The 55,343-nt window shown below is 73.5% G+C and carries 59 protein-coding genes, 3 tRNA genes and 1 pseudogene (2 of these 63 cut by a window edge); 26 read left to right on the top strand and 37 right to left on the bottom strand.

Annotated features, from left to right (window positions below; translation table 11 throughout):
• Together BGP03_RS06175 and BGP03_RS06170 are read right to left on the bottom strand one after the other, a co-directional pair.
• A protein-coding gene (locus tag BGP03_RS06175) for a hypothetical protein (RefSeq protein ID WP_298801082.1) crosses the window boundary here: on the bottom strand, positions 1-289 show its 5' portion. The gene continues 284 nt to the left of window position 1, outside the view; only the first 289 of its 573 coding nucleotides appear in the window; it begins with the start codon at positions 287-289; its stop codon lies off the left edge, out of view.
• The gene (locus tag BGP03_RS06170; RefSeq protein WP_298801083.1) at positions 286-2,067 is read right to left on the bottom strand and encodes an NAD-binding protein; all 1,782 of its coding nucleotides are present in this window, start codon (positions 2,065-2,067) and stop codon (positions 286-288) included. The genes BGP03_RS06175 and BGP03_RS06170 overlap by 4 nt, the downstream gene beginning before the upstream one ends.
• A 105-nt stretch (positions 2,068-2,172) precedes the next feature.
• On the opposite strand from BGP03_RS06170, the gene BGP03_RS06165 reads away from it, so the two are divergent.
• Positions 2,173-3,096 (top strand): ATP-binding cassette domain-containing protein, encoded by a 924-nt coding sequence (locus tag BGP03_RS06165; RefSeq protein ID WP_298801081.1) that lies wholly within the window; start codon positions 2,173-2,175, stop codon positions 3,094-3,096.
• On the top strand, positions 3,093-4,274 hold the full coding sequence (locus BGP03_RS06160; RefSeq protein ID WP_296373862.1) for an ABC transporter permease: 1,182 nt from the start codon (positions 3,093-3,095) through the stop codon (positions 4,272-4,274). Before BGP03_RS06165 ends, BGP03_RS06160 begins: the two co-directional genes overlap by 4 nt.
• Before the next feature lie 102 nt (positions 4,275-4,376).
• Here BGP03_RS06160 and BGP03_RS06155 read toward each other — a convergent pair whose 3' ends face one another.
• The 5 genes from BGP03_RS06155 to pdxH form a co-directional block, all read right to left on the bottom strand.
• Positions 4,377-4,625 (bottom strand): hypothetical protein, encoded by a 249-nt coding sequence (locus tag BGP03_RS06155; protein WP_296373863.1) that lies wholly within the window; start codon positions 4,623-4,625, stop codon positions 4,377-4,379.
• A 960-nt stretch (positions 4,626-5,585) separates the two neighbouring features.
• Positions 5,586-6,947, bottom strand: coding sequence for a deoxyribodipyrimidine photo-lyase (locus BGP03_RS06150; protein WP_296373864.1), 1,362 nt, complete (start codon positions 6,945-6,947; stop codon positions 5,586-5,588).
• 169 nt (positions 6,948-7,116) lie between these two features.
• Entirely contained in the window at positions 7,117-8,418 is a 1,302-nt protein-coding gene (locus BGP03_RS06145) for a citrate synthase (RefSeq protein ID WP_296373865.1), read from the bottom strand.
• 104 nt (positions 8,419-8,522) lie between these two features.
• Entirely contained in the window at positions 8,523-9,800 is a 1,278-nt protein-coding gene (locus BGP03_RS06140; RefSeq protein ID WP_296374056.1) for an MFS transporter, read from the bottom strand.
• Positions 9,801-10,140: 340 nt separating this feature from the next.
• Positions 10,141-10,794, bottom strand: coding sequence for a pyridoxamine 5'-phosphate oxidase (pdxH, locus tag BGP03_RS06135; protein ID WP_296373866.1), 654 nt, complete (start codon positions 10,792-10,794; stop codon positions 10,141-10,143).
• A 154-nt stretch (positions 10,795-10,948) separates the two neighbouring features.
• On the opposite strand from pdxH, the gene BGP03_RS06130 reads away from it, so the two are divergent.
• On the top strand, positions 10,949-12,106 hold the full coding sequence (locus tag BGP03_RS06130; RefSeq protein ID WP_296373867.1) for a citrate synthase 2: 1,158 nt from the start codon (positions 10,949-10,951) through the stop codon (positions 12,104-12,106).
• A 19-nt stretch (positions 12,107-12,125) separates the two neighbouring features.
• Here the strand turns inward: BGP03_RS06130 and BGP03_RS06125 are convergent, their stop codons facing one another.
• Positions 12,126-13,196, bottom strand: coding sequence for an MFS transporter (locus BGP03_RS06125; RefSeq protein ID WP_299735767.1), 1,071 nt, complete (start codon positions 13,194-13,196; stop codon positions 12,126-12,128).
• A gap of 20 nt (positions 13,197-13,216) precedes the next feature.
• Positions 13,217-14,491: a hypothetical protein gene (locus tag BGP03_RS06120; RefSeq protein ID WP_298800145.1), complete on the bottom strand. Its 1,275-nt coding sequence runs from the start codon at positions 14,489-14,491 to the stop codon at positions 13,217-13,219.
• 274 nt (positions 14,492-14,765) lie between these two features.
• Between BGP03_RS06120 and BGP03_RS06115 the strand changes: the two are divergent.
• The 3 genes and pseudogenes from BGP03_RS06115 to sepH all read left to right on the top strand — a co-directional run.
• A pseudogene (locus tag BGP03_RS06115) lies at positions 14,766-15,082 on the top strand (LuxR C-terminal-related transcriptional regulator); the annotation flags it as partial.
• Positions 15,083-15,128: 46 nt separating this feature from the next.
• Positions 15,129-16,256 (top strand): phosphoserine transaminase, encoded by a 1,128-nt coding sequence (serC, locus tag BGP03_RS06110; protein WP_298800143.1) that lies wholly within the window; start codon positions 15,129-15,131, stop codon positions 16,254-16,256.
• Positions 16,257-16,445: 189 nt separating this feature from the next.
• The gene (sepH, locus tag BGP03_RS06105) at positions 16,446-17,723 is read left to right on the top strand and encodes a septation protein SepH (RefSeq protein ID WP_298800141.1); all 1,278 of its coding nucleotides are present in this window, start codon (positions 16,446-16,448) and stop codon (positions 17,721-17,723) included.
• 109 nt (positions 17,724-17,832) lie between these two features.
• On the opposite strand, the gene BGP03_RS06100 is transcribed toward sepH, so the two are convergent.
• Both BGP03_RS06100 and BGP03_RS06095 read right to left on the bottom strand, forming a co-directional pair.
• Positions 17,833-18,366 carry a DUF2537 domain-containing protein gene (locus tag BGP03_RS06100; RefSeq protein WP_296373876.1) on the bottom strand — a complete coding sequence of 178 codons (534 nt, stop codon included), beginning with the start codon at positions 18,364-18,366 and terminating at the stop codon, positions 17,833-17,835.
• Positions 18,367-18,371: 5 nt separating this feature from the next.
• Positions 18,372-19,184 (bottom strand): RNA methyltransferase, encoded by an 813-nt coding sequence (locus BGP03_RS06095; protein ID WP_296373878.1) that lies wholly within the window; start codon positions 19,182-19,184, stop codon positions 18,372-18,374.
• A 183-nt stretch (positions 19,185-19,367) separates the two neighbouring features.
• Between BGP03_RS06095 and BGP03_RS06090 the strand changes: the two genes are divergently transcribed.
• The 5 genes from BGP03_RS06090 (at position 19,368) to BGP03_RS06070 (ending at position 24,324) form a co-directional block, all read left to right on the top strand.
• Positions 19,368-20,873 (top strand): glutamate--cysteine ligase, encoded by a 1,506-nt coding sequence (locus BGP03_RS06090; RefSeq protein WP_296373880.1) that lies wholly within the window; start codon positions 19,368-19,370, stop codon positions 20,871-20,873.
• Positions 20,874-21,090: 217 nt separating this feature from the next.
• On the top strand, positions 21,091-21,975 hold the full coding sequence (locus tag BGP03_RS06085) for a hypothetical protein (protein WP_298800138.1): 885 nt from the start codon (positions 21,091-21,093) through the stop codon (positions 21,973-21,975).
• A complete protein-coding gene (locus tag BGP03_RS06080; RefSeq protein WP_298800137.1) occupies positions 21,972-22,553 on the top strand; it encodes a hypothetical protein in 582 nt (193 codons plus the stop codon). The genes BGP03_RS06085 and BGP03_RS06080 overlap by 4 nt, the downstream gene beginning before the upstream one ends.
• Before the next feature lie 3 nt (positions 22,554-22,556).
• Positions 22,557-23,720, top strand: a complete 1,164-nt coding sequence (locus tag BGP03_RS06075; protein WP_298800135.1) for a hypothetical protein — start codon at positions 22,557-22,559, stop codon at positions 23,718-23,720.
• A 4-nt stretch (positions 23,721-23,724) separates the two neighbouring features.
• Positions 23,725-24,324 (top strand): hypothetical protein, encoded by a 600-nt coding sequence (locus BGP03_RS06070; RefSeq protein WP_298800133.1) that lies wholly within the window; start codon positions 23,725-23,727, stop codon positions 24,322-24,324.
• Between the two features lie 492 nt (positions 24,325-24,816).
• On the opposite strand, the gene BGP03_RS06065 is transcribed toward BGP03_RS06070, so the two are convergent.
• Positions 24,817-25,221, bottom strand: coding sequence for a hypothetical protein (locus BGP03_RS06065; protein ID WP_299735784.1), 405 nt, complete (start codon positions 25,219-25,221; stop codon positions 24,817-24,819).
• Here BGP03_RS06065 and BGP03_RS06060 point away from each other — a divergent pair.
• The 4 genes from BGP03_RS06060 to BGP03_RS06045 all read left to right on the top strand — a co-directional run bounded on the left by BGP03_RS06060 (position 25,160) and on the right by BGP03_RS06045 (position 28,287).
• Positions 25,160-25,927, top strand: a complete 768-nt coding sequence (locus BGP03_RS06060) for a glycoside hydrolase family 16 protein (RefSeq protein ID WP_299735779.1) — start codon at positions 25,160-25,162, stop codon at positions 25,925-25,927. The two genes, BGP03_RS06065 and BGP03_RS06060, sit on opposite strands and share 62 nt — an antisense overlap.
• 58 nt (positions 25,928-25,985) lie before the next feature.
• On the top strand, positions 25,986-26,876 hold the full coding sequence (locus BGP03_RS06055) for a glycoside hydrolase family 16 protein (protein ID WP_298800129.1): 891 nt from the start codon (positions 25,986-25,988) through the stop codon (positions 26,874-26,876).
• A 403-nt stretch (positions 26,877-27,279) separates the two neighbouring features.
• Positions 27,280-27,531 (top strand): DUF2530 domain-containing protein, encoded by a 252-nt coding sequence (locus tag BGP03_RS06050; RefSeq protein ID WP_298800127.1) that lies wholly within the window; start codon positions 27,280-27,282, stop codon positions 27,529-27,531.
• A gap of 18 nt (positions 27,532-27,549) precedes the next feature.
• On the top strand, positions 27,550-28,287 hold the full coding sequence (locus BGP03_RS06045) for an SDR family NAD(P)-dependent oxidoreductase (RefSeq protein ID WP_298800125.1): 738 nt from the start codon (positions 27,550-27,552) through the stop codon (positions 28,285-28,287).
• 4 nt (positions 28,288-28,291) lie between these two features.
• Here BGP03_RS06045 and BGP03_RS06040 read toward each other — a convergent pair whose 3' ends face one another.
• The 3 genes from BGP03_RS06040 to BGP03_RS06030 form a co-directional block, all read right to left on the bottom strand.
• Positions 28,292-28,474: a hypothetical protein gene (locus tag BGP03_RS06040; RefSeq protein ID WP_296373896.1), complete on the bottom strand. Its 183-nt coding sequence runs from the start codon at positions 28,472-28,474 to the stop codon at positions 28,292-28,294.
• Between the two features lie 45 nt (positions 28,475-28,519).
• Complete coding sequence (locus tag BGP03_RS06035) at positions 28,520-29,704, bottom strand: Ig-like domain-containing protein (RefSeq protein ID WP_296373898.1); 1,185 nt, start codon at positions 29,702-29,704, stop codon at positions 28,520-28,522.
• 108 nt (positions 29,705-29,812) lie between these two features.
• Positions 29,813-30,826: a UDP-N-acetylmuramate dehydrogenase gene (locus tag BGP03_RS06030; RefSeq protein WP_296373900.1), complete on the bottom strand. Its 1,014-nt coding sequence runs from the start codon at positions 30,824-30,826 to the stop codon at positions 29,813-29,815.
• A gap of 38 nt (positions 30,827-30,864) precedes the next feature.
• Between BGP03_RS06030 and BGP03_RS06025 the strand changes: the two genes are divergently transcribed.
• Together BGP03_RS06025 and purU are read left to right on the top strand one after the other, a co-directional pair.
• On the top strand, positions 30,865-31,368 hold the full coding sequence (locus tag BGP03_RS06025; RefSeq protein ID WP_298800122.1) for a DUF2505 domain-containing protein: 504 nt from the start codon (positions 30,865-30,867) through the stop codon (positions 31,366-31,368).
• The gene (gene purU, locus BGP03_RS06020; protein ID WP_296373905.1) at positions 31,368-32,240 is read left to right on the top strand and encodes a formyltetrahydrofolate deformylase; all 873 of its coding nucleotides are present in this window, start codon (positions 31,368-31,370) and stop codon (positions 32,238-32,240) included. Before BGP03_RS06025 ends, purU begins: the two co-directional genes overlap by 1 nt.
• 211 nt (positions 32,241-32,451) lie before the next feature.
• Here purU and BGP03_RS06015 read toward each other — a convergent pair whose 3' ends face one another.
• The 8 genes from BGP03_RS06015 to BGP03_RS05980 form a co-directional block, all read right to left on the bottom strand.
• Complete coding sequence (locus BGP03_RS06015; RefSeq protein WP_296373907.1) at positions 32,452-32,640, bottom strand: hypothetical protein; 189 nt, start codon at positions 32,638-32,640, stop codon at positions 32,452-32,454.
• A gap of 106 nt (positions 32,641-32,746) precedes the next feature.
• A complete protein-coding gene (gene lon / locus BGP03_RS06010) occupies positions 32,747-35,065 on the bottom strand; it encodes an endopeptidase La (protein WP_296373909.1) in 2,319 nt (772 codons plus the stop codon).
• A gap of 89 nt (positions 35,066-35,154) precedes the next feature.
• Positions 35,155-35,706 (bottom strand): YbaK/EbsC family protein, encoded by a 552-nt coding sequence (locus BGP03_RS06005; protein ID WP_296374060.1) that lies wholly within the window; start codon positions 35,704-35,706, stop codon positions 35,155-35,157.
• Positions 35,700-36,071, bottom strand: a complete 372-nt coding sequence (locus BGP03_RS06000; RefSeq protein ID WP_296374062.1) for a DUF2516 family protein — start codon at positions 36,069-36,071, stop codon at positions 35,700-35,702. Before BGP03_RS06000 ends, BGP03_RS06005 begins: the two co-directional genes overlap by 7 nt.
• 117 nt (positions 36,072-36,188) lie before the next feature.
• Positions 36,189-36,926 carry a hypothetical protein gene (locus BGP03_RS05995; RefSeq protein WP_296373912.1) on the bottom strand — a complete coding sequence of 246 codons (738 nt, stop codon included), beginning with the start codon at positions 36,924-36,926 and terminating at the stop codon, positions 36,189-36,191.
• A 5-nt stretch (positions 36,927-36,931) separates the two neighbouring features.
• Positions 36,932-37,321, bottom strand: coding sequence for a helix-turn-helix transcriptional regulator (locus BGP03_RS05990; RefSeq protein WP_296374063.1), 390 nt, complete (start codon positions 37,319-37,321; stop codon positions 36,932-36,934).
• A gap of 80 nt (positions 37,322-37,401) precedes the next feature.
• Positions 37,402-37,896, bottom strand: coding sequence for an NAD(P)H-dependent oxidoreductase (locus tag BGP03_RS05985; RefSeq protein WP_298800117.1), 495 nt, complete (start codon positions 37,894-37,896; stop codon positions 37,402-37,404).
• A 9-nt stretch (positions 37,897-37,905) separates the two neighbouring features.
• Complete coding sequence (locus tag BGP03_RS05980; protein WP_298800116.1) at positions 37,906-39,285, bottom strand: DHA2 family efflux MFS transporter permease subunit; 1,380 nt, start codon at positions 39,283-39,285, stop codon at positions 37,906-37,908.
• A 76-nt stretch (positions 39,286-39,361) separates the two neighbouring features.
• On the opposite strand from BGP03_RS05980, the gene BGP03_RS05975 reads away from it, so the two are divergent.
• The 3 genes from BGP03_RS05975 to BGP03_RS05965 are packed head-to-tail and all read left to right on the top strand — an operon-like array spanning position 39,362 to position 40,666.
• Positions 39,362-39,844, top strand: coding sequence for a MarR family transcriptional regulator (locus BGP03_RS05975; RefSeq protein ID WP_296373919.1), 483 nt, complete (start codon positions 39,362-39,364; stop codon positions 39,842-39,844).
• A gap of 10 nt (positions 39,845-39,854) precedes the next feature.
• Positions 39,855-40,313, top strand: a complete 459-nt coding sequence (gene crcB / locus BGP03_RS05970) for a fluoride efflux transporter CrcB (protein WP_296373921.1) — start codon at positions 39,855-39,857, stop codon at positions 40,311-40,313.
• A complete protein-coding gene (locus BGP03_RS05965; protein WP_296373923.1) occupies positions 40,310-40,666 on the top strand; it encodes a CrcB family protein in 357 nt (118 codons plus the stop codon). Before crcB ends, BGP03_RS05965 begins: the two co-directional genes overlap by 4 nt.
• On the opposite strand, the gene BGP03_RS05960 is transcribed toward BGP03_RS05965, so the two are convergent.
• Positions 40,663-40,851, bottom strand: coding sequence for a hypothetical protein (locus tag BGP03_RS05960; protein ID WP_298800113.1), 189 nt, complete (start codon positions 40,849-40,851; stop codon positions 40,663-40,665). The two genes, BGP03_RS05965 and BGP03_RS05960, sit on opposite strands and share 4 nt — an antisense overlap.
• 43 nt (positions 40,852-40,894) lie before the next feature.
• On the opposite strand from BGP03_RS05960, the gene BGP03_RS05955 reads away from it, so the two are divergent.
• On the top strand, positions 40,895-41,461 hold the full coding sequence (locus BGP03_RS05955; protein WP_296373927.1) for a class I SAM-dependent methyltransferase: 567 nt from the start codon (positions 40,895-40,897) through the stop codon (positions 41,459-41,461).
• 136 nt (positions 41,462-41,597) lie between these two features.
• Here the strand turns inward: BGP03_RS05955 and BGP03_RS05950 are convergent, their stop codons facing one another.
• Positions 41,598-42,812 (bottom strand): DUF445 domain-containing protein, encoded by a 1,215-nt coding sequence (locus tag BGP03_RS05950; RefSeq protein ID WP_298800148.1) that lies wholly within the window; start codon positions 42,810-42,812, stop codon positions 41,598-41,600.
• A gap of 539 nt (positions 42,813-43,351) precedes the next feature.
• Positions 43,352-43,870, bottom strand: a complete 519-nt coding sequence (locus BGP03_RS05945) for a bifunctional DNA primase/polymerase (RefSeq protein WP_296373929.1) — start codon at positions 43,868-43,870, stop codon at positions 43,352-43,354.
• A 275-nt stretch (positions 43,871-44,145) separates the two neighbouring features.
• Here BGP03_RS05945 and BGP03_RS05940 point away from each other — a divergent pair, with 275 nt between their 5' ends.
• Positions 44,146-45,054: an NAD-dependent epimerase/dehydratase family protein gene (locus BGP03_RS05940; RefSeq protein ID WP_298799254.1), complete on the top strand. Its 909-nt coding sequence runs from the start codon at positions 44,146-44,148 to the stop codon at positions 45,052-45,054.
• A 66-nt stretch (positions 45,055-45,120) separates the two neighbouring features.
• Here the strand turns inward: BGP03_RS05940 and BGP03_RS05935 are convergent, their stop codons facing one another.
• A complete protein-coding gene (locus tag BGP03_RS05935; RefSeq protein ID WP_296373934.1) occupies positions 45,121-45,324 on the bottom strand; it encodes a cold-shock protein in 204 nt (67 codons plus the stop codon).
• Between the two features lie 581 nt (positions 45,325-45,905).
• On the opposite strand from BGP03_RS05935, the gene BGP03_RS05930 reads away from it, so the two are divergent.
• The gene (locus BGP03_RS05930; protein WP_298799253.1) at positions 45,906-46,724 is read left to right on the top strand and encodes a hypothetical protein; all 819 of its coding nucleotides are present in this window, start codon (positions 45,906-45,908) and stop codon (positions 46,722-46,724) included.
• Between the two features lie 42 nt (positions 46,725-46,766).
• Here the strand turns inward: BGP03_RS05930 and mftR are convergent, their stop codons facing one another.
• The 6 genes from mftR to BGP03_RS05900 form a co-directional block, all read right to left on the bottom strand.
• A complete protein-coding gene (mftR, locus tag BGP03_RS05925; RefSeq protein WP_298799252.1) occupies positions 46,767-47,375 on the bottom strand; it encodes a mycofactocin system transcriptional regulator in 609 nt (202 codons plus the stop codon).
• 70 nt (positions 47,376-47,445) lie between these two features.
• The gene (locus BGP03_RS05920; protein WP_296373939.1) at positions 47,446-48,711 is read right to left on the bottom strand and encodes a GGDEF domain-containing protein; all 1,266 of its coding nucleotides are present in this window, start codon (positions 48,709-48,711) and stop codon (positions 47,446-47,448) included.
• A 258-nt stretch (positions 48,712-48,969) separates the two neighbouring features.
• Positions 48,970-49,043: transfer RNA gene (locus BGP03_RS05915), tRNA-Phe, on the bottom strand.
• Between the two features lie 30 nt (positions 49,044-49,073).
• Positions 49,074-49,147: transfer RNA gene (locus BGP03_RS05910), tRNA-Asp, on the bottom strand.
• 33 nt (positions 49,148-49,180) lie between these two features.
• Positions 49,181-49,253: transfer RNA gene (locus BGP03_RS05905), tRNA-Glu, on the bottom strand.
• 115 nt (positions 49,254-49,368) lie between these two features.
• Positions 49,369-49,560, bottom strand: coding sequence for a hypothetical protein (locus BGP03_RS05900; RefSeq protein ID WP_296373941.1), 192 nt, complete (start codon positions 49,558-49,560; stop codon positions 49,369-49,371).
• Positions 49,561-49,835: 275 nt separating this feature from the next.
• Between BGP03_RS05900 and BGP03_RS05895 the strand changes: the two genes are divergently transcribed.
• Both BGP03_RS05895 and BGP03_RS05890 read left to right on the top strand, forming a co-directional pair.
• Entirely contained in the window at positions 49,836-50,057 is a 222-nt protein-coding gene (locus tag BGP03_RS05895) for a heavy-metal-associated domain-containing protein (protein ID WP_296373942.1), read from the top strand.
• Between the two features lie 36 nt (positions 50,058-50,093).
• Entirely contained in the window at positions 50,094-50,483 is a 390-nt protein-coding gene (locus BGP03_RS05890) for a hypothetical protein (protein WP_296373945.1), read from the top strand.
• Here BGP03_RS05890 and BGP03_RS05885 read toward each other — a convergent pair.
• The 4 genes from BGP03_RS05885 to BGP03_RS05870 are packed head-to-tail and all read right to left on the bottom strand — an operon-like array spanning position 50,480 to position 54,907.
• Complete coding sequence (locus BGP03_RS05885) at positions 50,480-52,027, bottom strand: ABC transporter permease (protein WP_296373947.1); 1,548 nt, start codon at positions 52,025-52,027, stop codon at positions 50,480-50,482. The two genes, BGP03_RS05890 and BGP03_RS05885, sit on opposite strands and share 4 nt — an antisense overlap.
• Entirely contained in the window at positions 52,024-52,917 is an 894-nt protein-coding gene (locus tag BGP03_RS05880) for an ABC transporter ATP-binding protein (RefSeq protein ID WP_298799251.1), read from the bottom strand. The genes BGP03_RS05885 and BGP03_RS05880 overlap by 4 nt, the downstream gene beginning before the upstream one ends.
• A complete protein-coding gene (locus tag BGP03_RS05875) occupies positions 52,914-53,531 on the bottom strand; it encodes a TetR family transcriptional regulator (RefSeq protein ID WP_298799250.1) in 618 nt (205 codons plus the stop codon). The genes BGP03_RS05880 and BGP03_RS05875 overlap by 4 nt, the downstream gene beginning before the upstream one ends.
• A gap of 47 nt (positions 53,532-53,578) precedes the next feature.
• Positions 53,579-54,907: a GDSL-type esterase/lipase family protein gene (locus tag BGP03_RS05870; protein ID WP_298799249.1), complete on the bottom strand. Its 1,329-nt coding sequence runs from the start codon at positions 54,905-54,907 to the stop codon at positions 53,579-53,581.
• A gap of 287 nt (positions 54,908-55,194) precedes the next feature.
• On the opposite strand from BGP03_RS05870, the gene BGP03_RS05865 reads away from it, so the two are divergent.
• Positions 55,195-55,343, top strand: partial view of a propionyl-CoA synthetase gene (locus BGP03_RS05865; protein WP_298799248.1) — the start only. 1,729 nt of this gene lie beyond the right edge of the window; only the first 149 of its 1,878 coding nucleotides appear in the window; its start codon is at positions 55,195-55,197; its stop codon lies beyond the right edge, outside the window.

The following is a 55,343-nucleotide window of genomic DNA, read 5'->3' as shown; positions in this document are numbered from 1 at the left end:
GCATCTTCTTGTCGAGCTCCTCGCGCTCCCGCGCACCCTCGGCGGGGTTGAGCGTGCGGGCGTCGGCCCGGCTCAGCCGCGGCCGGGCGGCACGGCGCCAGACCAGGACCGCGGCCCGCGCGACGTACAGCGCGCCGGCCACCACGAGCACCCAGCCCCACGCGGAGAGCCCACCCAGCAGGACGTGCCGCCCCACGATCACCAGGCCCGCGGCCACCACGACGGCCACTCCCACCCGCCAGCCCCGGACCCATCGTCGCGGGGGCGAGTGGAGGACCGGCCAGCTCATGCCCCGGACGGTACCGCCGGCCCGTCGCGGCGCAGCACGTCGATCAGCTCCTCGTACGGGCCGACGAGATAGGCCTCGTCGGCGGCGGCGAACCGGGTGCCCCGCCGTGGCGGGTACTCGAGCTCCCCGTCGGGGGCGCCCGCGCGGTGGATCGCCACCACCCGGGTGCGTTCCGACAGCTCCCCCATCGCGAGGCCGTCCAGCCCGCCGCCCGCGCCGACCGACAACCGCCCGACCAGGAACGGGACGCGGTCGACGTAGAACGTGGCCAGCACGTCGAGGCCCAGCGCCGCACCGACGAACCAGGGCGCCGCGAGCGCCGCCGTGGACCGCACGTGGCGGAAGCCGAAGCCGTCCTCGACGCCGGCCGCGAGCTCCCGGTCGAACACCCGCAGCACCACGGCCACCTGCTCCCAGCGCTCGCGGAGCAGGTCCCGCACGACGAGACCGGTCTCGATGTTGACGAGATCGTCGCTGGTCAGCACGGCCACCGCGGTGGCGGCGTCGAGGTTCGCGGCGGAGAGCACCCCGACGTCGGTGGCGTTGCCGACCACCACGGGCACGTCCAGGGCCCGGGCCCGGCCGTGGTGGCGCCCCGCCTCGTCCCGGTCGACGACGACCACCCGCCGCCCCGCCGCGACGAGACCCTCCACCACCTCGAGCGCCACCGACCCCAGCCCGACCACGATCACGTGCCCACGCATCGACCCGACCCGGCGGCGCCCGAACGACTGCTCCAGACGCCGGCTGACCAGCAGCTGCGTGACCAGCGAGAAGATGATCGCCGTGAGGATGGCGCCGCCGCCCATCAGGCCGATCGCCCAGATCCGCAGCCAGGTCGGCTGCAGCGCGAAGGAGAAGTCCCCGTAGCCGACGGTCGCGATCGTCTCCACGGTGAAGTAGACGGCGTCGACGACGCTCATGTGGGAGCCGTCGTCCTTCACGTAGCCGATCCGCAGCACCACGATCGACACGAGGATCGCGATGGCCAGCACGGCGAGCGTCACCCGCAGCGGACGGTCGGCCTCGGCGACCAGGGACCGGAGCAACGACCGCAGCCCCGCCCGACCGCCCCGCTCGGCACGCTCGGCCGCGCGTTCCGCCCCCGCCTGGCGGGCTCCCGCCGCACGGCGGACCGGGGCCTGCGGGCGCAGCACGTCCACCACTCCGAGCGTCCCGAACTGCTCGGGGGTGCCCACGACGGTGACCCGGTCGCCCACATGCACCCGGTGGTCGCGGCCCGGGCACACCACCGGCTCCTCCCCGCCCGCGACGGCCAGCGGGGCCAGCTCGCCGTAGAGCTCGCGCAGCGTCGCGGTGCTGCCCGCCACCAGCTCCGCGACGAGGAACGGCCGGCCGGCCAGCTCGATGGCGTGCGTCCGCGTGCCCAGGCAGGCCTCCACCACCGACGGGGCGGCGAGCGCGGCCACGTCGAGCACGCTGCCCTCGCCCGTCACCTCGGCCAGGGCCCGTCCCACGCCGCCGTTGCCCATCCGGACGACGAGCCGGACGTCGGGGCGCATGCGGCGGACCAGCAGCGCCGTCTCCATCGCCCGCAGGTCGTCGCCGAGCAGGCAGACGACCGCGGCGGCACCCTCGAGCCCGGCGTCGAACAGCGCCTCCCGCACCCGGCCCTCGATGCGCGGCACCTTCCACTGCACCAGCAGCCGGTCGGCGGCCGTGTCGGCGCGGCCGGAGGGGTCGACCACCACCACCTCGGCCCCGGCCGCCCGCAGCTGCTCGACCGTCCGCAGGGCGGCCCCGTCCACCCCGCACACCACGACATGCCCTGATCGTCCGCTGTCCACCTGCGGGAGTCTCGCCAGGCCGGGTCACGGTCCGGTGTCGGGACCGTGACGCGGGATCCCACTAGTGTCGTCCACATGTTGGACATCGGGGGGATTTCCAAGCGTTTCGGCACCCTCCAGGCACTCGACGGGGTCTCGTTCTCGGTGCAGCCGGGCGAGGTCTTCGGGTTCGTCGGCAGCAACGGGGCGGGCAAGACCACCACCATGCGCATCGTGCTCGGCGTGCTCTCGGCCGACGCCGGCGAGGTGCGGTGGCGCGCCGAGCCGGTGGACGCCGAGGTGCGCCGTCGCATCGGTTACATGCCCGAGGAGCGCGGCCTGTACCCGAAGATGAAGGTCGGCGACCAGCTGCGCTACCTCGCGCGCCTGCACGGGCTCGGCGAGGCCGAGGCCGCCGCGTCGGTCACGCGCTGGACCGGGCGTCTGGGCATCGAGAACCGGATCGGCGACGAGGTGCAGAAGCTGTCACTGGGCAACCAGCAGCGCGTGCAGCTGTGCGCCGCGCTGGTGCACGACCCGGAGGTCCTCGTGCTCGACGAGCCGTTCTCCGGTCTCGACCCCACCGCCGTCGAGGTGATGAGCGGGGTGCTGCGCGAGAAGGCGGCCGAGGGCGTGCCGGTGATCTTCTCAAGCCACCAGCTGGAGCTGGTGGAACGGCTGTGCGACCGCATCGGCATCATCGCCGCCGGCCGGATGGTGGCCGTCGGCACCGTGGAGGAGCTGCGCACCCGCGACAGCGCCGGTCATGACAGGGGCGTCGTCCTCGACGTCGACGGCCCACCCGCCGGCTGGGCGGACGGCGTGCCCGGCGTCGAGGTGGTGTCGGTCGACGGCGCGCGTACCCGGCTGCGGCTTACCGACGGCGTCGACGACCAGGACGTGCTGCGCGCGGCGGTGGCCGCCGGCCCCGTACACGAGTTCCGCCGTTTCCGGCCCCCGCTGACCGAGCTCTACCGCGACGTCGTGCGCGACATGGCGAAGGAGGAGAAGGCCGCATGAGCGCCCCGCTGACCTCCCGCCAGGCCGTGCTGCTGGTCGCCCGCCGCGAGTTCACCGCCCAGGTTCGGTCGCGCAGCTTCGTGATCGGACTCGTCATCACGATCGTGCTGATCGCCGGGGTCGCACTGCTGGGCGGCTTCGTCGCGAGCCAGTCGTCGAACAAGACGCTCGGGCTCACCACCCGGACCGCTTCCCTGCAGCCCGCGCTGGCGCAGGCCGCGACCACCCAGGACGTCGAGCTGCGGATCAGCACCGTCGACGAGGGCACGGGCCGGGCCCAGGTGGCCAACGACGACCTCGACGCCCTGCTCACCGGAGTCCCCGGCGACTACCAGCTGCTCGGCCGCGACACCGTCGACAGCACGGTCCAGTCCATCGTCTCCACCGCCGTGCAGCAGCAGCAGCTCCGCGCCGCCCTGGCCGGCGCGGGCGTCGATCCCGTGGCCCTGAGCCGGCAGTCGCAGGTGGCCACGACCACCCTGGAGCCCGCCGATCCCGACCGCGGGCAGCAGCTCGCGCTGGCGCTGGTCGGCTCGTTCCTGCTGTTCTTCTCGTTCAGCGCCCACGGCCAGCTCGTGGCCACCGGCGTGGTGGAGGAGAAGCAGAGCCGCGTGGTGGAGCTGCTGCTCGCCACGATGAAACCCTGGCAGCTGCTCGCCGGGAAGATCCTCGGGCTGGGCACCGTCGGTCTGCTGCAGCTGGTGATCCTCGGGGTGATCGGCGTGGTGGGCGCAGGGGTCACCGGGCTGCTCACGGTGCCCGGCGCCGCCGTCAGCATGTTCGTGATGGTGATCGTCTGGTACCTGCTCGGCTTCTTCCTCTTCGCCTCGCTCTACGCGGGCATCGGCTCCACCGTCTCGCGCCAGGAGGAACTCGGCCCGGTGATCGCGCCGATGATCTTCCTGCTCATCATCCCGTTCGTGCTGACGGTGAACCTGCTGCCCAACGACCCCCGCAACGAGCTGGCCGCCGTCCTGTCGTTCGTCCCGTTCTTCGCCCAGACGGTGATGCCCGCGCGGTACGCGCTCGGCGTCGCCCCGCTCTGGGAGGTGGGCGTCTCGGCGCTCATCACCCTCGTCGCGATCGCCGTGGTGGTGCGGCTGGCCGGGCGGGTGTACCGGAACTCGATCCTGCGGACCGGTTCGCGGGTGAGCCTGCGGGAGGCCCTGCGGGGCTGAGGCCGGCGCCGCCTCGTCCGTGAGCGGGAGTTCGGCGCGTTCCCGGCCGGATCTGGCCGTTTCCGCGCCGAGGCGCTGATCATGGAGGTTCGGGAACGGGCCCTACTGGCTGGCCTTCTTCCGCGGGGCCCACTCGGTGAACCCCGCGGCGCGGGCCTCCTCGGCGTCGCGGAACCAGACCTCGGCCTTGGTGCGCGTGAAGTACGGGCTGTCGGGGGTGTGGAAGAGCATCGAGTCGGCGTTGCCCTTGATCGTGTACTCCGGGCCGGGCGCCGACCCGTCGGGCAGCGGCGTGGCCCCGCTCGTGGCCACCGCGTCCGACGGCGCGAACAGCGCCTGGCCCGACGGCATCGGCGCAGGGGTGGGCGGTGTGCTCGGCGCCTGGCTCGGGGCCGACGACCGCCGGACCGGTGAGGGCCGCGGCGACGGGGACGGACGGGGGGCGTCGGAGGCTGCCGGGGGCGCAACCCCGTTCGTGGCAGCCGGGGGCACGGTCTTCGGTGCGGCACCGGTCGGAGCCGCGGGCTGGTCGGGGGCAGCGGGCGTGGCTGCAGCAGTGGGCTCGCCCGTGCCGGGAGTCGGAGGACGGGCCGAGGCCGGCGGAGGCGTCGGCGCCGACGGGGCCACCGGCGGGACCGGCGGGGCCTCGGCCCGCGGCGTGGCCCGCTCCGCGGGCTTGGCAGCGACAGCGGGCTCAGCTGCAGGACCCGGCTCGACCGCAGCAGCGGGCTCGACCGCAGCAGCGGGCTCGGGCGCGCCCGGAGCCGGAGAACCGGCCGAGGCCGGCGGAGGCGTCGGCGCCGACGGGGCCACCTGCGGGACCGGCGGGGCCACCTGCGGGACCGGCGGGGCGACCGGCGGGGCCGGCGGGGCCGGCGGGGCCGGCGGGGCCTCGGCCCGCGGCGTGGCCCGCTCCGCGGGCTTGGCGGGCGCCGGGGCCGACCTGGCCTGCGCAGACGCCGGCCGGACGGACGTGGCCGGCGAGGCGGCTCGGGCGGGCGCCGGGTCGGGCGGGGCCGAGGGCGGCTGGGCCACGGGCGGGGTCGGGGATGCCGGGGGCTTCGCCCTCGCGGCGGGAGCGGGAGCAGCCGGCGCCGTCCCGTTCCAGGCGCCGGCCGGGGTCGGGTCGGGCGGCAGGACCCGCACCGGGCCCGTGAGCTGCTTCGGGCCGGACAGCTTCGAGCGCGCGACCCACGCACCGGCACCGGCCGCCACGGCCAGCACCAGCCACCGGCGCTTCGATCCTCCAGCCATCGGACCACCCCTCAGTCGTGCGGTTCCTCGATTATGGCGTACCCCCGTACGGGCGAATCACCCCCGGGCGGCCTTCACCTGTTCGTAGCGGGCGAGGGCGTCGAGGCGCTCGGCCTTGTGGTCGACCATGGGCTCCGGATACCCCTCGGGCAGGCCTCCGGGCAGCGCCCACGGCTGGTGCACGGCCTTGCCCGGCACGCCGCGCAGCTCGGGCACGAACTTCCGGACGTAGTCGCCGTCGGGGTCGAACTTCTCCCCCTGCGTGATCGGGTTGAACACCCGGAAGTAGGGCGACGCGTCGGTGCCGCTGCCCGCGGTCCACTGCCATCCGTGCTGATTGGAGGCCAGGTCGCCGTCCACGAGCAGGCGCATGAAGTGCCGCGCTCCCCACCACCACGGCAGGTGCAGGTCCTTCACGAGAAAGCTCGCGACGATCATCCGCACCCGGTTGTGCATCCACGCCTGCTCACGCAGCTGCCGCATCCCGGCGTCGACGATCGGGAAGCCGGTGCGGCCCTCGCACCACGCGTCGAACGCGACCCGGGCGGCCGCCCCGGACGCGAGCGGCAGGGCGTCGAAGGAGCGGTCGTAGTTCTCGCGAGCGGAGTCGGGGCGCTGGAAGAGGATGTCGGCGTAGAACTCCCGCCACGCGATCTCGGTGGTGTAGGTCTGGGCCGACTCCGACCGCTTCGACGCGAGGTCGGCGAGCATCGTGCGCGGATGGATGAGCCCGTACTTGAGGTACGGGGACATGCGCGAGGTGCCCGGCTTGTCCGGCCGGTCGCGGCCGTCCTGGTACTCCCCCACCGCCCCGTCGAGGAACTCCTGCCACCGCGCGAGCGCCGCGTCCTCGCCCGCCTCGGGCAGCTCCGCGTCGATGTCCACGTCGTCGGGGATCACGCTCTTCTCGACCGGGTCGAGCCACTCGACGGTGGACGCGTCGGTGTCGGCCGGCTTGCGCCAGCCGTGCTCCGCCCACGCCCGGCGGAACGGGGTGAAGACCTTGTACGGGTCGCCGTCGGGCTTGCGGACCCGCCCCGGCGCCACGGCGTAGGGCGATCCCGTGCGCACCAGCTCCCTGCCGTCCTCGACGAGCGTCTTCTCGACGGCCTCGTCACGGATGCGACCGTAGGGGCCGTAGTCGGCGGCGACGTGCACGGCCGCGGCGTCCACGGCGGCGGCGATGCGGGGCACGACCTCGGCCGGGTCGCCCGTCACGACCTGCAGCTTCCCGCGCAGCGACGCGTCGAGGGCCCGCAGCGAGCGGAACAGGAACGTGCTGCGGGCCGCGCCCGACGGGCCGAGGAGGGCGGGATCGAGCACGAACAGCGCCAGCGCCCGGGGCGCGGCGGCCAGGAAGGTGGGCTGGTCGCGGACCCGCAGGTCCCGCCGGAACCAGACGACGGCGTTGGCGCTCATGGAACTCGACGCTAGCGGCCGCGCCCACACCCCGCCCGGCCACCACCGGCCGACGCGGATCCGGCGGGCCGGGGATGCACACCGGAGATCGACGAACGGGGACCGGGAACCGCCTCACACACGGTTCCTGGTCCCCGTTCGTCGATCACGGGTGTGGCAGGCGCCGTCTTCAGCGGTCGGTCATCGGCACGAACTTGCGCTCGGTCGGGCCGACGTAGAGCTGGCGCGGCCGGCCGATCTTCGTGGTCGGGTCCTCGATCATCTCGCGCCAGTGCGCGATCCAGCCGGGGAGCCGGCCCAGGGCGAACAGGACCGTGAACATCTTCGTCGGGAAGCCCATGGCCCGGTAGATGACGCCGGTGTAGAAGTCGACGTTCGGGTAGAGCTTGCGCTCGATGAAGTAGTCGTCGGCGAGCGCCTTCTCCTCGAGCGCCATGGCGATGTCGAGCAGCGGGTCGGTGACGCCGAGGTCCTTGAGGATCTCGTCGGCCTTCTGCTTGACGATCTTCGCGCGCGGGTCGTAGTTCTTGTAGACGCGGTGGCCGAAGCCCATCAGGCGCGCCCCGCTGTCCTCCTTGTTCTTGACCCGGTTGACGTACGCCTCGACGTCGCCGTCCTCCTCCTTCTGGATCTTCTGCAGCATCTCGAGAACGGCCTGGTTGGCGCCGCCGTGCAGCGGGCCGAACAGGGCGTTGACGCCCGCGGAGATCGAGGCGAACAGGTTGGCGTGCGAGGAGCCGACCATCCGCACCGTCGACGTCGAGCAGTTCTGCTCGTGGTCGGCGTGCAGGATGAGAAGAGTGTCCAGTGCGCGCACGAACTTGGGGTCGATCTCGTACGGCTCGGCGGGGAAGCCGAACGTCATGCGCAGGAAGTTCTCTACGAGCCCGAGCGAGTTGTCGGGGTAGAGGAACGGCTGGCCGATCGACTTCTTGTACGCGTACGCCGCGATCGTGGGGACCTTGGCCAGCAGCCGGACGGTGGAGAGCTCGACGGCGTCGTGGTCGAAGGGGTCGAGGCTGTCCTGGTAGAAGGTGGACAGCGCACTGACCGCGGAGGACAGCACCGGCATCGGGTGCGCGTCACGCGGGAAGCCCTCGAAGAACCGCTTCAGGTCCTCGTGCAGCAGCGTGTGGCGGCTGATCTTGGTGGTGAAGTCCTGCAGCTCGGCGGCGGAGGGCAGCTCGCCGTAGATCAGCAGGTAGCTCGTCTCGAGGAACGTGGAGTTCTCGGCGAGCTGGTCGATGGGGTACCCGCGGTAGCGCAGGATGCCCGCGTCACCGTCGATGTAGGTGATCTCCGACGTGCAGGCCGCGGTGTTGCCGAAGCCCGAGTCGAGGGTGACCAGCCCGGTACCGGGGAGCAGCTTCCCGATGTCGAACGCGGAGGAGCCCTCGGTCGCGGGCTTGATCTCCATCTTCTGCTCACCACCGGGGTACTGGAGTACGGCGGTGGACTTCTCGTCAGCCATGTGGAGGTTCCCTCACACTCAGATCTCTTCGTTGTTGTACCCAACGCTAGTGCTACCGGGCGTCGTTGTGCTGTGCAGAGCGTGTGACGTAGGGCGAAAGCGAATCACGGACGGTCGTCGGCCACCGGCCCGCGATAGCGCCAGAACTCCGGGAAGCGGGCCACCACCAGCGTCGCGACGACGATGACGGCGATCCCGCCGACCGTGGCGGTGAGGCCGGGACCGGTCCAGACCGACGCGCCGCCGTGCCACAGGTCCGCCATCCGCGGCCCGCCTGCGACGACCACCATGAACACGCCCTGCATCCGTCCGCGCATCTCGTCGGTGGCGACGGTCTGCAGCATCGACGAGCGGTACACGGAGCTGACCAGGTCGCCGGCCCCCGCGATCGCCAGTGCCGCCACCGCGAGCCACAGCGAGCCCGTCAGCCCGAACAGGGCGATGCCCAGCCCCCACACCCCGATCGCGCACGCGACGGCCACGCCCTGGCGCCGGACCCGTTGCAGCCAGCCCGAGAGCAGCCCGGCGACGACCATGCCGATCGGGATCGCGGCGTAGAGGAGCCCGATCGCGGGGCCACCTCCGGGCGGGTCGCCGAAGGTCTTCTCCGCCATCTCCGGGAACAGCACCCGCGGCATCCCGAACCCCATCGCGACGACGTCGATGAGGAACGACACCAGCAGCACCTTGTGCAGCGCCACGTAGCGGAAGCCGTCGACGATCTCGCGGATGCCGGCCTTGCGCGCCACCCCCGCCTCCGGCGGCATCACCGGCAGCCTCCACGTGGCCCACAGCGTGGCGAGCAGGAAGATCGCGTCGATCAGGTAGAGCGTGGAGAGCCCGATGAACGGGATCAGCACCCCGGCCAGCAGCGGGCCGGCGATCGCCCCGACCTGCGCGACGGTCATGTTGAGCGCGTTCGCGGCGGGGAGCTGGTCGGCGGGCAGCAGCCGTGGGATGACCGCACTGCGGGTGGGCTGGTTGATCGCCAGCAGCGCCGTCTGCACCGCGAACAGGACGAGGATCACCCACACGTTGCCGGTGCCGCTGGCGGCCGTGACCCACAGGGACAGCGAGCTCGCCGCGATCGCTCCCCCGGTGACCAGCAGCAGCACCCGCCGGTCGACCGCGTCGGCGATCGCCCCGCCCCACAACCCGAACACGATCAACGGGACGAGCCCGAACAGGCCGGTCAGCCCGACGTAGGCCGACGAGCCCGTGAGGGTGTAGATCTGCAGCGGCACGGCCACGACCGAGAGCTGCGCGCCGATCACCGTGACGACGCCGGCGAGCCACAGCCGCCGGTAGGCCGGGGTCTGCAGCGGCCGGGTGTCGGCCAGTGCACCCCGCACCGCTCCGGAGAACCGGCGCAGGCCCGGGATCGCCCGCGTGGGGGCGTCCGGGCCTGCGGCGATCGCGGCGGTGGGCTGTTGCTCCCGTTTCGCCCGGTTCGGACGGGTGGGTTGATCAGGGCCGGGCGTGGTCACCCATCAGAACTACCACTTCGGCCACCGTCCGCGCGTCCGCGGCGATCAGTGGGCGAGCGTCACGCCCGGGCCCGGACCCGCGGTGTCCCGCACGACGACCCCGCCGGACAGGCGGTTCGGTCGGCGAACGCCACGGCGGGGGGCCAGGAACAGCCGCGCCCCGACGAGCCCGGCGGCCGGTGCCGTGACGATGCGGCGGTGGGAGGGCGTGGGCGGATCATCACCGGAGAGCCGATCACGGCGCGAGGCGCCGGACCGTCCAGCTGCGGTCGTGCACGTCGACGACGAAACGCAGCCGGTCGTGCATGCGGTTGGTGCGGCCCTGCCAGAACTCCACCTCGTCGGGCCTGATCCGCCAGCCACCCCAGTGCTGGGGCACCGGCACGGTCTCGTCGTCGGCGAAGCGCTGGGTGACGCCGGCCAGCGCGTCGTCGAGCGCGCGGCGGTCGCGCACCACCACCGACTGCGCCGACGCCCAGGCCCCCAGCTGGGAACCCCGCGGGCGGGAGTCCCAGTAGGCCTGCGTCTCCGCCGGGGACACCTCCTCGACGACGCCGCGGACGTGCACCTGCCGGTGCTGCAGGTACCAGGGGAAGGTGACCGACGCGTAGCGGGTGTTGCGCAGGTCGCGGCTCTTCGCCGAGGTGTAGTTGGTGTAGAACACGACGCCGCGCTCGTCGAGGCCCTTGCACAGCACGGTGCGCGACGACGGCCGCCCGTCCTGGGTGGCGGTGGCCAGCACCATCGCGTTCGCCTCGGCCACCCCGGCCGCCTCGGCCTCGGCGAGCCAGTTCGCGAGCTGCTCGTGCCAGGTGGGCGCGAGCGCGTCCACGTCGAAGCCCTCGGTGCGGTAGTCGACCCGCATCCCGGCCAGCTGCCGCTCCGCCATTGGAACCCCCTAGCCTGTGGTCGGCCCATGACCGTATGTCCCCCGTGTCCTTCCGGACAACGCCGGTGACCGATGCCACCCACCTGCACCGTTGCAGCGAGCGGGTCACCGGGGCATGGTGACGCCAACCACCGACCACGATGAGGAGGTCGCGGTGACCGCTGCGCCTACCGCCCCGTCCACCACCGACGACGCGGTACCCCCGCCGCCACCCGGTTTCAAGTCTGGTCTCGAGGGCCACGTGGCCTTCCGGACCCAGATCGCCGAGCCCGACAAGGACGGCGGCGCACTGCGCTACCGCGGCGTCGACATCGAGGACCTCGTCGGCAGGGTCACCTTCGGCAACGTCTGGGCGCTGCTGGTCGACGGCCGCTTCGGCCCGGGCCTGCCCCCGGCGGACCCGTTCCCGATCCCGGTGCACACCGGTGACGTGCGCGTCGACGTCCAGGCCGCGCTGGCCATGCTCGCGCCGTACTGGGGCTACCGCCCGCTGCTCGACATCTCCGACTCCGACGCCCGCGACAACCTCGCCCGCGCGTCGGTGATGGCGCTGTCCTACGTCGCGCAGTCCGCCCGCGGCATCGGCGTGCCCGCGGTGCCGCAGAAGCGCATCGACGAGAGCACCACCATCACCGAGCGCTTCATGACGCGCTGGCGCGGCGAGCCCGACCCGGCCCACGTCAAGGCCGTCGACGCCTACTGGGTCTCGGCCGCCGAGCACGGCATGAACGCCTCCACCTTCACCGCGCGCGTCATCGCCTCCACGGGTGCCGACGTCGCGGCGTCGCTGTCGGGTGCCATCGGCGCGATGTCCGGCCCGCTGCACGGCGGTGCCCCGGCCCGCGTGCTGCCGATGCTGACCGAGACCGAGCGCACCGAGGACCCGACCGCGCTGGTCAAGGGCATCCTCGACCGCAAGGAGAAGCTCATGGGCTTCGGGCACCGGGTCTACCGCGCCGAGGACCCCCGCGCCCGCGTGCTGCGCCGCACCTGCCAGGAGCTCAAGGCCCCGCGCTACGAGGTGGCGGTCGCGCTGGAGCAGGCGGCACTGGCGGAGCTGCGCGAGCGGCGCCCCGACCACCCCATCGAGACCAACGTCGAGTTCTGGGCGGCGGTGATCCTCGACTTCGCCGAGGTGCCGCCGCACATGATGCCCGCGATGTTCACGAGCGCCCGTACGGCGGGCTGGTCGGCGCACATCATGGAGCAGAAGCGTGAGAACAAGCTCGTGCGTCCGTCGGCCCAGTACATCGGCCCGGCGCCGCGCAAGCCCGAGGCCGTCGAGGGCTGGGGCGAGATCCAGCACGGCTGACGCCGCTCGTGCGCGGATATCAGTGCCCCGGCACTGATATCCGCGCACGACCTCTCGTGACCAGCAACGACAGCCCGCCGGCCAGCACGCACAGGGCCCCGCCCGCGTACCAGGCCGCGTCGTAGGAGTGCAGCTGGTCGCGCACAACGCCCGCGGCCAGCGCCATCAGGGCCGCCCCGATCTGGTGGCTCGCGAACACCAGCAGCCGCGGGTCGATGCGGTCGGTGAGCCAGCCCGACGCGATCGTGCCGGCGATGTCGCACAGCCCGACCACCGCCAGCAGGCTCGCCGCCATGGTCACCGGCATGCCGTGGTCGTGGGCCGCGGGAATGAAATGCGGCTGGATCAGGCCCATCGTGGTGGCACCGCAGATCATCATGCCCGCGGCCAGGTACCAGAACGGCCTGGCGCGGGCCGCCTCCACCAGGCCGCGGATCGCGATCCGGCCCGCGCCGACCCGCACGGGCACCACGACGTCGGCCTCCGTGCCGCCGTAGGGCAGAGCGCCGACGTCCGCGGGCGAGTCCCGCAGCAGCCACACGACGAACGGCGCGACGGCCAGTGCCGCGAACGCGACGCCGAGCGCGGCCGGCCGCCAGCCGTAGGTGGTGGCCACCCACGCGATGAGCGGCAGGAACACGAGCTGGCCCGCCGCCCCGCCCGCCGTCAGGACCCCGGAGACGAGCCCGCGGCGCTTCACGAACCAGCGCCCGGTGACCGTCGCGACCAGGGCGAGGGCCATGGAGCCGGTGCCCAGCCCGACCAGCACGCCCCAGCAGAGGATCAGCTGCCAGCTCGCCGTCATGAACACCGTCAGCCCGCTGCCCGCCGAGACGACGAGCAGCGCGGCGGTGACGACCTTACGGATGCCGAAGCGCTCCATCAGCGCCGCAGCGAACGGTGATGTGAGTCCGTAGAGCGCCATGTTGACGGCCACCGCCGCGGAGATGGTGCTCACCGACCAGCCGAACTCCTGGTGCAGCGGGTCCATCAGGACACCCGGCACGGCCCGGAACCCGGCCGCGCCGACCAGCGCCAGGAAGGTGACGGCCGCGGCCCACCCCGCCGGGTGGATCCTGAGTTGCTTCACACTACCCAGCATGATGGGAACTACCAGGGCTGTCCAGGCCCCGTCTGTCCGGCGGCGCGGGCGGCCAGTTCCAGGTCGAAGCGCTCGCGGCGGATCCGCTGGTCGGTGTAGAGCAGGCCGGTGATGCCCGTGACGAACGGGGTGAAGAACGTGCCGGCGACGACGATGAAGATCGCCAGTGCGCTCCCGGTGAGCACCGCACCCGTCACGGAGAGCCCGGAGCCGCCCCGCGCGAGCGAACCGAGGCTGACGCCGAAGAGCGCACCGAGGATCAGGAAGATCACCAGGGCGATCGCCCCCAGCACGATGCCGGCCAGCAGCTGGATCCCGAGGATCCGCCACCAGCTCCCGCGGACCAGCGCCCGGGACCGTCCGAGCGCCGTGGTGACGCCGATGTCCTCCATCATGTAGGCCGCGGGCGTCATCGACAGCAGCACCGCCAGGTACACCACCACGACCAGCACCGCGAGCCCGACCACCACCGCCACGGCGATCACACCACCGGAGTTGCGGCCCGCGATCCCGATGATGAACGCCAGGAGGATTCCGACCGTCGCGATGCCGCCGATGATGAGGCCCACCAGCAGGTTCGCCCCGACGAGGCCCCACACCCGCCTGGTCGCGCCCCGCCAGGCCTCGCCCGGTGACGTGCGCCGGCCCAGCAGGGCCCGCCGCAGCACCACCAGCAGCACGCCGGTGACCAGCGCGGACGCCAGCAGGCTGACGACGGCGCCGGCCAGCGACGCGAGCAGCGACACCCCCACCGCACCCACCGCGGACCCGGCGCTGCGGATCGACCCGCCGACGGCCAGCGCGGGCAGGACCTGCGCCAGCCCCTGGACCACGGCGGCGACCACGAAGATCAGGGCCGCCGCGACCAGCGTCGAGACGGGGTTCGCCCGGATGTAGCCGAAGGCGCCGCCGAGGATCTGGCCGATCCCCAACGGGGCCAGGGGCACGATCCCACCCGGGGGCTGACCGGGCGCCGCCCCGTAGCCGGGCGCCGGGTAACCGGGCTGCAGCCCGTAGCCCGGCTGCGCGCCGTAGGCCGGCTGGCCGCCGTAGCCGCCGCAGCCGGGTTGGGGGCCGTAGCCCGGCGCGGGCGGGCCGCCATGACCGGGTGGTGATCCGTAACCGGGCGGGGGGCCGTAGCCCGGCGGCGCCCCGGACGGCGCGGACGGCTCCTTCACGGACGGATCCTGCGCCACCTGCGCCGGCGTCCCCTGCGGCGGCGTGGCGTCGTCGTCGCGGTCGGGCTCGCGCTCCGGTCCGGCTCGATCGGGTGTGTCCGTCATGATCTGCCTGGCCCCCCTGGCTTCAGCTCGTGATCACCGCATCCTTGCAGCTCCACCGGCACCCGCGGCGGCATTTCGCCCGAAACACCGACGGTGACGGGTCCGGGCGTCCGTCGAACGGTGGACAAACCGCTCCCACCGCCCGATCCTCGTGGCCTGCCGGCAAGACCACCGCGGTGCTCGGCACCGACCCGTCCACCGCGGACCGGGCGTGGCGGGCCCGCATCGGGATCGTCCCGCAGAACACGCCCGACGTGACCGGAGCTGCGCCCCGCTGCTCGAGGGCTCCTCCCGGGCCGGGCTGACGTCCGCGATCCGCGCCGCCGCCCGTGGAGAGACGGTCCTCACGCCGTCGGTGGCCGCCCGGCTGGTCGGCCGGATGCGCGGGCCGAGGCCGGAGTCGCTCTCGCCGCGCGAGATCGAGGTGCCGGCGCTCGTGGCGGTGCGGCGCACGCACGCCGACGTCGGCCTGACCTGCACATCGCCGAGGCCACGGTGAAGACCCACCTGCTCCGCACGTTCACCGAGCTCGACGTCTCCGACCACACCGCGGCCGTCACGATCGCCCGGAAACGGGGCCTGTTGGAGTGACGACCCGCACCCGGTCGGGTGTCGCCGCGGTGCAACACTGAGGTACGTGACATCTACTCCCGACCTGCAGATCCCCGCCGAGCTGCTGCCCGCCGACGGGCGCTTCGGCTGCGGACCGTCCAAGGTGCGCCCCGAGCAGCTGGCCGCTCTGGCCGCCTCCGGCCACCTCATGGGCACCTCCCACCGTCAGAAGCCGGTGAAGGAGCTGGTCGGCCGCATCCGGGCCGGACTGGGCGACCTCTTCTCGCTGCCCGCCGGCTACCAGGTGGTGCTGGGCAACGGCGGGTCCACCGCGTTCTGGGACGCCGCCGCGTTCGGGCTCGTCCGCGAGCGGGCCCTGCACCTGACCTACGGCGAGTTCTCCGCGAAGTTCGCCGAGTCCACGAAGGGCGCCCCGTTCCTGGCCGACCCGGTGGTTATCAAGGCCGAGCCGGGCAGCGCGCCCGAGCCCCAGGCCGACCCGTCCTGCGACATCCTGGCCTGGGCCCACAACGAGACGTCCACGGGCGTGTCGGTGCCGGTCGTGCGCCCCGAGGAGGCCCTCGAGGGCCAGCTCGTGGTCATCGACGCCACGTCGGGCGCGGGCGGGCTGCCCGTCGACATCAAGCAGGCGGACGTCTACTACTTCGCGCCGCAGAAGGGCTTCGCCGCCGACGGCGGGCTCTACACCGCGATCTTCTCGCCGGCGGCGCTGGAGCGCGTCGCGGAGCTGGCGGCGTCCGACCGCTGGATCCCGCCGTTCCTGTCGCTGGCCACGGCCGTCGACAACTCGCTCAAGGACCAGACCTACAACACCCCCGCGGTCGCCACCCTGATCCTCATGGCCGAGCAGATCGACTGGATGAACGGCCTCGGCGGCCTCAAGGCGTGCGTCAAGCGCACGGCCGACTCGTCCGGCCGGCTCTACAACTGGGCCGAGAAGTCCGACTACGCCACGCCGTTCGTCACCGACCCGGCCCACCGCTCGCAGGTGGTCGGCACCATCGACTTCGACGAGAAGATCGACGCCGCCGCGGTCGCGAAGGTCCTGCGGGCCAACGGCGTCGTCGACACGGAGCCCTATCGCAAGCTCGGTCGCAACCAGCTGCGCATCGGCATGTTCCCCGCGGTGGACCCGGCGGACGTGGAGGCGCTGACGGCGTGCATCGACTGGGTGGTCGAGCACCAGGCGTAGTCACACCAGTAACACCAGCCCCAGCTTTACCAAATGCGATCAACATGACACGCTGCGTGTGCGGCGGGGGCGGGTCTAGCACTTTTCCCTCGTCGGGGCGGTTCTCCCGCCCCGGCGCGCCTCCGTCGCGGGTTGCGGTTCGACAACTACCGTCACCCGGACGGGGAAAAGAGAGCGGGGAGGCCGCCGATGCGGGCGCTGCGGGTCGTCGGGATCACCGAGGGCGACGGTGAGCTGTCCGTCGTCCTCGAGGACCCGGGCCGTCGAGAGCGCTTCACCGTCACGGCCGACGAGCAGCTCCGCGCTGCCGCCCGGGGGGACCTGACCCGGCTCGGACAGATCGCGATCGAGTTGGAGAGCCAGTTGCGTCCACGTGAGATCCAGGCCCGTATCCGCGCCGGAGCGTCCGTGGAGCAGGTCGCCTCGGCGGCCGGCGTTCCGCAGCAGAAGATCGAACGCTTCGCCTACCCGGTTCTGCTCGAGCGCTCGCGCACGGCGGAGGTCGCCCAGCGCGCCCACCCCGTCCGCGCCGACGGGCCCGACTCCCGGATGCTCGGCGACGTCGTCGCCCACACGTTCGGCCTGCGCGGCCAGGAGTACACCGACGCCGAGTGGGACTCCTGGAAGGGCGAGGACGGCCGCTGGGTCGTCTCGCTGTCCTGGCGCGCCGGCCGCTCCGACAACCGTGCGCACTGGACGTTCCAGCCCGGGGCGCACGGCGGCACGGTCACGGCCGTCGACGAGCACGCGTCCGACCTGGTGGAGGGCCTGCCGGCCCGCCCGCTGCGCACCGTCGGCCCGGTGATCGACATCGCCCGGCAGGACGAGAACCCCACCGGTCCCGGCCCGGTCGAGGAGCTGCGCGCCACCGCGACGGACCCGGCCCGCGGCGTCCGGGTCGAGGGCTGGAACGACGGCGTCCGCGCGCCCGAGGCCCGCACCGCCGAGGCCCGCACCGCCGAGCCGCGCACCGCCGAGCCGCGCACCGCCGAGAACCGGACGGCCGAGACCCGCAGCCCCGAAGTCCGCAGCCCCGCCCCGGAGGCCCGGACGACGGTCGAACGGGCTCCGGCACGCACGGCTCCCGAGCCCCGTCGGCCGGAGCCCCCGGCGCCGCGGCAGCCCGAGCCGGTCCGTCAGCCGGAGCCGGTCCGTGAGTCGGAGCCGGTCCGTCAGTCGGAGCCGGTCCGTCAGTCGGAGCCGGTCCGTCAGTCGGAGCCGACCGCGCCCCCGGCCACGACGCCCGCGCCCACCCCGCCCGCTGCCCCCCAGCAGCCCGCGGTCCAGACCCCTGTCACGCAGCCGCCCGCCCCGAAGACCGAGCCCCGCCCGGAATCCGAGGCGCCCGCGGCAGCAGACACCCCGGCCGAGCCCGAGGCCGCCCCTGCGGCCCGCCGCACGAAGAAGGGCAAGCCGGTCATGCCCTCGTGGGACGAGGTTCTGCTGGGCGTCCGCGGCCAGCGCTGAGGCCCGCGCGTGACGCCTGTTCGCGCGCGGAACTCGCATCCGGCGCGCGGACGCGAGCCACCGGGTGTCCGAGAATACGGGCACGGCGACGGTCAGGGTGAACCGGCTGCTAGCCCAACAGGCCGAGCAGCAGCACCACCCAGGCCACGCCCAACCCCACCGTCGCGCCCAACGCCGGCCAGCGCCAGAACGGCGTGCGGCGCACCAGCCACAGCGACGGGGACAGGCCCAGCCCCACCAGCAGGTTGGCCGGCACCCACAGCAGCCCGAACGCCTCGGCGAACGACCGGCTGAGCACCACGTCGGCGATGGCCACGAACACGGCGAAGAACGCCGCCACCGCGAGCCCTGTGGACCACGGCGTCGGCCCGACCGGTTCCGGCGCCAGCCGCGGGATCGGCCCCGTGACCGCGCCCACCTGCACCGACTCGACGGCGCCGGTGACCGGGTCGATCAGGTCGACCGGCCGGCCCAGGACGTCCGCCACCCGCGAGGCGAGCTGCCGGCCGCGGCGACGCACGAGCTGGAGCTCCTCGGCGCGGCCCGACCGGGTGGCGGCCGTGGCGAACGTCGACCACTCCTGCAGCGCGGCCCGCAGGTCACCGGGCAGCTGCGGATCGCCTGGCTGCCGTTCCCCGAGCACGCCGGTCAGCCTACGGGCGACGCCACGGTGTGGAAGGCGACAGCCGCGGCCGTTGCCACATTGAGAGAGTCCACGCCCGAGGCCATGGGGATCCGGACCCGGACGTCCGCGGCGGCGAGAGCCTCGTCGGTCAGGCCGGGGCCCTCCGCACCCAGCAGCAGCGCCACCCGCTGCCCCGCCAGCCCGGCCCGGGCCAGCGGCACGGCATCCGCCGAGGGCGTCAGGGCGGCCACCGTCAGGCCCGCGGCCCGCAGGAGGTCCAGCGAGGCGGGCCACGGACCCGTCAGCGTCGTGAACGGCACGCGCAGCACGTGCCCCATCGACACCCGCACGCTGCGCCGGTAGAGCGGGTCCGAGCACCGGGGGCCCAGCAGCACCCCGTCGACGCCGAGCGCGGCGGCGTTGCGGAACAGCGAGCCCAGGTTCTCGTGGTCACCGACGCCCTCCAGCACCGCGAGCACCCTCGCCGTGCGGAGCAGCTCGGCCAGGTCGGGAGCGGGTGCCCGGTCCGCGACGGCGAGCACACCGCGGTTGAGGTGGAAGCCCACGACGGTCGCCATCGTGTCCGCGTCCGTGGCGTAGGCGGGCACGTCGTGGACGCGGAGGTCCTCGGCCAGCTCGTCGATCCGCCGGGGCACCCCCAGCACCGACCGGATCGGGTACGGAGAGTGAAGCAGCCTGCGCACCACGACGACACCCTCGGCGATCACGAGGCCACGGCCGCCGGGACGGTCGGGGCGCCGGTCGGCCTCGGTGAGGTCGCGGTAGTCGTCCACACGGGGGTCGGTCGCCTCGGCGACGGGAGTGATGGTGGCCACGACTCCGCATCGTCCCAGGCCGGGTCGTGTGCGACACGGGTGCCACTCGGCCCCGTCATCCGGACAGCCGTAGCGGCGGGATCACTCGTATGTCACGGTGGACAGCCCGCCCGATCGGGCGAACGTACGCGGGATCGGGAGGACACGATCGCCATGGCCCGCGGGCAAGGAGGCAGTACCTACATGGGCCAGGACGTCGACCGGACCACGTTCAGTCGACGCGATCGGCAGCTCTACCGGGTGAAGGTCCAGCAGTGCCTCGACACCCTGGCCGTGATGCTCCGCGAGCACACCTTCGCGCGCGACGAACCGATGACCGGCATCGAGGTGGAGCTCAACCTCGTCGGCGACGACCTCGCCCCGTCACTGTCCGGGGACGACGTCCTGCACGCCATCGGCGCCGCGGAGTTCCAGTCCGAGCTTGGCCGCTGGAACCTCGAACTCAACATGCCGCCCCGGCTGCTGCCCGGCGACGAGTGGCGACACCTCGAGCTGCAGCTGCTCGGGGAGCTGGCCAAGGTCCGCAACTCGGCCCGGGAGTGCGGCTCGCAGCTGGCGGTGATCGGCATCCTGCCCACCCTGGAACACCAGCACCTCGTCGTGGAGGCGCTGTCCACCGACCGCCGCTACGTGCTGCTCAACGAGCAGATGCTCAGCGCCCGCGGTGAACCGATCCGGCTCGACATCGCCGGCGACGACCCGTCCGGCCGGCACTCCATCGCACCCGATCACCTGCAGGCCGACTTCGACTCCATCGCCCCCGAGGCCGCCTGCACGTCGATGCAGCTGCACCTGCAACTGCACCCGGACTCGTTCGCGAGCTACTGGAACGCCGCGCAGTGCCTCGCGGGCGTGCAGCTGGCCGTCGGCGCGAACTCGCCGTTCCTGATGGGGTCGCGGCTCTGGGCGGAGACGCGCATACCGCTGTTCGAGCAGTCGTGCGACGTCCGGTCGGTGGAGCTGCGCAACCAGGGCGTTCGGCCACGCGTGTGGTTCGGGGAACGCTGGATCACCTCCGTGCTGGACCTGTTCACCGAGAACGGCCGCTACTTCCCCGGGCTCATGCCCGTCACCGAGGACACCGACCCGATGGCCGAGCTGGAGGCCGGTCGGGTCCCCGAGCTCGACGAGCTGCGGCTGCACAACGGCACGATCTGGCGCTGGAACCGGCCCGTGTACGACATCGCGGGCGGGGTGCCGCACGTCCGCGTGGAGAACCGGGTGCTGCCCGCGGGCCCCACGGCCGTCGACATGGTGGCCAACGCGCTGTTCTTCTACGGCCTGCTGCGCGTGCTCGTCGAGGCCGAGCGGCCGCTGTGGAGCTCGATGTCGTTCGAGGCCGTGGAGGAGAACTTCACCACCGCCGCCCGCCACGGGCTGGGCGGCCCGCTGTACTGGCCGGGCTCGGGCTGGATCCGCCCCGACGAGCTGGTGCTGCGCAAGCTGCTCCCCCAGGCCGCCGACGGGCTGGCGCGCTGGGGCGTGGACCCCGACGTCATCGACCGCTACCTGTCGGTGATCGAACGCCGCTGCGCCACCCGGCGCACGGGCGCCGCCTGGCAGGTGGACATGGTGGCCGCGCTCGAGGAGCGCGGCGCCGACCGCCCGGCCGCCCTGCGCGGCATGCTCGCCCGCTACCTGGAGCTCTCCGAGGCCAACGAGCCCGTCCACGACTGGCCGCTGACCTAGTCGCGGGACCCGATCGTTCGCGATCGCAAAGCGTTCTCCCGTTCCGCCACGGGACGCCCCGGACCGCTCCTACTGTCGGTCCCGATCCGCTCGACCCCACCCGGTGATCGCATCCACGGCCTACGCCGTGGATGTGGTTCCACATGCCCGCAGACGGGGGAACCATGCCTCGACGTCCCGCTCAGCCGCCCCGCCGGCCGGTACTCCGGTGACGGCCGTGGCCCGCTTCCGCCTCTTCGGGCGCCCGACGGCCGGTCCGGCGCGTCCCGCCCCGCACGGTGCCGCACCCCGTGGTTGGGCTCCCCCCGGGTCCGTTCCGCCTGGCTCCGCACCACCCGGATCTGCGCCACCGGGATCTGCGCCACGCGGATCTGCGCGGCCCGGGCCGGGGTGGGGCGTTGCTCCTCCCGTCGGGGCGGGCGCGCCGTGGCCGGGACCGGCCACCCGGTCCGCGCGGCCGGCCGGGGCCGACCTCGACCCGCCCACCGATCCCCACGGCTTCCCGCCGGTCCCGGCCGACGGTTACTGGTCGGGCCCCACCCCGGCCCGCACCCCAGATCCGGCCGAGGCCTCGGCGCTGGCCGGGGCGTTCGCCGTCGACTACCTGTCGTGGGACGAGGACGACCCGACCCGCCGCGGCCGCGTCCTGCTCGACTACCTGTCCTCGGCCGGCAGCGACCCCGCCCGCCTCGGCTGGTCCGGGGTGGGCCGCCAACGCGCGGAGTTCGCGCTACCGGGGCTCGTGCACCCCGACGGCGACGGGCGCGTGCTCGTCGACGTCCGGGTGCGCGTCACGCCCTACCGGTCGGTCGGCGACCACACATCCGAGACACCCGATCCCGCCGAGCCGGATCCCCCGGTCGCCGGGTCACCCGCGGCGGCCCCCGCCCCCACCGGGCGGGGCTGGCGCAGCCTCGCCTCGTGCTGGATCCGGCTGTCGGTGCCCGTCACGTTCAACGGCAGCAGGCTCGTCGTCGATGCCTGGGAGGAGACGCTCGGCGAGCACGCACCGCCCCCGGCCCTGCCCGTCCCCCGGCCGCACGAGCACGCGCTCGCCGACGACGACCCGCTCGTCGAGCCCGGCGTCAGGGGTGGACGGTGAGCCGCCTGCGGGTCCCGGTGGTCGTCGGGCTCGGACGCGGCGTCGGCACGAGCACCGTCGCGGCCGCGCTGCACGCCCACGAGGGCGACCACCGCGATCCGACCGCCGACGTCGTGGTCTGCGCCGATCCGGAACGGGCCGCCGCGGTCCTCACCGACCGGTCGGGCCGGCTGCCGCTGCTGGCCCTCACGGGCGACGGCGGGTACCCGCGGCCGCGGGTGCTGCAGTCCCGGTTCGGCGCTGTGGTGCTGCTGCCGCGCGTCGAGCGCTGGGTCGGGCTCGGCCGTCCCGCCGACGAGCTCGCGACGCTGCTCGGCCAGCCCTTCGACCACCTGCCCCGGCCCCTGCAGGAGTTCACCGGGGCGTTGCGGCTGCTGGCCGGCGCGCTCGTGCGGTCCGGGCAGCTCACCGACCCGGCGCCGCCGCGGGCCCTGCGGCCGCGGGCAGTGGCGCTGTGGCGCGGGCTGCAGCCCGTCGAACGGATCGCCGTGGCCCGGCCCGTGCTGCCGGCGGCCCGTCCGGAGGACGCCTGGGACGACGACACGCTCGAGGCCGCGGGCGCCGGGCGGGCGGGGTGAGCCGTGCCGCTCACGGTCTCGCTCGGGCGTCTGGCCACGCTCGCCCTGGCGGCGGCCACCGGCGTGGTCCTGCTGGGCTCCCCGCCCGCCCGGGCCGCCGACCCGGCCCCCGCCACGTCCGGGGTGGACGCGGCCACGCTGCCCGCCCTGGCGCGCGAGTCGTTGCCACTGATCGTCGACCTGACATCCACGGGCTGTCCCGAGCTGCCGCCCGTGTGGGTGGTGGCGCAGGTGCAGGCCGAGTCCGGATGGGATGCCGGGCTGCACTCCGACGAACCGGGCGGTCCGGCCGGGCTCTACCAGTTCGGGCAGCGCAACTGGATCGCCGCGGGCGGCAGGGCATGGGCGTCGGATCCCCCGGGGGCGGACGCCGACGTCCTCACGGCGGCGGCGCACCTGAAGATCGCGGTGCCGTGGGTCTGCGCGAACCTGCGGGCCGTCACCGCCCACCTCAAGGCCACGGGCAAGACCACGGCCCCGCTCGACGCGATGCTGGTCTGCCACATCGCGGGCTGCGGGCGGGTCACCGGCAGCAGGACGGGGATCCCGACGGCGGGCGAGGCCGGTTGCGCCGCGCGCTGCGCGCAGGTGATCGGGCGCTACATCGATGCGGTGCACGGCAACCTGAAACGGTTCGCCGCTCCCCCGGTCGCACCCCCTCCGCCTGCCGCTCCGGCCCCCGCCCAGCCCGCGGCACCCGCCGCGTGGAACGGCGGCGCTACGGGTTGCCGACCGGGCCAGGACCCGACACGAAAGGGCGGTTGCCTCACCGGGGCCACGCGCCACGGGCTCGACGCCGTGTCCGCAACGTTCGGGGGCTGGAAGAACGGCCCGCTGATCCACAACACCGGTTGCTGGGACGCCCACGCCTGGAACCCCACCAGCGACCACTCCAAGGGCAAGGCCTGCGACTTCATGGTCACCACGCCGGGCACGTTCGCCAAGGGCGCCGAGCTCGACCACGGCTGGACCATCGCGAAGTGGTTACGCGCCAACGCCGGCCCGTTGCAGGTCAAGTACCTGATCTGGCAGGGGCGCTACTGGGATCCGAGCGTCAAGGACCAGGGCGGCAGCTGGGGCCAGGCCTACACGGGCGGCGGCGTCTACAACGTCCGCGATGCCACCGGCGGCCACTACGACCACGTCCACGCCAGCTTCCGGGAGTGACGCCGTGAGCCGAACCCTCCTGCGTCCCGTGCTCGCGGCCGGCGCCGCCGTCGTGGTCGCCGTGCTGGCGCTGCTGCTGGTCGGTGCGGCCGGAGCGCTTCAGGCCCCGCCGTCCTCCGACCCGCCGCTGGGCGCCGCGCTGAGCGACGAGGACCGTGCCGCGCTCGGAGCGGTGCCCGCCGAGCGCGGAGCGCCACCCGCCGCGGCGGACCCGGGCGTCGACCTCACCGACCCCGAGGCCGTCGCCCGCGCCTACCTCGCCGCCGCCCACTCCGTCGCACCCGGCGACGCCGGCCGCACCCAGCTGCGGGCGGCGGGCTACGCGGTGCCGGGCAGTACGGCCGCGGCCGTCGGCGTCGTCGTGCTGGATCCGCCGCCCGCGGGTTCGCTGCGCACCGCCACCGTCACCGCCCTGGAGCTGGTGGCCGCCGATGCGGGCGGCACCCGGCGCGGCTACCGCGCCGAGGTCGGCACCGCCACCGGCCCGCCCGGCGGAGCTCTGGCCGTCGACCTCGTCACGAGCCGGATCGTGCTGGCCCGCCAGGCCGACGGCCGGTGGCTCGTGGCCGCCGAGAACCCCGACCTCCCCACGGGGGAGGACTGATGCGACAACCGGCTGAGGAGCACCCCCGATGACCATCGCCGAGATCGAGGAGCTGATCCGGAAGTACATCTCGACGGGGATCGCGGTGGTGGTGGTCCTGGTCGCCCCGGGCACCGCGATCGACAAGGCGGCGCTGCCCCCCGGGTCTCAGGTGGTCACGGTGGAGCCCTCCAGGCCCGGCACGGCCCCGAGCACCCGTCCCACCCCCGCGCCGGACAGTGGCGGATCCGGCGACCGGACGGGGGCGGGAGGTAGCGACCCCGGAGCCGGCGACCCGCCGTCGACCGGCGGTGACGGTGCCGGGTCCGGGTCCGGCCAGGGGCCGGGGTCCGCCCAGGGCTCCGGTGGCGGTGCCGGGTCCGGCTCGGACTCCGGCACCTCCGGGCCGGGCTCGCACTCGGGTACCGCATCCTCCGGGTCCGACTCCGGCACAGGTTCGGACTCGTCCGGATCCGGCTCATCCGGTTCCGGATCGGACTCGGACTCCGGCTCTCACTCAGGTCCCGGTTCCGGCTCTGACTCCGCCTCTGGCTCTGGGTCGAGCTCCGGATCCGACAGCTCGAGGTCCGGTTCCGGCTCCGGCTCCGGCTCCGGCTCCGGCTCCGGCTCCGGCTCCGGCTCCGGCACAGAATCCGGGCCGAGCTCGGGGTCCGGAGCCGGCGGCTCGGCTTCCGACTCGGCGTCGGGATCCGGCTCGGGTTCCAGCGGCGGGTCCGGCTCCAACAGCGGGCCCGGCTCCAACAGCGGGCCCGGCTCCAACAGCGGGTCCGGCGGGACCGCGTCCGGCACCGGCTCGTCGTCGGCCACCACCGACGGCACCACCGCTGCCGCGACACTGGGCTGGGGCGCCCCCAACCGGGAGGACGACTTCAGTTCCGGCGCGGGCCAGTGGAGCATCTACGACGGTCCGGGGCACGGGGGTCAGGGCAAGCGGTCGCCCTCGGCCGTCTCCACCGCGGGCGGCGTCCTGACCATCACCGGCGACTCCTCCGGCACCACCGCCGGCATGGCGTGGAACCCCGGGCAGAAGTACGGGCGCTGGGAGGGCCGGGTCAAGGCCCCGGCCAGCGACCCGTCCTACAACGCGCTGCTCCTGCTGTGGCCGGACGCGGAGAACTGGCCGTCGGGAGGCGAGGTCGACTTCATGGAGATGTCGGACCCCTCGCGGCAGGAGACCAACATGTTCCTGCACTACGGGGCCGACAACCAGCAGCTCAACGGCAAGGTGCAGGTCGACGCGACGCAGTGGCACAACTGGGCGGTCGAGTGGACCCCGGACGCGATCACGGCCTATGTGGACGGGAAGGAGTGGTACCGCACCACCGACAAGAACACGTTCCCGCCCGGTCCGATGCACCTGTGCATCCAGCTGGACTGGTTCCCCCAGGGCGGCGGTGCGAAGGAGTCGACGATGCAGGTCGACTGGGTGCGTCAGTACCCGGTGGACGGCGGCGGCTCCTCCGGTGGCGGCACCTCCGGCTCCGGCACCGGCAGCACGCGCACGGGTCAGCAGTCGGGCAGCAACTCCGACGGCGGCTCCGGCGGCACCGACCCCACCGCCGGTGTCCGCAACATTCTGCGACGCATGTTCTCCTGGGGCTGAGCCGTCCGGGGGGATGCTCTCAGCGAGTGCACAGTGGCCACTCCCTAGGGTGACCACCGTGTCCGACACACAGCAGCTGAGCACGCCCGATTCGTCCCCGACCGGCCCTCCCCCCGGCCGCCGGCGAGCCGTGATCATCGTGCTGGCCGTCGCGTCCGTCGTGGCCCTGATCGCGATCACGCTCACCGTCGTGCGCGACGGCACCCGCCAGACCGGATCCGCCACCCACGGCACGGGCGGCCCGCAGAACCCGCAGCACAGCACCACCCTCGCCCCGGACACCAGCTCGGACACGCAGGCCGCCGTGCGGGGCCACTGGCCGCTGAAGATGAGCGACGACTTCAACGGCACGTCGCTCAACACCGCGACGTGGAGCCCCTACAGCGGCCCCACCACCGACAACGTCGGGCGCAACAACCCCGCCAACCTGTCCGTGGGCGACGGCGTGCTGACGATCAACAGCCACAAGGACCAGTCCGGTGGCCTGTCGTGGTACCCGGGGCAGAAGTACGGGCGCTGGGAGGTCAGGGCCCGCTCCGAGGCGGGCGCGGGCTACGGCCCGGTCATGCTGCTGTGGCCGGACGCGGAGGACTGGCCCGAGGGCGGGGAGATCGACTTCCTCGAGATGCCGAAGCCCGAGCGCAAGATCGCCAAGTTCACCGTGCACTACGGCTCGGACAACAGCCAGAACGGCGTCGACGTGCCCGGCGACTTCACCCAGTGGCACAACTACGCGGTCGAGTGGACGCCCGACCACATCGCCGGCTTCATCGACGGCCAGGAGATCTTCCGCACCACCGACAAGGACCAGATCCCGCCGCGCCCGATGCACCTCGCGATCCAGCAGGACGTCGGCCCGTACGGCGACGACTGGATCCCGGCCCGCAACGCCCAGACCCCCGAGTCCGTCGGCTTCCAGGTCGACTGGGTGCGCATCTACGGCCTCTGACCCCGGTGATCGCGATCCACCGCACGATGCGGCCCCACCGAGGGCGCTGACGTGCGGCGGAGGTCGATCATGCGCCGGCCGCCTCTCGGGTGATCGCCACGCGACCACGGCGATCATGGGTCGAGCCCGCACGGGCCGACCTCCAGCAGCTGCACGACGGCGAGAGCGGGCACGCGACCACCACCCGCCCCATGATCACCACCCAGGGGCCAGGAACCGTGTCCGATCCGGTCCGGCGTCCCCGCACGTCGATCACGGACCGCGTCGCGGGCCCGGAACGCGAATCGGGGTCCTGGCCTGCCGGCCAGGACCCCGATATCGTTCCCCGAACTGACGCGCCGCTCCCACCACGAAGCGACGTCTATGAGGTTAGCCTAACCACTCTTCCGAGGCAAGGGGTCCCGTGGCCGAATCCGCGCAGCCGAGCCCTCCGCCACTGCCGCCCCGGTTCAACCAGGTCACCACCCTGCTCGCGGTGGGCACCGCGCTATGGATCGTCGCGGCCGTCGTCGCGGCACTGGTCCGGCCGCCCGACATCGTGCTGCTCACCTGCGTGGTCGGGGCGGTCCTCGGTGGCGTCGGCTACAGCGTCTTCGCCTGGCAGCGGTCCGCCGCGCGGCGCGGCTCCCGCACGGCGCAGCGGGGCCTGCAGTGACCGCCTAATCTCACGTCCATGACCGACCGACCCACCGCCGTCGTCACCGGAGCCAGCTCCGGCATCGGCGCCGCCACCGCCCGCGCACTGGCCAGATCCGGCTTCCACGTCGTCCTCGGCGCCCGCAGGGTGGACCTCTGCGCCGAGATCGCCGCCCAGATCGACGGCACCGCCCTGCGCCTCGACGTCACCGACGCCGAGTCCGTGACCGCGTTCGCGGCCGCCATCCCGCAGGCGTCGCTGCTGGTGAACAACGCCGGCGGCGCCAAGGGCCTCGAACCGGTCGCCGACGCCGACGAGGACGCCTGGCGCTGGATGTTCGAGACCAACGTGATCGGGACGCTGCGGGTGACCAAGGCCCTGCTGCCTGCGCTGATCGCCTCGGGTGACGGGTACATCATCACGGTCACGTCGATCGCGGCGCTGGAGCCCTACGACAACGGAGCGGGCTACACCGGCGCCAAGCACGCCCAGGCGATGCTGCACCGCACACTGCGCGGCGAGCTGCTGGGTCAGCCGGTGCGGCTCACCGAGATCCTTCCGGGCATGGTCGAGACCGACTTCTCCCTCGTCCGCTTCGACGGCGACGCCGAGAAGGCCGCGAACGTCTACAAGGGCATCACGCCGCTCACCGCCGACGACGTCGCCGACGTGATCGCGTTCGCCGCCACGCGGCCGAGCCACGTCAACCTGGACCAGATCGTGCTCAAGCCCCGGGCCCAGGCGAACGCGATGCGCGCGTACCGGGAGTCCTGAGCGGTCAGACGGTGTCCTCGCTGCGGCGGTGCTCGTCGGCACCGTCGGCGGGGGCCTCGCCGTCGACGGCACCCTCGACGCGTTCCTCGGACTCCCGCAGGATCGCGTCCTCCTGGGCCTCCGGACTCTCGGAGCTGGTCTCGGAACGGTGGTCGGGTGTCATGCCGGGCCCGTGGTCGGGTGTCATGCCGGGCCCGTACCCGTGGGCCCGGCCCGGCAACCACCCAGCTGGTCAGAGCGCCGAGAGCGCCTTCCACTTGTCCCAGCTCAACGTCCAGTCCCAGATGTCACCGTCACGGGCCGAGAGCTGTATCGGCGTGTTGGTGACCTCGACCGGGTCGCCGTAGAGCGCGGTGTCGTAGTAGGCCTTGGCGTTGTCGATCGAGAGGTTGACGCAGCCGTGGGTGACGTTCGCCGAGCCCTGCGCGGCCGCCGAGTTGGGGTTGGCGTGGATGAACTCGCCGTTGTTGCTCATCCGCACGGCCCACTTCTCGACGCTGTCGTAGCCGTACTGCTGGCTGACCATGCGCTTGTCGGTGAACTTCTCGCTGACGACGTGGACGCCGGAGCGGGTGTTGCGCTGGGGGTCGGACGCCAGGCCGTAGCTGGCCGGGAAGTCGAAGACCTGCTGGCCGTCGCGGATGACGATCATGCGGAAGCTCTTGGCGTCGGCCTTGACGATCTGGGCCCGGCCGATCTGGAACGTCGAGGTGAGGTTCGCGGCGCCCACCGCGCCGCCGCCGTAGAACACGTCGCGCAGGTTCGCGGTGACGGTGACCTTCGTGTTGGCCGGCCAGTAGACCTTCGGCCGCCAGTCGACGCGGGAGCCGCCACCCTCGTCGGGCAGCCAGCCCCACGCGCCCTCGACGGGCACGGACGTCTCGACCTTCAGCGCCCGCTCGGCGGCGGCGCGGTCGGCGACGTGGTCGTTGAACTGGATGCGAATCGGCGCGGCGATGCCGACGGTGCGGCCGTCGCCGATGTTGATGGTGCCGCGGATGCGCTTGCTCGGCTTCGTGGTGGCGAACGACCCCTGCAGCGGCACGGCCGCCCCGTTCGCACCGGTGGCGCTGCCGCCCCACGTGTAGGAGGCGCCGTAGGCGAGCGGCGCGGTGCTGCTCCACACCGTCTTGTCGGCGTTGAACTCCCCCGCGACGGGCTTGCCGTCGTCGTCGGTGAGGGTGACGCTGTCGAACGCGCCGTCCCTGACCGTGGCCGTCGCCTTCGTGGCCGGCTGCACCCCGGCGGCCCCCGCGGCCGGCGTGTAGCTGATGACGGCGGCCGGAGCCGTGACGGCGGCGGGCTGCGCGGCGGCGGGTACGGCGATCGTGGTGCGCCCGCCCTCGGCGGTGGCCGCGGTGACCACCCCCAGCGAGCCGACCGCGATCACGGCCAGTACGAGCAGGATGCGTCGCATCGTCGAGTACTCCCCCTTGTGAAACCTGTCCCGTGGAGAGAAGACGCCTCGAACGCTCCCCGGTTGCCTCCGGGCGCCTCCACGGTACGGACGAAGGCTACGCGACCGTCACAGAACGCATCCGACCAGGACGGGCTCGGCAACCAGCTCGATCCCGAACGCGGTACGCACGCCGTCGCGCACCTCGCGGGCGAGAACCAGCAGGTCAGCGGTGGTGCCGCCGCCCCTGTGGGTGAGGGCGAGAACGTGCCGGCCCGACAGCGCGACGCGCCCGCCCGGCCCGGCGTGCCCGCACCCGAACCCCGCGTGTTCGATCAGCCACGCGGCCGGCAGCTTCACCCGATCGGCCCCGGCCGGCCACCGCGGGGAGTCGGCGGGCGCCGCGTCCTCGGGCACCACCGGGTTGGTGAAGAAGGAGCCGGCGCTCCAGGTGTCGAGGTCGTCGGCGTCGAGCACCATGCCCTTGCCGCGTCGCAGCCCCAGCACGGCGTCGCGGGCGACGGCCGCGGGCACCCGCTCCCCCTGCTCGACGCCCAGCGTCCGGGCCAGTTCCGCGTACCGGATCGGCGCGCTCACCCCGTCGCCGGGCAGCACGTAGCGGACGCGCAGCACGACCGCGTCGTCACGCCCCTTCAGGACGCTCGTCCGGTAGCCCAGGCCCAGCTCGGCGGCGGGCACGTGCTCGCGGATCGCGCCGGTGTGCCGGTCGTAGAGGTCGACGTCGAGGAGCAGGTCGGCGATCTCCACGCCGTACGCCCCCACGTTCTGCACGGGCGTGGCGCCGACGCGGCCGGGGATGCCCGAGAGGCACTCGAGCCCGCCGAGGCCGTCGGCGACGCAGGCGGCGACCAGGCCGTCCCAGTCCTCCCCCGCCTCCGCGGTGAGCACGACGGTGCCGTCGGGCCTGCGCTCGACCCGCCGTCCCGTGCTGGCGACCCGCACGACCAGGCCCGGCCAGCCCTCGTCGGCGATGACGACGTTGGATCCCCCGCCCAGCAGGAGCACGGGCTCGTCGGCCGTGCGCAGCGCCTCGACGACGACGTCGGCGCTCGGGGCATCGACGAAGCGGTGGGCGGGACCGCCCAGGCGCAGGGTCGTGAGGGGGGCGAGAGGGGTGGCCACGGCAGGAACGTGCACGGGCACGAAGGTAGCCTCCCCCCATGTCACGGCAGAGCGAGTACCGGTCCACGTCGCAGTTCACGGCGGACCAGGTCTACGCGGTGATGGTCGACCCCGACTACCTGCGCACCCGCCTCGCGACCATCGGCGGCAAGGACGCGGCGCTCCTGGACCACACGGCCGACGCCGACGGGGCCCGGTTCCGGGTGAGGCAGGGTCTCGAGTCGAAGGACCTGCCGCCGGTGGTCCGCAACTTCCTCAACGGCGACATCGTCATCGAGCGCACCGAGACCTGGACGCGCAAGGAGCCCGGCCGATTCGACGGCGAGGCCCAGGTGCTGATCAAGGGCACCCCGGCGTCCGCGGCGGGCGGCATGCGGCTGCGCGACCTCGACCCGATGCTGAGCGAGCTGGTGGTGCGCACCGACGTCACGGTCAAGGTGCCGATCATCGGCGGCAAGATCGAGAGCGTGGTGGCCGAGCAGGTGAAGGAGCTGCTGCGCATCGAGACGGAGTTCACGCTCGACTGGCTGGCCACGCACTGATGGAACCGTCGTCCGAACGGCGTTACGTCGTCACCCTGAGCTGCCCCGACACCACGGGCATCGTGGCGAGCATCTCCGGGTTCCTCGCCGACGCGGGCGGCTGGATCGTCGAGGCCGCCTACCACTCCGACCCCACCACCGGCTGGTTCTTCACCCGCCAGGTGGTGCGCGCCGACTCGCTTCCCTTCGACGCCGACGAGCTGCGCCGCCGGTTCGCCGACGTGGCGGCGGGCATCGGGCCCGAGGCGCGCTGGAAGGTCACCGACACCGGCGTCCCCAAGCGGGCCGTGCTGCTGGTCAGCAAGGAACCGCACTGCCTGCACGACCTGCTCGGCCGCATCACCGCGGGCGAGCTCCCCGTGCAGCTCGACGCCGTGATCGGCAACCACGAGACGCTCGGCGACGTCGTCCGCGCCCACGGGGTGCCGTTCCACCACGTGCCGTTCCCCGCCGACGGCAAGGAGGCGGCGTTCGCGGAGCTGCGCAAGCGGGTGGAGGAGCACGAGCCGGACGCGATCGTGCTGGCCCGGTTCATGCAGATCCTGCCCGCGGAGTTGTGCGAGGCCTGGGCCGCCCGGGCGCTGAACATCCACCACAGCTTCCTGCCGTCGTTCGTCGGCGCGCGGCCCTACCACCAGGCCCACGCCCGCGGCGTCAAGCTGATCGGCGCCACCTGCCACTACGTCACGGCCGACCTCGACGCCGGCCCGATCGTCGAGCAGGACGTCATCCGCGTCGACCACGGCGACACCGCGCTGGACATGGTGCGCCGCGGCCGCGACATTGAACGTCTCGTGCTCTCCCGCGGCCTGCGCTGGCACCTCGAGGACCGCGTCCTGGTGCACGGCAACAAGACCGTCGTGTTCCGGTAGGCGGCTGCCGCCACCCGTGCAGTGGCCCCCGACCCGCGTCGGGCGGAACCGCAGCGGCACCGAGAACGTCTCGGCGAACACCTCAGGGGTCTTCCAGGAACCGGCCGCGATCGCGAGACACGCGGGAGGATCCATCCCGGCAGGGGCGCCGGGCTGCCCCGGCCGCTGTGGCCCGACGGGGTACTCGCGGCGCAGCGCGAGCCGCCGCGCGTCATCCGGCTGACCGGTCATCGGACTCCTCCTCCAGGGCACGCCGGCGACGTCCGCGACGCAGTTCGGTGTCGAGCGCGTCCAGCCGGGAGGCCGGGCCGGACGGCGGCCGGAGGACGTGCTCCAGCCAGCGCTCCAGCTCGACGATCTCCCGCCGGACCGGCTCGGCGAGCGCGGCGAGGACGAGCACGCGAGATGCGTAACAAAGCAATTACGTAACTGCAAGGTTGCCCACCAACGACGAACGGCACTCTCGTCGGAGAGGTACCGACGAGAGTGCCGTTCGTCTGTGGGGGTCAGGCCGCGGCGGACACCGGGGCCGGCTCCAGGGCCAGCTCCAGCACCTCGCTCACGTCCGCGACCGGGTGGATCCGCAGCTCACCGCGCACCGACTCCGGCAGGTCGTCGAGGTCGGGCTCGTTGCGCTTCGGGATGATCACGTCGGTGAGCCCCGCCCGGTGCGCGGCCAGCAGCTTCTGCTTGACCCCGCCGATCGGGAGCACCTTGCCCTGCAGCGTGACCTCGCCGGTCATGCCGACCGACGCCTTCACCGGACGCCCGCTGGCGAGCGACGCGAGCGCCGTCGTCATCGTGACGCCCGCGCTCGGCCCGTCCTTCGGCACCGCGCCCGCGGGGACGTGCACGTGCAGCTTGCGCGAGGCCAGGTCGCCGGCCATCCCGCGCGAGCGCAGGTAGGACAGGGCGATCGACACCGACTCCTTCATGACGTCGCCCAGCTGACCCGTGAGGATCAGGCCCGGCTCGCCCTCCGAGGACGGCATGGCGGTGGCCTCGATGAACAGCACGTCGCCACCGGCCCCGGTGACCGCGAGCCCCGTCGCCACGCCGGGCACCGAGGTGCGCTCGGCCGACTCCGGCGTGAACTTCGGCCGGCCCAGGTACTTCACCAGGGCATCGGCGTCGACGTGGACCGGCGTCTCGGCTCCGGAGTCGAGCGCCACGGCCACCTTGCGCAGGGTCTTCGCGAGCCCCCGCTCCAGCTGCCGCACGCCCGCCTCACGGGTGTACTCGGCCGCGATCATGCCCAGCGCCACCTCGGAGAACTCGACGTCGGACGGCTCCAGGCCGGCCTTCTCGATCTGCCGCGGCAGCAGGTGGTCGCGCGCGATGGCGACCTTCTCCGCCTCGGTGTAGCCGTCGAGCGTGACGACCTCCATGCGGTCCAGGAGCGGGCCGGGGATGGTGTCGAACGCGTTGGCCGTGGCCAGGAACAGCACGTTGGACAGGTCGAGGTCGACCTCGAGGTAGTGGTCGCGGAACGTGTGGTTCTGCGCCGGGTCGAGCACCTCGAGCAGGGCCGCGGTGGGGTCACCGCGGTAGTCGCTGCCGACCTTGTCGATCTCGTCGAGCAGCACGACCGGGTTCATCGAGCCCGCCTCGCGGATGGCCCGCACGATCCGGCCGGGCAGCGCGCCGACGTAGGTGCGCCGGTGGCCGCGGATCTCGGCCTCGTCGCGGACGCCGCCCAGGGCGACCCGGACGAACTTGCGGCCCATGGCCCGCGCCACGGACTCCCCCAGCGACGTCTTGCCGACGCCGGGAGGACCGACGAGCGAGAGCACCGCGCCGGAGCCGCGGCCACCGACGGTGCCGAGACCCTTGCGGTCACGACGGGCCCGGACGGCCAGGAACTCGATCAGCCGCTCCTTGACGTCGTCGAGGCCGGCGTGGTCGGCATCGAGGATCGCCCGCGCGGCCCGGAGGTCGTCGTTGTCGGTGGTGGTCTCGTTCCAGGGGATGTCCAGAACGGTGTCGAGCCACGTGCGGATCCAGCCCACCTCGGGGCTCTGGTCCGACGCGCGCTCCATCTTGCCGACCTCGGTGAGGGCGGCCTTGCGGACGTCCTCGGGCAGGTCGGCGGCCTCGACGCGCGTGCGGTAGTCGTCGGCACCTTCCGGCTCGTCGTCGCCCAGCTCCTTGCGGATGGCGGCCAGCTGCTGGCGCAGCAGGAACTCGCGCTGGGTCTTCTCCATGCCCTCGCGGACGTCGCTCGAGATCTTCTCGGTGACCTCCTGCTCGGCGATGTGCTCGCGGGTCCAGCCGATCAGCAGCTCCAGCCGCGCCGTGACGTCGACCTCGGCGAGCAGCTGGAACTTGTGCTCCAGGTCGAGGTAGGACGCCCAGCCCGCGGTGTCGGCGAGCTGGCCGGGGTCGGTGATCTGCTGCACCGAGTCGACCACCTGCCACGCCCCCCGCTGCTGCAGGATGCCGATGACCAGGGCCTTGTACTCCTTGGCCAGCTCGGCGGCCTTGCCCGGGGCGGACACCGTCTCGTCGAGCGGCGTGGCCTCCACCCACAGGGCCGCACCGGGACCGGTGACTCCGGACCCGATCTGCGCGCGGCCCTCGCCGCGCACCACGGCCGCCTTCTCCCCGTTGGGGAGCCTGCCGACCTGCTCGAGGACGGCGATCGTGCCCACGGCGGCGTACTTGCCGTCGGGGCGGGGAACGATGATGACCTTGCGATCGGCGCTGTTGCCCGCGTCGACCGCTGCCTGGATCTCCGGCTCGTCGAGCCGGACGGGAACCACCATGCCGGGCAGCACCACCGAGTCGGCGAGCGGAAGCACCGGCAGCTTCAGCGTCTCTGTCATGCCCGGGACAACGCTTACACCGTTGACGTCATTCCAGTGCTCAAGTAAATCCGCTGCGAGCGAACGCAGGAACTATGAGCCTGGTCGACTCAACGGGCGAGGCCCTCGGTGACTTCCGCGTGCGCCAGTCGCGCGGCCAGCGCCCCGGGGAGGGCCAGCTTCGAGCCGCGGATGCCGCTGCCGATCACCACCGCGTCGGCGGCGGCGACGGCCGCGTCGACCAGCAGGGGCCAGTCGTCGGGCAGGCCGACCGGCGTGATGCCGCCGTACTCCATGCCGGTGAGCGACACGGCGTCGTCCATCGGCGCGAAGGACGCCTTGCGGGCGTTCAGGCGCTTGCGGACCAGGCCGTTGACGTCGGCGCGGGTGGTGGCGAGCACCAGGCACGCCGCGTAGCTGGTGAGCTCACCCCGGCGCCCGGCGACGACCACGCAGTTGGCCGAGCCGTCCAGTGGGGACCCGTAGGCCTCGCAGAACGCGGCCGTGTCGGCCAGGTCGGGATCGATCTCCGCGACGCCGACGAGGGCGGCCTCGGCCGGGTCGAGCAGTTCGAGCGCGCGAGCGACGGGCTTGCCGAGCAGGTCGGGGCGCTCCAGCGCGGGCACCGCCGACAGGGTGCCGAGGACGGGCCAGGTCACCAGCGCTGTCCGCCACCCTGGACGCCGACGATGGCCGGCTTCACGTCGACGATGTAGACGCTGATGGCCACCACACCGGCCAGCCAGAACAGCGTCATGCTGCTGCCGGGGCCCTGGAAGGCGCCGACGACACCCCAGAAACCGGCGTAGGAGACCGACGAGAGCGCGCCGAAGACGGGGATCAGCAGGAGGAAGAACATCGCGGCGCCGGTGATGCCCAGCCAGGCGTTCTTCGTCAGTTTGCCGACGGCGGTGAAGGCGTCGGACCGCTGTCGCAGGGCGTGCACGAACGCGTACCCCGCGACCGGTGCGGCCGCGAGACCGATCGCGAACAACACCAGCGCGTCGAGGTGCTCGAGGACGTTCACGCACTCAGAGTACGTGCGGGGTGGGGTCGAGCACATCCCCGCTCCTGTGAACGCCCGAACACGGCAGCACCCCCGAGGCGCGGGAGGCCTCGGGGGTGCGTGTCGTGCGAGGAGCGGTCAGGAGCCGTTGGTGGTGGTCCGGCGAGCGGCCGGCTTGCGGGTGGCGGTCTTCGGCGCCGTCTTCGGGGCGGTGCGGTTGGCCGTCTTGCGGGCCACGCTGCGGGTCTCGCTGGCCGCCTCGTCGCCGACCGCGTTGATCGTGGCGGCGGCGTCGTCGCCGGCCTCGGCGACGGTCTTGCCGGCGTCCTTGGCGACCTCGGAGACGACCTCGGCCGCCTCGGCGGCGATCTTCTGCGTGCCCTGCGCGACCTTCTCACCGGTGGAGCGCGTCTGCCGCGTCACGGTGGCGAGCGCCTTCTCGGCGACGTCGTGCGCCTCGTCGACAAAGGTGTCGACACGGGCGTCGAGCTGCTCGGTGTAGGTCTCGATCGTCGCGATGGCCTGCTTGACCTGCGGCTGCTTGCGGATCTTGCCCCAGGTCTTCTCGCCGCGCTCGGCGAAGCCGTCGTAGGTGGCCTCGGCCTGCTCGCGCAGGTCGGCGACCAGCTTGCGCAGCTCGTCGGTGTTCAGGCGGCTGGGCAGCTCGGAGACCTGCGTCTGCACGAACTCGCGACGCTCGGCGGCGCGGGTGCGGGCGTCGGTGACGGCCTTGGAGACCGTGGCGACGGCGTAGTCGCCGAGGCCGAGAACGGCCAGCAGCGGCGTGCGGGCGACCTCGGCCTGCTCGGCGACGTTCTGGGCGGCCTGCTCGCGGGCCTTGCGAACGTCCGCGGCGGTGGGCAGGGAAACAGCCATGTCAATCACTCCTGTTCGGTGCCGGCGGCGTTCTCGCGCCGGAAGGTGTTGTAGATGTCGAGGAGCACCTGCTTCTGGCGCTCCGTCAAAGTCGGATCGGCGAACACGGCATCGGTGACGGCGCTCGCCGGCTTCTCCTCCAGGATCCCGGCCTTCACGTACAGGGCCTCGGCGGAGATCCGCAGGCCCTTCGCGATCTGCTGGAGGATCTCGGCGGACGGTTTGCGCAACCCGCGCTCGATCTGGCTGAGGTAGGGGTTGCTGACACCGGCGGTGCGCGCCAGCTGGCGCAGGGAGACCTGCGCGCCTTCGCGCTGGCTGCGGATGTAGCTGCCGATGTCGGTGCTGATGTCACTGACGGCCTGGCCGACGACGTGACCGGCCTGTTCGACCAGCTCGACGGCCTGGCCGACCGGGTTCTCGTTCTTGCTGCCCGTCACGTTCGTTCACCTCCGTCTCGCTGACCTCTCCCAAGCTACCCGCGACTGCTAGCTACAGCAAGCACTCTGCTTGCGCAGGTGGGGTGGCATCCATCACGCCCCACGGAGCGGCGCGAGAGCCCGCGCCCACGCCACCACCTGACCGAGCATGAGGTCGAGCTCCCTCCCGTGGCGCGGTGTCGCGGCGACCTCGGTGTCGTCGAAGTCGGTGAAGATGGACAGGGCCAGAGGTAGTCGATGGCGTTCTTGAGGACACCCGTCGTCGAGTGGTTGTACTCGGGCGTCACGAACACGTAGCCGTCGAAGGCGGCGATCGTCTCGGCCCAGCGCCGGGTGTGCGGCGCGGCGTAGTCCCCGCTCAGCGCCGCCGGCACCGGCTCGTCGAGATGCGGCAGGACGTGCTCGGCCAGGTCGACGACCTCGTACTCGGCGTCGCCGCGCTGCGCGGCCGCCTTCTCGACCCAGCGCGCGATGGCGGCGGCCCGCCGGCCGGGACGGGTGCTGCCGATGACGATGGCGATGCGGGTCATGACCCCTCCTCAGTGGCGGCCGGCGCTGTTCGCGCACGAGCCAGGTGGCGCCCCCAGCGCGGCGAGCGTGGCCGCGGTGAGCGACCAGAACGTGAGCCGGAAGGCGGCGGCGACGCCGGCGGGCAGCGCGCCGGTCAGGATCACGACGAACACGGCGCCGCCGATCGCCCCGCCGACGCGCGACAGGATGGTGATCTGCGAGGTGGCGTCGGGCAGCTGCCGGGCGCTGACGGTGGCGAAGGCCGCCGAGACGGCCGGCATGCCCGAGAGCGCCAGGCCGATGCCCCGCGCCACCATGAGCAGCTCGACCGTCACGACGTCGACGTCGGCGGGCGACAGCGCGAGCGCGACGGTGCTCAGCGTGGTGACGACCAGGACCGCGAGCGTGACGATCCCGCCGCCGTGGCGGTCGGCGAGCCGGCCGGCGACCGGGAAGGTCGCGGCGGCGCCCAGACTGAACGCCGTGAGCAGCAGCCCGGTCTCGACGATGCCCGCCCGGCGCTGGAGCTGGAAGTACAGCGGCATGACGATCAGCCCGCCGAACAGGGCCGCCCCGTTGAACAGCACCTCGAACGACGCCGCCGCGTAGCCGCGGTTGCGGAACAGCCGGAGGTCCAGCAGCGGGGCCGCCGAGCGCAGCGAACGGCGGACGAACGCGAGCAGCGGGGGCACCCCGCCCGCCAGCGGCGGTGCGACGGACGGCGCCAGCAGCGTGCGCGACGCGGCCGCCTCGGTGATCGCGTAGGTCAGCAGCGGCAGCACGACGGCCACCAGGGCGAGCCCCGGCCCGTCCAGGCGGCCCGCTCCCGTCGTGCCCCCCCGCGGCACGGTGCGCAGCCCGACCACCAGGCCGAGCACCCCGGCCGGCACGTTGACCAGGAACAGCCAGTGCCAGGAGGGCTCGCTGATCAGCAGCGCTCCGACGACCGGCCCGACGGCGGGGGCCAGGATCGCCGGCACGCTCGTCGTGGCCACCACGCGTCCCATCCGGCCCGGGCCTGCAGCCTGCCCGAGCACCGTCATCCCCGACGGCACGAGCAACCCGCCCGCGACGCCCTGCAGCACGCGGAACGCAATGAGCCAGCCGATGCCCGGCGCCAGCGCGCAGAGGGCCGAGGTGCCGGTGAACGCCGCCAGCGACCACAGCCACAGCCGACCGGCCCCGACCCGCCTGCTGATCCAGCCGCAGACGGGAAGCGCAGCGGCGAGCGCGAGCAGGTAGCCGCTCTGCACCCACTGCACCGACGCGAGGGAGGCGTCGAGGTCGCGACCGGTGACGTCGAGCCCGACGTTCACCACCGACGTGTCCAGCCCCGCCATGACGCCGCCGAAGGCCAGCACGACGGCCAGCCGCCAGACCGCCGCGGGGATCGCTTCCGTCCGGGTCATTCCCCGCTCCTGTCGTTGGACTTCCAACGCTAGACCGAACAGCGTTGGAAGTTCAACGATCAGCTAGGGTGGGGCCATGGACGACGACCTGCGGGCGGTGATCCCGTCGCGACGGATGTGGGCGCTCCCGTCGTGGCTGCTCAACCAGGCGGCGAGCCGGGCCAACAAGCTGGTCGGGGACGCCTTCGGACGTCCCGGGGCCAAGCGGAACTACGGCGTGCTGGCCGGCATCGAGGAGTTCGGCCCCCTCAGCCAGGCGGACCTGAGCCGCAGGCTCGGCATCGACCGCAGCGACATCGTGGGCGCCCTCAACGAGCTCGAACGCGACGGGCTGGCCGTCCGCGCCCCCGACGAGCGCGACCGCAGGCGCAACGCCATCCGGATCACGCCGGAGGGCGTCGAGGCCCTGCACGCCCTCGACGAGGTGGTCAACCGCGCGCAGGACGCGCTGATGGAGCCGTTGTCGGCCGACGAACGCGCCCAGCTCGAGGCGCTCCTGCAGCGGCTGCTGCGACATCACTACGGCTGGCGACCGGCCGGAGTGGATCTCCCCGAGTAGATTCCGGGCCATGGCCGACGCCCTCCCATCCAGCGGCGAGGACGACGTCGTCGTCCCACCGCCGCGGCTGCTCGAACCCCTCTCCGGGCAGGGGCGGGTGTTCGCGGTGATCGCTGCGGGTGGCGCGATCGGCGCGCTGGCCCGCTACGGCGTCGGCCTCGCCCTGCCGCACGGCACCGGCGCGTTCCCGCTCGGCACGTTCCTGATCAACGTGGTCGGCTGCCTGCTCATCGGGGCGCTGATCGTCGTGATCACCGAGTGGCGGCAGGCCCATCCGCTGGTGCGGCCGTTCGTCGTCACGGGGTTCCTGGGCGGGTTCACCACGTTCTCGACCTACGCCGTGGACTCCGAGCAGCTCCTGGCCACCGGGCGCGTCGGCACGGCCGCCGCCTACATCGCCGGCACGCTCGCCGCCGCGGTGCTCGCCACGTGGGCGGGCATCCGGCTCGCGCGGGCGGTGCACCGGTGATCCCGCTGCTGGTGGTGCTGGGCGCGGCGGTCGGCGCGCCGCTGCGCTACGCCACGGACCGGCTCGTGCAGTCGCGCCACGACACCGGCTTCCCGTGGGGCACGTTCACCGTCAACGTCGTGGGCTCGTTCGTGCTGGGGCTGGTGTTCGGCGCGACGTCCTCCCCCGCCGTGATCGCGCTCGTGGGTACGGGCTTCTGCGGCGCGCTCACCACGTACTCGACGTTCGGCTACGAGACGGTGCAGCTGGCCTCGGGCCGGAGCGCACTGCTCGCGACGTTCAACGCGGTGGGCTCGGTGGTGGCCGGGCTCGGCGCGGCCGGGCTCGGCCTCGCTGTCGGAGGGGCCTTCTAGAGGCCGAGGTGGCGGCCCGGAGCCATCCCCACCGTCCGCCGGAACGCGGCGACGAACGCGCTCGGCGTCGCGTAGCCGACGCGGCGGGCCACCCGCCGCTCCGGCTGGACGTGCTCGCCGAACCACCAGCCCGCGTTCATCGGGAGGGACCCGACGGCGATCGGCCCCTGACCGTCAGACGACATGATCCGTCCTCCGCGCGTGAAGCCGCCACCCTACGGTCGACGCATGCCGATGAACCTGATCCACCGCCGGATCTGCAGCTCGCCGAAGTGGGCCGCCGCCGTGCGGGACCGCATGCCCGGCTTCCTCGCGGGCACGCCGCTGGGCGACGACGTGCTCGAGATCGGCCCCGGCTTCGGGGCCACGACCCGGGCGATGGTGGACCACCTGCCCGCCCTGACCTGCGTGGAGATCGACCCGGCCTCGGTGGAGCGGCTGCGGGCCGAGTTCGGCGACCGCGTGGACGTGGTACTGGGCGACGGCGCCGCGCTGCCGTTCCCGGACGGGCGGTTCTCCGCGGTGGTCTGCTTCACGATGCTGCACCACGTGCCGTCGGCGCAGCAGCAGGACGCGCTGTTCGCCGAGGCCGCCCGCGTGCTGCGCCCGGGCGGGGTCTTCGCGGGGCTGGACAGCCAACCGAGCCTGCGGTTCCGGTTCCTGCACATCGGCGACACCATGACGGTGGTGGACCCCGCGACGCTGCCCGGCCGGCTGGGACGCGCCGGTCTGGTGGACGTGGCCGTGACGCGGGCGCCCGGTCAGGTGCTGTTCAGCGCGTACCGCCCGGTGTGAGCCGCTGCCCACGGGGACCCGGGCCCGGCCGCGGCCGGGTGGGGCCGTGCGGCCGGGCCGGGGGCCGCTGCCCCACCGCCGTCATTCCCATGCCCGCAACCTAGAGCCGAACACCGACAGTTTCACCCCGGAAGGGTCACCCCCCGAAGGCCACCTGCCCCACCGTGTAGATCACGAGCCCGGCCAGCGCGCCCACCACCGTGCCGTTGATGCGGATGAACTGCAGGTCGCGGCCCACCTGGAGCTCCACCTTGCGGGAGGTCTCCTCGGCGTCCCAGCGCGAGACGGTGTCGGTGATCAGCGTGGTGATCTCGCCCCGGTAGTGGCGCACGACGTAGCCGGCCGCGTCGGCGAGCCAGCCGTCGAGCTTGCCGCGCAGCTCCGCGTCGGTGCTCAGCCGGGTGCCGAACGACACGAGTCCGTCGCGCACGCGGGTGCGCAGGGCGCTGGAGGGGTCGGCCGCCGCGTCGAGGATGAGGCCCTTGACCGTGCCCCACGCCTGGCCGATGAACCTCTGCACCTCGGGATGGGCCACGATCTGCTGCTTGATGCGCTCCGCCCGCTCGATGGTGTCGGGGTCGCGCTGCAGGTCGGTGGCGAACTCGACGAGGAACGTGTCGATCGCCTTGCGCAGCGGGTGCTCGGGGTCGGTCTTCACCGCCCACGCGAAGTTCTGCACCTCGAGGAACAGCTTGTCGGCGATGAGGTCGTCGACGAACCGCGGCGACCACGACGGCGCCCGCTCGTGCACGATCCGCAGCACCATCTCCTGGTTGGCCACCACCCAGTCGTAGGCGCGGTCGCACACCAGGTCGACCATGCGGTGGTGCGCCCCGTCGGCCAGCACGCCCTCGAGCACGGTACCCAGCGGAGGCCCGATCGGCTTCTCCATCAGCTTGCGCACGAGCACCTGCTCGATGACGTCCTGGACGTCCTCGTCGCGCAGCACGGTGACGACGCCCCGGGCGGCCGTGGCGAGCTCGGCGGTGATGCGGTCGGCGTTGGCCTCCTGGCCGATCCACGCCCCCACCCGCGACGACACCTCGACGCGGGCGAGCTTGTCGCGCACCACGTCCTCGGACAGGAAGTTCTCCCCGACGAAGTCGCCGAGGCTGTCGCCGATCATGTCCTTCTTCCTCGGGATGATCGCCGTGTGCGGGATCGGGATCCCGAGGGGATGCCGGAAGAGCGCGGTGACCGCGAACCAGTCGGCGAGCGCTCCCACCATGCCGGCCTCGGCCATCGCCCGGACGTAGCCGATCCAGGTGGGGCCGTCGTTCACCTCCCACCAGCGTGAGACCAGGAAGATGGCGGTGGCCACAAGCAGCAGTCCGGTGGCGAGCCGCTTCATCTTCCGGAGGTCGTTAGCCCGGGTGGTGGAGTCGACGTGACCGAACCCGAGCCCGACCTCCACGACCGGACGAGTGCGGGGCGGAACGACACCGATCGGCCCTGTGTCCGCGTCGCCGGACGCGTCCGATCGGGGGGACTGCGAAGTCTGCACGAACCCATAGTGCCCGTCCCCGCGAATGCGAGGTGTTCGGATCGCATGTTCGGCTTCTCCACCGCTGCCCCGCGGCGGAGGGGACGGGCAGCCCGAACCACGGTGCCCGGCTGCCGGTGGACGTGTTCTTCGGGTCCACTCCGGTCGGGGGCAGTGCCTCCCGGAGTCGTGATTGCCCCCACGGCATCGGGAGGTACTCGGCTCCCGCGGTGCCGTCGTGTGTTCTGGCCGGGGTCGGTGGTGATCCACCGACCCCGGCCATGTTGTGGTGGTGCGGCCGCGTCCGGGAAACCTCACGCCGCGCCGCACCACCGGGCACCGGGGTCCTCGGCGCAGCGCGACGGCTGCAGCAGCGAGGACCGAGCCGGAGCCCGGGTCGCGGTCCGCTAGGACCGCATCGCCGCCACCGTCGCGCCGGCGGGCCGCTGGGCGCCCGGGTGCGGGTCGTGGGCGGAGTGCTGTCGAACGGCGTCGACAGCGGCATGGAGGACGACATCGGCGGGCGGCACGCGGTAACCGACCAGCGCGGGCGAGACCCGCCAGTGCACCCAGCCGTCGGGCACCTGCGACGGCGGCGCGAGCACCGCGTCCCCGGCGCCGTGCAGCACGACGCCCCCGGCGGCGGCGAGCTCGACCGGCAGCTCCGCGCCGGCGCTCACGGGGAACCACCAGGTGCCGGAGTCGGTGGCGGCCACGGGGACGACCCGGCCGGTGTCGCGCAGCTGGGCGCAGATCTCCCGACCGGTGACGGCGGGCACCTCGAGGACGTCCAGCGCCCGGCCGGTGATCAGCAGCAGCGTGGTGGCGGTCTGCCCGGCCACGGACCAGCCGTGGTCCTCGAACTCGTGTGCCGCCGCACGAAGCTCCGCGCCGTACACCGCGCGGTAGCTGTCCCAGCCCGACATCCCAACAACCTCCAGTACAGAAATTTCTTCGACCTGCTGTGTTCCTCAACACTCACAGTGCCGGGTCGGGTGCGGAACGACCAGAGGCACGCGGCGACCGCACCCGGCACCGAGACGAGCGGGATCGACCCCCTCGAGGGCCCCCGGTCGGGCGGCCGCCGAGGCACGTGCAGCGGGTGACCGGAACATGACGGTGGGTCGGCGGCTGCTCCATCCGTGCCGATGACCGGTCGTCGCGCATTCGGTTCACGCCCAGCGGCTGGCAGGATCGACGAATGCTGATGACCACCGGCGCCACCGGCTACCTGGGCACCGTGCTCGTCCACCTCCTCGTCCATGAGGGGTACGCGGTGCGGGCGGTGGTGCGCGACCGGGCCCGGGCCGCCGCGCTGCTGCCGTCGGGCGTCGAGCTGGTGGTCGCCGATCTGGACGACGCCGAGGGTCTCCGCCGGGCCGCGGACGGCGCAGCCGCGGTGCTCCATCTGGCCGGGACGGTCGGCGGGACCCCGGACGAGATCCGGCGCGTCAACGTCGAGGGCACCCGGGCGGTGCTGGCGGCGGCCCGGGCGGCGGGTGTGCCCCGGTTCGTCCACACCGGCACGGGGGCCGCGCTCATGGACGCCACCGGTCTGATGGCCGAGGAGCCCGTCGCGCCGCGCGCCCTCACCGACCCGTACTCCGCGTCGAAGGCGGCGGCCGAGGAGATCGTGCTGGCGGCCGACGACCTCGACGTGCGGATCGTCAGCCCGGGCTGTGTCTACGGTCCCAGCCCGCTCGGGCCCCGCTCCTACACCGGGCTGCTGCTCGCCGCCGCGAGCGGCGAGGTCGCCGAGGTGGTGGACGCAACGGTGTCGTGGGTGCTCGCCGAGGACGTCGCCGCCGGCACCCTGCTGGCGCTCGAGAACGGCGAGCCCGGACGGCGCTACCTCCTGTGCGGGGAGGCCGCGTCCTACCGCCGGGTGTTGCACGCTTTCGCCGACCTGACGGGCGGGAGGAGGGTGCGGGCCCTGCCGCCCGGGTCCGTGCTGGGCCCGGACGCCGGCACGTTCGCCCGCCGGTCGGAGGTCTACGGCGGGTTCCCGCCGGTGCGCGTCGACGACGCGGGCGCCCGGGCGCTGGGGTATCGGCCGGCCGGGATCGACGAGGGCCTCGCGCGCACGGTCACCTGGCTGAAGAGCCGGTGAACGGCCGCAGCCGGCGACCCCCGAGGGGATCACCGGCTGCGGTGAAGCTGAGCTCTGAGGCGGAACTCAGATGGGGCGGACCGTGTCGGCCTGCGGGCCCTTGGCGCCCTGGCTCGACTCGAACTCGACCCGCTGGTTCTCATCGAGGCTGCGGAAGCCGTCCGACTGGATGGCCGAGTAGTGGACGAAGACGTCCGGACCGTTGTCGTCGGTGGCGATGAAGCCGAAGCCCTTCTCGGCGTTGAACCACTTGACGGTGCCCTGCGGCATACCTGTTCTCCATACACGTGAAGCGGACCCTGCCGGCACTGTGCCGACAAGGGGCTGCACGGGAACACCGACGCGCGCAGAGACGAACTCCCCGACGCCTGTGAAGCCCACCGTCACTCTCCACGGACGCTTCACAACGATCGAGGAAGACACGACTGCAACCGCGGCGAACCTATCACGGGGCCACGCCGAGCTGCGGGCCCGGCGCGACGAGCGGTGCACCCTCACGGCCTGCTACCGAGGGTGAGAAATCACCGCCGTGAGCAGCACGGACGGTGAGATGGGTCCCCGACCGGGTAGGGACGGCCAAGTCCCACGCCGTCGGGTGACGCCGCCACCGACGTTCCATCCCCCGCCCGAGCGCGTCGCGGCGCGCCTGGGTGACGGCATCGCGGGACCACCGCTCCGGGGGACGCCCGTTCCGAGCATGCGACGGGTTGTGGTCACCGTTCGTCGCATACGCGGCGCCGTGTCGGCATCGCACGGCCCTTGCGGAACCTGGTGCCGGAAATGGGCGCGCCGCATCATTCCCCCGACACCATCCACACCGATCCAGGGAGGCTCCGATGCGGGGTCGCAAAGTGACTCTGTCGATTGCCGCGGTGACGACCGGAGCAGTGGTCACCCTCTGCGGCGCCACCGCGGCCGACGCCGCGGAACTGCCCGCGGCGAACACCACGGCGGCGGTGCTGCCGGCGCAGCTGCCGGCCCCGCTCCCGGTGCCGGGGGTGCCGGTGGTGCCCGGGGTGCCCGGGGTGCCGACCACGTTGCTCGGAGGGCTCCTCAACACCGTGCTGGTGACCGTCCAGGGTCTCGCACCCTCGCTGCTGGGCGGCCTCGTGCCGCTGCCCGCAGTACCCGTCGTTCCGGCGGTGCCGGCGGTGCCGGCCGCTCCGGCGGTGCCGGCCGCTCCGGCCCTGCCCGCGGCGCCGGCCCTCCCGGCCAGCGCGGTGGGCACGGAGGACGTGCCGCCCACCCCGGCCCCCGCCGTCCCGGCCCCCGCGGTGCCGTGCCCGGCCGTGCCCGCCGTACCGGCCCCGGCCGCCGCGGCGCCGACCGTGCCGACGCCCGACGTGCCCGCCCCCAACGTGCCCGCCCCCGCGGCCACCGCTCCGGCGACCACTCTCCCGTGCGTACCGGCCGCTCCGGCGACGCCCGGTGATCCGGCGGCTCCGGCCCTGCCCGGCCCCGGCGCCGTCGTCCCGACGCCGACTCTCCCCGGCCCCGGCGCCGTCGTCCCGACGCCGGCTCTCCCCGACCCCGGTGCCGCCGTGCCCGCCCCGGGCCTTCCCGGCGTGCCGGCTCCGGCCGTGCCCGCCCCGGGCGTCACGGCTCCGGGAGCGGGGGGCGTCACCGTGCCCGGTGTGACCGTGCCGGGCGTCGGCGTGCCGACTCCGTAGGAGGACAGGCCGGCGGAGAACCCCTCCGCCGGCCCCTCTCCGTCAGGACTCGACGAGCCCCCGTTCGAGGGCGCAGAAGACGGTGTCGAGCAGGTCCCGCAGCTCCCCCGACTCCGCGCGCAGCCATCGCTCGTAGGCGGCGAGCGCCACCCCGAGACTCGCGTGGCCGATGGACTGCGGCACCAGGTCGTCCGGGGACAGGCCCAGCCGGGCCGCCGCGTAGTCGGCCACCACCTGACGCCACGCGGCGTAGCGGAGCGTGGAGTGGGCCTGGAGGGCGGGCGTGTCCAGGATGAGCCGGAGCCTCCTGCGGTGCCACGGCTGTTCCGCGGGGGCCACGTCGTTGAACTCGAGCACCGCGACGCGGACGGCGGCCATCACCGGGAGATCCCCGGACAGGCCGGCGAACGTGGCCCGCATCCGGTCGAGCTGCTCGTCGAACGCTCCCCACGGGATGTCGTTCTTCGAGGCGTAGTAGCGGAACACCGTGCGGCGGCCGATGCCGGCGGCCGCCGCGATGTCGTCCACCGTGGTGGTGTCGAAGCCGTTGTGGGTGAACAGGTCCAGCGCGATGTGCTCGATCTCCGAGCGCGACGTGACCGGGCGCCGCCCGACGCGGCGGGTCGCGGGGATCACGGGGGTCACGGACATCGTCCCCTCCTGGTGGCGCGCATCGGTCACGATCGATCGTGCCACGCCGCGGGCCCGCGGACGACAAGGGTCAGCCCTCGTCGGCCGACCGCCCGCTGCCCACGCCCATCCGGATGCGGTTGCGCCCCGCGTGCTTGGCGTCGTACATCGCCGCGTCGGCCACCTCGAGCAGCTCGCCGAGCCCCGTGCCGTCGAGCGGGAGCGTGGCGCCGCCGATGGAGACGGTGAGCCCCTCGACGACCACCGAGTCGCGCGAGCCGGGGACCGCCACGCGCAGCCCGGCCACCCGGAGCCGGATCCGTTCGGCGACGACCTCCGCCGCCTCCCGTGCCCCGCCGGGGGCGCCGTCGGACCCGCGCAGCAACACGACGAACTCCTCGCCGCCGAAGCGGCCGACGATGTCGTCGTCGCGGACCTCCGCCCGGACGGCGGCGGCCACCGCGGCGAGCACCTGGTCGCCGACGAGGTGCCCGTACCGGTCGTTGATGAGCTTGAAGTGGTCGAGATCGAGCACCAGGACGGTGGCCTGCGTGCGGCCGCGCTCCGCCCGGCGCATCTCCCGCCCCGCCTGGACGTGCCAGGTGGCGGCGTTGAGCAGGCCGGTCTTGCTGTCGGTGCTGGCCGCCTCCTCGAACTGCCGCACCAGCACGGTGCGGTGCAGCACGATGAGCGGCGGGAGGACGAGGACGGCGTACGGCGCCCCGAACGACGCCGTGGCCCCGGCCACGAGGACGCCCATGGACAGCGTGGCGAACTCGAGCACCGCCTCGTCGCCGTGGGAGACCACCTGGAGGAAGGTGCTGAGGTTCCGCGTCGGGCCGCTCAGGACGATCACACCGGCGATCAGGGCCATGTTGACCACGGCGTAGGCGATCAGCGCGAGCAGGACCGCGAGGAGCCCGGAGCCGCTGCCGAACGGTTCGCCGTCGGTCAGGCCGTGGACCACGGCGGAGGCCGTCTGCACGGCGAGCACGACCGTGGCCACGCTGAACAGGAACCGGTGGGGCGGCACGCCGGAACGGCGCCAGATCCGCAGGTAGATGTGCACGAAGAGGACCGCGACGAGCGCGCTGGCGACGACGCCGGGGAGCAGGATCGCCGCGGCGAGCGCCCACACGGAGCTGAGGTCGATGTGGGGGGTCTCGTCGGTGCGGCGGCGCAGCCTTTCGACGCCCAGCGAGGCCTCGGTGCTGATGGTGCCGCAGGCGAGCAGGACCACGACGATCCAGACCCACTGGGAGGGCAGGGATCCGGCGACCGCACCCACGCCGGCGGCGAGGGCGGCGGCGGCGAGGAGCTCGACGAGGACGACGACCAGCAGCACACTTCGCGGCAACGACCAGACAGCCCATCGGCGTGATCCGATCGGCCTAGTCGGCTGCCCCCGTGTCCCCCTGGCCCGTCTCAATTTGGATGTTCCTCCGCGCACGTGTCCCCCATCCGGGGGGAATCGTAACCGGAGGGCGACCGGAACGAACGCGCTGCGCAACGCCGAAGCGGTGAACAGCAACGTTGACGCGGGCAGCGGCAGAAGGCTCGACGATGGGGAAACATCACCACGGAGAGAGACGGCGCAGAGCGCTCGGAACGACTGTGGCCAGGGGCGGGGTCGAACCGCCGACCTACCGCTTTTCAGGCGGTCGCTCGTACCAACTGAGCTACCTGGCCGGGCCGACGTATGTCGGACACCTGGTGGAGCGACCCAGACGGGACTCGAACCCGCGACCTTCGCCGTGACAGGGCGACGCGCTAACCAACTGCGCCACTGGGCCTTGCTTGGTGGAAACTACCGTACTGATGGAGCGTACCCCCAACGGGATTCGAACCCGCGTTGCCGCCTTGAAAGGGCGGAGTCCTAGGCCACTAGACGATGGGGACTTGGACCGCCGGGGCCGTCCTCGCCAGCAACGACTGTCCGTTGGGAGCTCCGTAAGACTACGACACGGCGGACAGGGGGCCCACACCCGGGGCCCCCGTTCGGCATGACCGCAGGTCAGCGCGTGACGGGCGGGGGCTGGTCCGGGTTGGCCGAGATCAGCCCGAGCATGTCGAGCAGCTGCCGGAGATCCTCGGAGTCGGCCGAGTTCTTCGCCACCACCAGCCGGGCCCGGTGGAGCTGGTCGTCCGAGACGCGGTAGGCGTCCGCGGCGGTTCTCTGCGCCGGGATGGACCCGGTCGTGGTCACCCTCTCGTCCCCGAGCTCGCGACGCACACTCCCGACACCATTCACTGACGCCTCCCGTCCGGCCGTCACCCACGCCCGGGACAGGTGGTCCCCGGCTGGTACGACCCGCAACGGCCCCCGTGGCCGTGACCGAGACGTTACCTAGCCGCGCCCCGTGACGCACCCCTCTTCGGGGGTGAGGGCGACCCGCTCCGGTCACTGTCCGCACACGCCGGGCCGCTGTTCGGACGGGGGTGGACCGGTGACACGATGTGGGTAGGCGAGCAGGAGGTTCCATGTCTGTCGAGGCACCGTTCCGCACCGAGGTCACCGTCACCGGCATGACGTGCCGGCACTGCGCGATGTCGGTCACCGAGGAGGTCCGGGAGATCCACGGCGTCAGCGCCGTCGACGTGCGGCTCGAGACCGGTGCCGTCACGGTGCTCGCCGACCGCGAGGTCGACCGCTCCGAGATCGCCAGCGCACTCGACGCGGCGGGCTTCGGGCTCGCCGGCTGAGTCCAGCCTCCCCGGGCCCGGTCGTACCCTGGGCCGATGGCCCTCCCTCCCGAGTCGCGACGCTCCCGCCACCGTTCACCGGCGGCGCCGCCCGGTCCCCCCGGGGGCGGGTTCGCGGACGCGGCGCTGGACGAGGACACCCATCTCGACTCCTACCTGGCCGCCCTCGCCCCCGGTGGCGAGGAGCACGCCACCGAGCTGACCGGCCGTTTCGGGTCCGCACAGGTCTTCCAGCTGCGCCTGCCGGCCCTGCGCATCGAGCAGCTGCGCCGGATCGCGCAGGAGCGGGGGGTCTCGCCCGGCGCGCTCGCCGTCGACTGGGTGATCGACCGGCTCGACCGCGAGGACACCCCCACCGGCCCGCTCCCCGTCGTCGAGGACGACGAGCCCCGCCGCCGCAGCCTGCGCCGGCTCGGTCGCCGTTAGACGAGGTCGCGGCGACGCAGGCCGGTCAGGCCCGCCGCCGCGAGCGCCACGGCCACCACCGCGAGACCGGTGAGCGCCACCGCCAGACCGGAGCCGGCCGTCAGCGGTGTCAGCGTCCTGACGAACGGTGAGAGCGCCAGCACCGCCCGGTCCACCACCCGGAACTCCCCGAGCAGGTCCAGCACGAGCGCCGCACCCAGCAGGGACCAGGCCACGGGCGCGGCCAGGCGCGGCGCCCAGCCGTACAGCGCCACCGCGACGGCCGCGAAGAGCAGACACGCGGGCAGGTACGCGAGCGTCGAACCGAGCACGGAGAGTGGTGTGCCGTACGCCACACCGGCGCCGATTCCGAGGCCGGCCAGCGCGAGGACGACGCCGGCGGCCGTCACCGCCAGGTGGCCGAGCGCCCACCGCACCCGGGCCACGGGGCCGGCGAGCACGACGTCGGCGAGCCCGTCGGTCTCCTGCTGGCGCATCCGGAGCACCGCCGCGATCGCGGAGGCCGCCACCACCTGGGCCAGCACGTAGAGCACGAACCGGAAGAACACCTCCGCCGGGTCCCCGCCGCCGAGCGCGGCGCCGAGCGCCCGGAACGCCGGCGTGTCGAGCTGGCTGCCCAGCGACCGCATCGCCGAGCCCAGCAGCAGGCCGAGCGCCGTCAGGCCGGCGGCCCACCCCCACACGGCGCCGCGGTGCAGCCGCCAGGCCAGCGCGAGCGGGCTGCGCAACCGCGGACCGGCGACGGCCGGTCCCGAGCGGGCCGGCAGCAGCCCGGCCCCGACGTCACGACGGGCCGAGAGCGCGAACGCGGCCGCCGCCAGCAGCACCGCGGGCGCGACGAACAGCAGCAGCACCCACCACCGCTCCCCCGCGAACGCCTGCACCCGCCGCGCCCAGCCGAACGGCGTGGCCCAGACCAGCCAGGAGCGGCCGACCTCGCCCACGGCCGAGACCGCGAACGCGGCGCCGAGCACCACCAGCGCGATCGCCCGGGCCCCGCCCGCGGACTCGACGAGCTGCGCCCCCACCGCCCCGACCGTCGCGAACAGCACACCGGCCACGAGGTAGTCGAGCCCGAGGGCGACCGACCCCACAGCGGGGAGCCCGTAGGCGACCAGGAGCGCCGCCACCAGCACCCCGATCGCCAGGTTCGCCGCGGTGGCCACCACCAGCGCCGACGCCAGGGGCGCCTGGCGGTCGAGCACCGTGGAGCCCAGCAGCTCGCGCCGCCCGGCCTGCTCCTCCGCGCGCGTCCAGCGCACGACGAACAGCACGCTGACCAGCCCCCCGACGATGACGGCGCCGGACGCGGCCACCGTCCACGCGGTGAGGCCGCCGACCGAGGCGGCGAACACCGGCCCCCGGGTGGCGAGCTCGGCCGGGTTCGAGGCGACCCCCGCCGCGAACGCGTCCCGCGTGGCCTGGTCCGGATAGGCCCCCGCCGAACCGGCGGCCACCCCGACCGGGAGCAGCGCCGACAGCACGATCCACACGACCAGGGACACTCTGTCCCGGCGCAGGATCAGCCGCGCCAGCTCGTTCATACCGCCACCTCCTCGCGGTAGTGCGCCAGGAACAGCTCCTCCAACGACGGCGGCCGGCTGGTGAGGCTGAGCACCCCGGCCCCGGTGAGCGCGTGCAGCACGGCGTCGAGCCGGCCGGGATCGACACGACAGGACACGAACGTGCCGTGGACCTCCAGGTCGTGCAGGCCGTCGAGCGTCTCCAGCCCCCGCGGCGGGCCGGCCAGCTCCGCGGTGACCACCGTGCGCCGGGACCGTCGCAGCTCCGGCAGCGTCGCCGACTCGACCGTGCGGCCGGCGCGGACGATGCTCACGCGGTCGCACAGCGTCTCCACCTCCGACAGGATGTGGCTCGACAGCAGCACCGTGCGTCCGCGGTCGCGCTCCTGGGCCACGGCCCGCCCGAACTCCGCCTCCATCAACGGGTCCAGGCCCGAGGTCGGCTCGTCGAGCACGAGCAGGTCGGCGTCCGAGGCCAGCGCGGCCACCAGCGCCACCTTCTGCCGGTTGCCCTTGGAGTAGGTGCGGCAGCGCTTCTGCGGGTCCAGCTCGAACCGCTCCAGCAGCTCGGCCCGGCGGGCCGGATCGGCCCCGCCGCGGAGCCGCCCGAGCAGATCGATCACCTCGCCCCCGGTGAGCGAGGGCCACAGCGTGACGTCGCCGGGCACGTAGGCGAGCCGGCGGTGCAGGGCCGTCGCGTCGGCCCAGGGGTCACCGCCGAACATCTCGACGTGACCCGATGTCGCCCGCAGCAGGCCGAGCAGGATCCGGATGGTGGTGGTCTTGCCGGCGCCGTTGGGGCCGAGGAAGCCGTGCACCTCCCCCGCGTGCACCTCGAGGTCCAGGCCGTCCAGGGCGTGGACGTGCCCGAAGGTCTTCACCAGACCCCGGGTGACGACGGGACTGTTCATGACCGCTCTCCTTCGAAGGCGTCGAGCCCCGCGCGCGCCCGCTCGGCGAGCCCGTCCGGCAGCATCCCGGGGGCGGTGATGTCGAGCGTCGCGCGGCCGACGCGGGGCGCGGCGGACGGCCCGAACACGTCCTCGCCCAGCGCGCGGGACACGTGCTCGTGCAGGACCGTGACGCCCAGCTTCATCGCCGTGTAGACGACGGCGCGGGTGTGCGGATCCGAGAGGCCGGGCCGGTCGGCGAGGTGGGCCTCGGTGAGGCCGACCATCTCGTCGAACACCTCCGCGGCGGCGGGCGAGCCGTCGACCAGCGCGCGGGCGAGGTAGCGCATCAGCGGCGGGGCCGACGCGTAGACCTCCGCGACGTAGCCCGACTCGCCGATCCGCCCGTCGTCGAGCCCTGCCTTCGTCTCGCCGCGCAGGTACTCCAGGACGTGGGCGTCGCAGGCCGCGCGGAGGCCGTCCTTCGTGCCGAAGTGGTGCTGCACCAGCGCGGGCGAGACACCGGCCCGGTCGGCGATGCCGCGGATGGTGGCGCCCGCCACCCCGCGTTCGGCGAACACGGCCATGGAAGCGTCGCGGATCCGGGCGCGGGCGGTCAGGTCGTCGGGCGGCACGACGACAGGCTATACATTCGTACAGCTTGCTGTACAGATGTATAGCTTCAGTCGGCGCTGACGACCACCCGGGCGGGTGAGGTGTCGGCCAGGCAGGGGCTGCCGGTCAACCCTGGCAGGTCCACCGCCGCGGCCAGCGCGCGGTACCCGGCGGGCGAGAGGTGCAGCCCGTCGCCCGAGTCGAACGCGGGCGCCAGGCGGGTGGGACGCGCCGGGTCGGCGACGGCGGCGGCGAAGTCGAAGACCCCATCGGCGTAGTCGCGGCCGTGGGCCAGCACCCAGGCGTTCACCGCGTCGCGGACGGCGGTGGCCGTGGGGGTGCCGTGCGCGCCGTTCGTCGAGGGCGTGATCGTGGTGAGGAAGATCCGCCTGCCGGCCGCGTGGGTGCGCTCGGCGAACTGCTTCATCCCGCCGACGATCGCGTCGGCCCCCTGGCCGGCCGCGATGTCGTTGGTGCCGATGTGCAGCACGACGTCGGTGGCGCCGGCCGCCGCGGCGACATCCCGGTCGAAGCGCTGCAGCGGGGTGTCGCCGTCGTCGGCGCTGCCGGCCAGCAGCTCGTTGCGGGAGATGCCCGCGTTGAGCACGGCCATGTCGGCGGCGCCGCCCGCCGCGGTCAGCCGCGCCGCCAGTGCGTCGGACCAGCGGTCGTTCGCGTCCTCGCCGCTGCCGACGCCGTCGGTGATCGAGTCGCCGACCGCCACCACGGCGTTCTCCGGCCGGGGCGCGAGCACGTCGACGCCGGTGAGGAAGAGCCAGGACGAGACGGGGGACTGCCCGATGTAGGACGTCTGCAGCGCCACCGTGTGCTGCGTGGCCACCGCCGGTGCGGCCGTGACCGCGAGACTGACGGCCAGCGGCACCCCGACCTCCGCCACCACCGGCACGGGGTCGCTCAGCACCTCCCCGCCCGGTGGCACGACGACCCCGGCCAGGCCGTGGAACGCGACCGGCTGCGACGCGCCGGGCACCGGCGCCGCACCGTCCGAGCGCGCCGCCGACGCCGACGCGAGCACCAGCGGCGTGGCGCCGTAGGCGTTGGACAGCCGCACGCGCACCCGGGAGCCCGTCACCTGCGGGTGCACGATCATCCGCAGCGTCGACCCGGCCAGACCCGCGGGCGCAGGTGCCGGCTGTGCCGCAGCCTGCCAGCCCGTGACCCAGCCGGGCGCGCAGACGTCGACGGGCGCGGCCGCGGGCGCCGTGGGAACACCGGCCGGCCCGCCGTGCAGCGCGACCATCAGCCCCAGCGCCGCGATGAGTGCCGTCGCGGCGGCCAGGACCGGGGTGTGGCGACGGAGCCCCGGGGGCGCGGACGGCACCGGAACCGTGCGCGTCCACGGCGCGTACCCGACGCCCGATGTCCAGACCGCCACCGCTGCCGTCCCCTCGTCCCCACGGGCGCCGATCGCCCGTGCCCTCCCATCGCCGGTCCGACCGCGAACGTGACTGCGAAGATCCACGAACAGGCAGTAGGCGAATCACTACAGTGAGTGGAACGACGGACGCGCCTCCATCGTGAGTGCGCCGATCGGGTGGTGACGCTACGTTGTGTTCATCGCTCACGGTCCGTACACACGGACGGGGGACGTCCTGACCACCCAGGCAGGTGGCAGTACGACAGACCCTGCCCCGCCGCCCCGATTCGCCCTAAGGTCGCCCCGTGGCTGACTACGACGACGTCTTCCAGGCCAGTGTCGACAACCCCGAGGCGTTCTGGCTGAAGGCCGCGGAGTCCATCGACTGGCACGTGGCCCCCACCCGCGCGCTCGACGCGTCGAACCCGCCGTTCTACCGGTGGTTCCCCGACGG

It is taken from the genome of Pseudonocardia sp. 73-21 (assembly GCF_001899645.1).
In the GTDB taxonomy this organism is placed as follows: Bacteria; Actinomycetota; Actinomycetes; order Mycobacteriales; family Pseudonocardiaceae; genus Pseudonocardia.
This window is presented reverse-complemented; position numbering and strand designations above follow the sequence as displayed.

Bases quoted from the DNA above. Each gene is read 5' to 3' on its own strand.
- BGP03_RS06160 (WP_296373862.1), top strand. From the start codon at position 3,093: ATGAGCGCCCCGCTGACCTCCCGCCAGGCCGTGCTGCTGGTCGCCCGC.
- BGP03_RS05985 (WP_298800117.1), bottom strand. From the start codon at position 37,896: ATGACCCGCATCGCCATCGTCATCGGCAGCACCCGTCCCGGCCGGCGG.
- BGP03_RS06120 (WP_298800145.1), bottom strand. From the start codon at position 14,491: ATGACGGACACACCCGATCGAGCCGGACCGGAGCGCGAGCCCGACCGC.
- BGP03_RS05890 (WP_296373945.1), top strand. From the start codon at position 50,094: ATGGCCCTCCCTCCCGAGTCGCGACGCTCCCGCCACCGTTCACCGGCG.
- BGP03_RS05895 (WP_296373942.1), top strand. From the start codon at position 49,836: ATGTCTGTCGAGGCACCGTTCCGCACCGAGGTCACCGTCACCGGCATG.
- mftR (WP_298799252.1), bottom strand. From the start codon at position 47,375: ATGTCCGTGACCCCCGTGATCCCCGCGACCCGCCGCGTCGGGCGGCGC.
- BGP03_RS06090 (WP_296373880.1), top strand. From the start codon at position 19,368: ATGGGCCAGGACGTCGACCGGACCACGTTCAGTCGACGCGATCGGCAG.
- BGP03_RS05950 (WP_298800148.1), bottom strand. From the start codon at position 42,812: ATGAAGCGGCTCGCCACCGGACTGCTGCTTGTGGCCACCGCCATCTTC.
- BGP03_RS05940 (WP_298799254.1), top strand. From the start codon at position 44,146: ATGCTGATGACCACCGGCGCCACCGGCTACCTGGGCACCGTGCTCGTC.
- BGP03_RS05975 (WP_296373919.1), top strand. From the start codon at position 39,362: ATGGACGACGACCTGCGGGCGGTGATCCCGTCGCGACGGATGTGGGCG.
- lon (WP_296373909.1), bottom strand. From the start codon at position 35,065: ATGACAGAGACGCTGAAGCTGCCGGTGCTTCCGCTCGCCGACTCGGTG.
- BGP03_RS05885 (WP_296373947.1), bottom strand. From the start codon at position 52,027: ATGAACGAGCTGGCGCGGCTGATCCTGCGCCGGGACAGAGTGTCCCTG.
- BGP03_RS06040 (WP_296373896.1), bottom strand. From the start codon at position 28,474: ATGACACCCGACCACGGGCCCGGCATGACACCCGACCACCGTTCCGAG.
- sepH (WP_298800141.1), top strand. From the start codon at position 16,446: ATGCGGGCGCTGCGGGTCGTCGGGATCACCGAGGGCGACGGTGAGCTG.
- pdxH (WP_296373866.1), bottom strand. From the start codon at position 10,794: ATGGCGGAGCGGCAGCTGGCCGGGATGCGGGTCGACTACCGCACCGAG.
- crcB (WP_296373921.1), top strand. From the start codon at position 39,855: ATGGCCGACGCCCTCCCATCCAGCGGCGAGGACGACGTCGTCGTCCCA.
- purU (WP_296373905.1), top strand. From the start codon at position 31,368: ATGGAACCGTCGTCCGAACGGCGTTACGTCGTCACCCTGAGCTGCCCC.
- BGP03_RS06165 (WP_298801081.1), top strand. From the start codon at position 2,173: ATGTTGGACATCGGGGGGATTTCCAAGCGTTTCGGCACCCTCCAGGCA.
- BGP03_RS06045 (WP_298800125.1), top strand. From the start codon at position 27,550: ATGACCGACCGACCCACCGCCGTCGTCACCGGAGCCAGCTCCGGCATC.
- BGP03_RS05935 (WP_296373934.1), bottom strand. From the start codon at position 45,324: ATGCCGCAGGGCACCGTCAAGTGGTTCAACGCCGAGAAGGGCTTCGGC.
- BGP03_RS06035 (WP_296373898.1), bottom strand. From the start codon at position 29,704: ATGCGACGCATCCTGCTCGTACTGGCCGTGATCGCGGTCGGCTCGCTG.
- BGP03_RS05980 (WP_298800116.1), bottom strand. From the start codon at position 39,285: ATGACCCGGACGGAAGCGATCCCCGCGGCGGTCTGGCGGCTGGCCGTC.
- BGP03_RS05960 (WP_298800113.1), bottom strand. From the start codon at position 40,851: ATGTCGTCTGACGGTCAGGGGCCGATCGCCGTCGGGTCCCTCCCGATG.
- BGP03_RS06150 (WP_296373864.1), bottom strand. From the start codon at position 6,947: ATGAGCGCCAACGCCGTCGTCTGGTTCCGGCGGGACCTGCGGGTCCGC.
- BGP03_RS06065 (WP_299735784.1), bottom strand. From the start codon at position 25,221: ATGCTCCACTGGCCCGCGCCGGAACTGAAGTCGTCCTCCCGGTTGGGG.
- BGP03_RS06155 (WP_296373863.1), bottom strand. From the start codon at position 4,625: ATGCCGTCGGGCCAGGCGCTGTTCGCGCCGTCGGACGCGGTGGCCACG.
- BGP03_RS06145 (WP_296373865.1), bottom strand. From the start codon at position 8,418: ATGGCTGACGAGAAGTCCACCGCCGTACTCCAGTACCCCGGTGGTGAG.
- BGP03_RS05955 (WP_296373927.1), top strand. From the start codon at position 40,895: ATGCCGATGAACCTGATCCACCGCCGGATCTGCAGCTCGCCGAAGTGG.
- BGP03_RS05995 (WP_296373912.1), bottom strand. From the start codon at position 36,926: ATGGCTGTTTCCCTGCCCACCGCCGCGGACGTTCGCAAGGCCCGCGAG.
- BGP03_RS05880 (WP_298799251.1), bottom strand. From the start codon at position 52,917: ATGAACAGTCCCGTCGTCACCCGGGGTCTGGTGAAGACCTTCGGGCAC.
- BGP03_RS06025 (WP_298800122.1), top strand. From the start codon at position 30,865: ATGTCACGGCAGAGCGAGTACCGGTCCACGTCGCAGTTCACGGCGGAC.
- BGP03_RS05945 (WP_296373929.1), bottom strand. From the start codon at position 43,870: ATGTCGGGCTGGGACAGCTACCGCGCGGTGTACGGCGCGGAGCTTCGT.